Raw genomic sequence first — 57,671 nt, forward strand, 5'->3', positions numbered from 1 at the left:
CGATGCGATCGCGGCGCTGACGCTCGAAGCGGCAGGCTGCCAGATCGCCGCTTTCGACGAGGCGGTGCTGGCGCTGCGCCCGTCGGCGGGGATCGAAAAGGTGGGCGCGACGCTGCGGGCCCGGCTTTTCGGCAGCGGCCTTGTCGCCGCCGCCTTCGGCGGGCGCACCCAGGATGCGCTCAGCCTTCGTTCGGTGCCGCATGCGCATGGCGCCGCCCGTGACGTTTTCGACAATTCCGCCCGTATCGTCGATCAGGAACTTGCCTCGGTAACGGACAATCCCGCCGTCTCCGGCACGCCCGAACATCCGATCGTCTCCTCCGAGGCGCATGCGGTCGCCGCGGCGCTCGGGCAGGCGGCCGATAGCCTCGCCATTGCGCTGGCGCAGATCGGCGCGATCAGCGAACGGCGCATGGACCGGCTGGTCAATCCGCTGGTGAGCGGCCTGCCGCCGTTTCTGGCGAGTGACGCCGGCAGCCATTCCGGCTTCATGATCGCGCAATATACCGCAGCCGCACTCAGCAACGACAACCGCCGGCTTGCCGCCCCCGCGGCCATGGACGGCGGCCTCACCTCCGGCCTGCAGGAGGATTTCCTCGCCCATCCGACAGCTGCCGCCGGCAAGCTGCTCACGGTCATCGACAATGCCGAATATATCCTGGCGATCGAGCTGATGGCCGCTGCCCAGGCGCATGATTTCCTGACTGCGACGGCGCCGCGGGCGGCGGGCACGGATCTGGTTTACCAAGTCGTGCGCCAGCGTATCTCCCATTATGGCGACGAACGGCCGCTCAACGGCGATATCGAGGCCGTGCGCAACCTGATCCGCGAGACGGTGCCGCCGCCGATCGGCTGAACCGGGAAGATTGTCAGAACGGCTTGCTGGTTGCCGAATCCTGCTTGGCCTTTTCGCCGGCGCCGAGCCGCTTGAGGCACTGGGCGAAGGTGGGGTAGAGCTGATCCACCCGCGAGAGCGGCAGCGTCCAGTCGCCTTCGTCGCCGGCAAAGGTCAGCTGCACGTCAGGAGTTCCGGCAAAGGAATTCTTGATGATCTTCTTCAGTCCGCCGCTTCCTTTGCTGGCCGGTGGCCAGAGGCGAAGCGTGGTCTTGTCGAAGAATTCGGCGGCGACCACTTTCGTCATCGAACGATCGGTCAGCGTCACCTCGGTCGTGGTGCCGGCCGGAATGTCCCAGGTGTCCTTGGTGACCAGCCAGAAGGTCTCGGTGGCGCTCTGGCGGAATTCCACGGTCTTGCCGAGCTCGCTGTTCCACAGCAGCCGGCAATAGGCAGGGCGCTCGCCGGCAAAGCCGACCGACCATTGTCTTGCGTCGCCCATCCATTCGGTCTCGCCCAAGGCGGCGACCGGCTGCAGGACGGCCGCCATCAGAACCATCGAGGTCAGAATTTTCATCGCCGAAACCATCTCCAGGACAATCGGCTCCAGCCATAGCAAAAGAAGGTTGAGCTTTTGCTACCGAGCCTTCCGCGAGGGGTGGTGGCGCCCACCGAAATGTCTCCGAATGCCGCACGGTCTTGATTTTGCGGCTGGCCTTGCCGATGTGGCGTAGATCGACATGAAGTTAAGGGAGCTCGACGGCAGGCATGAGTGAGGTTCAACGACGCGGATTTTTGGCGAGGCTCACCGCATATGAGCCGCTGACGCTGATCATGCTGGCATCAGTGGCCGGGGGACTGTTCGTGCTGCAGCGGCTGACGAGCGAGGTTCTCGAAGGCGAGACCTTCCGTTTCGATGAAACGATCCTGCTGGCGCTGAGGCGGCCGGGTGAGCTTGGCGTGCCGATCGGGCCTGGCTGGATGACGCATGCCGTCGCCGACATCACCAGCCTCGGCGGCGTCACTGTTCTCTCGCTGATGACGATCCTCGTCACAGTCTATCTTCTGCTCGACCGGCGCTGGCCGATCGCGATCTTCGTCTTCTCCTCGGTGCTGACCGGCTGGCTGGCGAGCACACTCTTGAAGATCCTCGTTGCGCGGCCGCGCCCCGACATCGTGCCACATCTCGCCGAGGTCAGCGATCTCAGCTTTCCCTCTGGCCACGCGATGGTCTCGGCGGTGACCTATCTGACGCTCGGGGCGCTGCTGGCCCGGACGCAGCGTTATCCCTCGACGCGGATTTTCGTCATGTTTGCCGGCGTCTTCCTGGCCGTCATCATCGGTCTGAGCCGGATCTATCTCGGCGTCCATTACCCGACGGATGTCCTCGCCGGATGGTGCGCCGGTGCGCTCTGGGCGCTCGGCTGCTGGCTGATCTCGAAACGGTTCATTCCGAGCCGCGCGCCCGATGATACCGCTGAAGCCGGAAATGGCGACAGGCGGTAGCACGGAGTGGCAGAGTGGCGCCGCGTGCTTGCGGCGCCACAAGCGCTTAGGTGCGTGGCTTCAGATTTTCCGGGTCATAGATCGGCTTGTATCCGACGCTGACAACCTCCACCGGATAGCTCTCGGCAAAATACTCGACATTCAGCCTGCGTCCGACTTGGCAATGCGACCAGGGCAAATAGGCCAAAGCAATGTTCTTTCCGACCGTCGGGCCGTAGGCGATCGAGGTCGTGTAGGACCGACGGCCAAGCTCGTCGACCAGAACCTCTCCCGTGGCGGGTTCGACAACCGGCAGGTTGCCGAGGGGATAACGCTTCACGCCCGATTTGTCGGTATTCTCGGTCATGACAAGCGTGCAGAGCATGGCCGGCTGGTGCTCACGCGCCTTGTATTCCAGATGTTTCGCCTTGCCGCAGAAATCGGCTTCCTTGACCTTCGGACGGGCGAGATCGGCTTCGATCAGGTTGTACTGGGTCAGGAGGTCGGCGTTCTGCAGGCGCAGGCTCTTTTCCATGCGGCGCGAGTTTGCATAGGTCTCCACGCCGAAGGCCATCACACCGGTCGAGCGCAGCGCATCCCAGACGGCGAGGCCGTCTTCGTACTTCATGTGCAGTTCCCAGCCCTGCTCGCCGACATAGGAGATGCGGAAGGCGGTGACGGGCTTGCCGGCGATTTCGATCGGCTTGATTGCCGCAAAGGCGAAGTTTTCCTGATCGAGCCCGGCCGGATCGGCCACAACCCTCTTCAGCGTGTCGCGCGCATTCGGACCCCAGATGCCGATCGTCACGAATTTTTCCGAGACGTCGGTGATGATCACGTCAAGGCCGCGGTCTTCGGCGACGCGCTTCATATAGTGCAGGTCGCGCGGGCCGGCATCGGCGCCGTTGACGAGCCGGCAGCGGTCGGCCATGCGGAAGACGGTGAAGTCAGCGCGCACCATGCCTTCGTCGTCGAGGAAGTGGGTATAAACGCCCTTGCCGATGGTTGCATCGCCGCCGACCTTGGCGGCGCACAGCCATTCCATCAGCTCGACATGGTCAGGTCCCTCGATATCGACCATGTGGAAATGGCTGAGATTGACGATGCCGCAATCTTCGCTCATCGCCAGATGCTCGGCATTCGACACGCGCCAGAAATGGCGGCTGTCCCATTCGTTCTCGCGAACCGGGACGCGGTCGGCGTATTTCTCCAGCAGGTGCTCGTTGGCGGCGTAGCCGTGCGCACGCTCCCAGCCGCCAAGTTCCATGAAGTAACCGCCAAGCTCCTTTTCGCGCTCGTAGAAGGGCGAGCGCTTGGCGTTGCGGGCGGATGCATAAGGTTCGCGGGTGTGAACAGCCGGGAAATAGATTTTCTGGGCGGCTTCGTAGCTGCGGCTTTCGATGAACTCTTCCGTCAACTGATGCGGATAGAAGCGGGCGTAGTCGATGCTGTTGTGATCGATTTCAGTACGGCCATCGGTCATCCAGTCGGCGATCAGCTTGCCATAGCCGGGGCCGTCCTTGACCCAGATGGCAACGCAATACCAGAGACCGCGCACCTTCTGGCTCTCGCCGCATGATGCGCCGCCGCCGGCGGAAACTTGCAGCAGGCCGTTGAAGGAGTGGCCTTCGTTATAGCCGAGTTCGCCGAGGATCGGCGTCAGTTCCATGGCGCGCTCGAGCGGCTCGATGATCTGCTCCATCTCGAGGTCACGCTGCGACGGCGAAAGGCGCGCTTCGTGTTTTTCGAGTAGATCGCGCGGATGGCACATGCGCGGATTGGTGGCTTCGTAATAGCCCCACTCGATCTGACCGCCCTCGGTCGTCGCCGGGTCGCCGGTATCGCGCATATAGGCGGAGTTGCCCTGGTCGCGCAGCAGCGGGAAGCCGATTTCCTTGCCGGTGCCTTCGAACTCGTTATACGGACCGAAGAAGGTGAGCGGGTGGTCGACCGGCATGACCGGCAGGTCTTCGCCGACCATCTCCGCGATCAGGCGCCCCCAGAGGCCGGCGCAGACGATGACGTGGTCGGCCATGATGGTGCCGCGATGGGTGACGACGCCCTTGATGCGGCCACCTTCGACGATCAGCGACTTCGCCGGCGTGTTGCCGAACACCTGCAGCTTGCCGGCCTTTTCGGCGGCATCGACCAGCTTGCCGGCAACGGTCTGCGAGCGCGGAATGACGAGGCCGGCATCCGGATCGTAAAGGCCGCCCATCACCTGATCTTCCTCGATCAGCGGGAACTTCTCCTTGATCTCGGAAGGGCTGACATAATGGGCGCGGGTGCCGAAAGCGCGGGCCGAGGACAGCTTGCGCTTGATTTCTTCCATCCAGGCATGGTCGCCGGTGCGCGCCACTTCGAGGCCGCCGATGCGGGCGTAATGGCCCATCTTCTCGTAGAAATCGATCGAATATTGCGTGGTCCAGACTGAGAGATAGTCGTGGCTCGTGGTGTAACAGAAGTCCGAGGCATGGGCTGTCGAGCCGATATCGGTCGGTATGCCCGACTTATCGATGCCGACGATATCGTCCCATCCGCGCTCGACGAGATGATGCGCGATAGAGGCGCCGACGATACCGCCGAGGCCGATGATGACGACCTTTGCCTTTTCCGGAAATGCTGCCACGTGCTGTTCCTTCTACTTATCCGACGAATTAAAATTTAGCCGCGGTTGACTTACGCCTCGCGCGTGAAATGCAGGAGCCATGTCAGCCTCGTAAACGTGTCACATTTACCGAAGCTGCGGAACCCCAGACCTCTTCGCATGGAAGCTGCAACGGGGGTATTATGCCTCAGGCTCCCGATCGTCATTGCTCCTACGCCGCCGAGTATCGGCGTGATTGCGTCAGCCCGGATCGAACGGTCAGGCAATGACTGGCGACGATCTTATACGGCGAGCCCTTGCAATTGGCGGACAGCCTACGGCGGCACCTGGAACAGATGACGGATTCGCGTCACCAGCGAGTTCATCGAGCCGCCGTTCAGCGTGGCGCCTTCGGTCGCCAGGGAGTGCTGGCTGGTCTCGATGCGGCGTGACAGGGTGGCGGCAAGCTCTTCGGCGATGCCGGGCCGATCGTGCAGGAGCGGCGTCAGGCTCGCTTGAGCGATTTCGTAGACCACGACGAAGGTGAGCGCGCGCAGGCTCGCCGCCTCGCCGATCCCGATCAGCAGTCCGCTTTCTCCGAAATAATCGCCCGGCGCCAGCCGGCCGAGTTCGATTTCCTTGCGGCCTTCCTGTCGTGTCGCGACGAGTGCGCCGCTGCGCACGATCATCAGCGATGCAACGGTATCGCCCTGTTCGATGAGGATGGAATCCTTCTTGTAGGTGCGCCGCGTCATCGAGGCTGCGAGCGTCTCCTTCTCGTCCTCGGTCAGCGAGGAAAACAGCGGGATGGCATCGAGGAGCTTGAGCGGCGTCGGCCGGTGCGGGTTTACCATCTCCTCTGACTGCACCTGGCCGGGTGGCGGGCCGGCCGCATCGATCGGCCGCGCCAAAGTGAGGCCCGCGGCCTTGAGATGGCGGTAGATGAGGTCGAAGATCTCGTTCTTCGCCGGCCCCGCCTGGCCGATATCCCTGACGCGGAAGGAAAGCTCCACCTCCACCGCATCGGCATTCAGCGATTTGATCTGCACACCGGGTTTCGGTTCGGTCAGGATCGAACCGCTGCTCAGCAGCACGGTGCGCATGACCTCGGCGATCACCGACGGTCCGGTCGTCGGAACGACCCGCACCGTCAGCGACACCCCATGGCTGCGGTCGGGACTGCTGAGATTGGTCAGCCCGACTTTGGCGAGGAAGCTGTTGGGGAGCACCACCAGGTCGTTCGAGCCGTTCAGGAGGTGTGTGGAGCGCCAATTGGTTTCGAGGACACGGCCTTCGACACCGTCGTTCAGTACGATCCAGTCGCCGATCGTATAAGGCCGGCCGAGATTAAGGGCGATGCCGGAAAAGACGTCGCTCAACGTGCTTTGCAACGCAAGGCCGAGGATGATGGCAAACACGCCGGACGTGGCGATCAGCGTGCCGACGGGAAAGCTGAAGACATAGGCGACCACCGAGAGGATGGCGCCGAGATAGATGAGGCCGATCACCAGATCCTGGACGAGGCGCCCCTCTCTCGGCTGGCGCTCGAAGATCAGGAAGACGCGGACGAAGGCGATCAGCGCCCAGGCGGCATTGATCCACCAGACCACTTTGGCAAGGGCGATGAAGACCCGTTCGAAGGTCGAATCCGGCGTCGGCCCGACTTCGTAGGGCACGATGTCGTGATAGAGCAGCAGGACGCTCAGCGCCGCGAAGAAGAACACCTGGCCCGCCAGCTTCCAGCTTGGGAAGGGGCGAAGCGCTACTCGGGTGACGATGGCGCCGACGACGGCCAGCGTTCCGGCCTGTACGACAGGATCGGCAAGTACCCCGGACCAGGTGAGATTATCTATCATCGACATCAACTCGCGAGGGAAGATCGCGCTTCGTAGGACCGGCGCATCCTGGCCTCCAATCTGACTGCGAGGCAACCGTAGAATAACGCCAGCGCCCAGAGCGTCAGAAACGGGGTGCGGACGTCGCTGAGTGAGGCCCCGAGCTGCGAAACGGACACGATGCCGTTGATGGCTGAGCTGCTGGGAACCAGGAGCGCCAGATAATGCAGCGCCTTCGGCATCGCCTCGGTCGGCCAGGAAAAGCCGGCGAGAAACAGGAAGGGGATGCCGATCGCTGCAAACACCAGCTGGACTGTGAGGGGGCTGCGGAACAAAGCTGCGACGACCATGCCAAGCGCGCTGACGGAGACCACGAAGGGTAGCGAGAAAACGAAGATGACGAGAGGGTTCCCGAGTCTCGGAATATCGTAAAGATAAGGCAGGACGATCAGATAGAAAGGCAGTACCGCCGTCTGCAGGATAAGATAGGCAAGCAGTTTGCCGAGCACGGTCGCCAGCGCGCCGGCCGGCGAACTGGCTGGACCCTCGTCCCTGAGCGTTCCAAGCAAGCCGACCCCGATCAACAGTGTCTGTTGCAGGATGAGAACGAAGGCGGCGGGAAGAAGATAGGTGGCGTAGCCGCCCTGCGGGTTGAAGAGTGGGACTGTCGTCAGCGGCATCGGGTCGGAGGCCGCGGCGGCGATGGCGGGATCGACATGCGCGGCGATCAGCCGCGCGGTCTCGACCTCGACGCCGAAGGTCTTGGCGACGGCCGAAACGCCGCCGGCGATGCGCGAATAGATCAGGAAGTAACTGGCATCGGCATAAAGCGCCACGGGCGACTGGCGCCCATGCAGGAGATCGCGCTCGAAATATTTCGGGATGACGAGAATGCCATAGAGCTGACGGGCGAAGACCTCGCGCTCGGCGCTTGGCTCGTCGGGCAGTTCGGCACCGATGGCGACGTCGGCCGAGGCGTCGATGCGGCGGGCGAACTGGCGGCTGCTGTCGGTGCCGTCGAGATCGACGAGGGCGATCGGCACGTCGCGCAGGGCCTCGTTCCGATAGGGCTGAGGATAGAGGGCCGCGTAAATGCAGACTGCCAGAATGAGTACGGAAAATGCCGGCCGCAGCGACAGGATGCGCATGAGTTCGATTCGGCAGGCGGTGAGGAGGCCGATCATCGAGCCGCCTCCCGCAGTGCCGATGCCTGACGCCGGTTCCGGGATCTCATCGCTTCCAGCCGGAGCGCTGCGAGGGATGCAAGCAGGATGACGAAGAAAAGCAACACCAGGATCGGCTTCCACGACAGATCGAGTGGCGTGCCGCGGATTGTCTGGTCGATCCTTGCCATCAGATACCATGTGCCGGGGATCAACTGGCCGTAGTGATAGGCAAAGCCGTTCATGCCGATCCTCGGGAAACCGATGCCCATGAAGCCGAAGGCGGGCACGACGAACAGGGAGCCGATGCTGATTGCGCTTGCCATCGGCCGCAGAAGCAGCGCGAGCAGCACGCCGATGAACTGGTTCGCCAGGATGAACAGGGTGCCAGCCAGCAGCAGCAGCCAGCGATCACCGCGTAGCGGCATGTCGAGAAGGCCGAAGAGGACCAGGTCCGCAATGGCGAGCACCGCAAGAAAGATCAGCGTATAGGGCAGGATCTTGCCTGCGAGCGCCGGCCACAGGCCGCCGCCGAGCCGCCGGAGAATTCGCAGCCGGTGGCGGGTCTCGACGTCGAGTCCGAGCGAATAGGCCATCGTCGTGACGATCACCACCTGCAGTATGCTGGGCATCAGGGCGGCAAGGAGGAAATGAGCATAGTTGAGGCTGGGGTTGAAGAGCGGGTTCACCTGGACCGGAACGGGGGCGAGAGCGGCCTGAGCGGCATCGACAGGCTCTCCCTGGGCGGTGCGCAGCGACAATCTGATGCCCGCAGCCACGCTCGGAATGGCGGAATTGATGCCGCGCAGCACCAGATTTCCCGTTGTCATCGTCTGGGTATTGTAGAAGAACACCACCTCCGGCCGCCGGGCGGAGAGGACGTCGCGCTCGAGATTGCGTGGCAGCAGGAGCAGGCCGTGGACCTCGCCGGAGAGGATGAGCTGGCGCCCTTCGGCGAGGTCGCTGACGGCAAGCGCGACCGATGTGTCCTGGGTCGCGTCGACCATCCGTATGATCCGCCGCGACAGATCGGTACTGTCTTGGTCGAGCACGGCAATCGACAGGCGGGTGGCCAGCCCCGCACTGAAAACGGCAGCGAGAAGGCCCATCAGCAGCAACGGCAGAGCGGTCGTCAGGAACAGCAGAAACGGCCGGCGGCGAAAGCAGTTGAACTCCCGTGCGAAGACGAGGAGGAAACCTGGGCGCACGCGCGGGCGCGGCGTCATCTCAACGCTCCGACCAGGCGGCGATGGCGCTCATGCCGGGGCGCAGGCCGTCCACGGATTTTACAGGGACGGCGCGCACCTCGAATGTCCGGAGATCGAAATCGCCGGTCGCCCGTGTCGCCCGCCAGGTGGCATATTGCCCCTGCGTATTGATCATGGTGACCTTGACCGCGATCCTGTCCGGGCCGATCGCCGGTACGACGATGTGGAAACCGTCGTCGATCTTCAGGCCCTTCAGCAGGTCTTCGCGCAGATTGAAGGTGAACCAGGGATTCCGGATGTCGATGATCGAAAAGAGCGGTGCGCCGGCGCTGAAATTCTCGCCGAGTTCGGCAACCCTTGTTGTCACCTGACCGGAGATCGGCGCATGGATGGTCAGCTCGGAAACGTTGACCTGCTGCTGATTGAGCGAGGCGCGCGCCTGCTCCACCTGCGCGGCGGCAAGCGCCTTCTCCTCTTTGCTGGAGCCGGCAACGGCCAGCCGCACATTGGCCTCGGCGGATTCCCGCTTGCGGATCGCCGCTTCGAGATTGCGGGCCGTTTGGTCGACCTGCGCCTGTGTCGAGGCGCCTGTGGTAATCAGCCTTGCCTGGCGCGTAGATTCTTCCTGATAGAGCGTGACATCGGCAGTCGCGGCGGCAAGCTCGGCATTCGCAGCATCGATCGTCTCAGGGCGTGTGCTGTTGACGCGGGTAAGATCCGCCTCGGAAACAGCAAGGGCGGCTTGAGCCATGTGCAGCGCCGCTGTCAGCTCCGGGCTTTCGAGCTCGGCGATCACCGTGCTGGCCTCGACATTATCGCCGACGTCGACAATGAGTTTGGCGATGCGGCCGGAGACACGCGGGCTGATGTCGACGCGGTTGGCGGAGACCTCCCCCTGGACGACCAGCGGCGGCGGGCGGGTCGCGAACCAGAGCAGAATGCCGAGAGCTGCAAGAACCGCTATAACAATGACCGGTCGGAGAATTTTGGTCGCTGTCATCGAATATTCCTTAAGAAAATTCCATACCGTCGCGACGTCTGCCCGGGCAGAGCGAGGAGCCTGAAAGCAACATTGCCGTTCACTCAATCGATGTCAAACCGTGATGCGGCAATAGACGGCGCCCTGCGCTTTTCGGGGCGATCGAACTTTCCGATGCCGGCATACATGCCGGTCGTGCAGAGCTCCATCAGCTTGGCGCTGTATGTAGATGCAGCGGAGAGGATCACGGCGCTGAAATTGCTTTGAGCCGGTCGATGTCCACGAGCACGATGTCGTCGGAAACAGGCTCGCGATTGTGCAGGCGGAACCATTCCACCGCTTCGCGCACACGGTCTCCGTGCGGCGATGGATAGGCGCCAAGTCCGAGAACCCATTCGCGCACGGTCTCGCGCTCCATCCGTCCGGCCCGGTATCGGTCGCTGACGGTTTTTGCCGAGGCGACGAGATCATTGATGCTTTTCACGAATTTTCCTTAATGGACAGACGGCTCGTCATCTTCGAGAAACGATCGAAGGCCGTCCCGCGCAACGACGGCCAGGAATTCGTCAAACGCTTCCCGGTCGGTGGCAAATGGCTCGTCCCAACGGATCAGATCTTCCGACTGCGTGACGACTTCCATCGTCCAGTCTTCATTGCTGCCGGATGTGCGGAAGATATCGACGAGCACGGTGATCCCGTCATCGGTGAATTCTCCGGCCAGTTCCGAGTGTTCGAGCTTCTGCTTCTTTGTCATCATTCAGCCACCCGCACCAGGCGGTGCGTCGTTTTCGAGATATTCTTCATATTGAACCGTTTCGGTCTCGTTGGTGTCGATCGAATTTGCACGTTTTGCAAGGCGAACGCCGGCTCCTCCACCGTTTTCCGGGATGAAAACGACGCCGCCGCCTTCCAGGGCGTGCTTCATATCCTGGAGGGTTCGGTCATAGGGAGAGCGTTTGCCGGCCTCGAAATTGGCGATCGTCGCCTTGGCGACGTTTGCGGCTGACGAGAGATCGTCCTGCGACCAGGCCAAGAGGGCGCGGGCGGCGCGGCATTGAGCGGAAGATAGAGACATAATGATAACCCTACATCAAAAGTGTGTTTCTGCCTCGGGGAGATTCCGGACCAGGCAATGACGAAACACGCGCAGGGCCTCATGAGTTCGTTTTCTCGCGCAAGTTGAGATCTCCGGTAGACACGTCGTTTCCGGTGAAATCTCCCGGAAACTTTCGACCTCTAATACGGCCGCGCGTCCGCTGAAAGGGAAGGTGATTGACGGAATATTATTAAAGTCTAATTTTGAAGTCCCTTAATCACGCGCTCGGGAGGAAACAATGCGTGAGCCAGATATGCAGAAACTCGATGCACTCGTCGGCCGGCTTGTCGGCGATGTCGGCGCCGCCATGTCGGGCGCCTTGGTCGTGCTGGGCGACAAGGTGGGGCTGTTCAAGGCGATGGCCGACGGAACGCCGATGACCGTCCAGCAACTTTCTGCAAAAACCGGAGTGAAGGAGCGCTATGTCAGGGAATGGCTCAGCGCCCAGGCAGCAGCGGACTATGTCAGCTATGACGAAAAAACCGATCGTTTCAGCCTGACGCCGGAGCAGGCGATGGTCTTTGCCGAGGAAAACAGCCCGGCCTTCTTCGTCGGCGCCTTCGAGGTCGTGCAATCGATGTGGATGGACGAGCCCAAGGTCGCCGACGCCTTCCGCACCGGCAAGGGTCTCGGCTGGCATGAGCACAGCACCTGTCTGTTCAGGGGAACCGAGCGGTTCTTTCGTCCAGGCTATAACAGCCATCTCGTCGCCGAATGGATTCCAGCCCTTGCCGGGGTGGAAGAAAAGCTCAAGGCCGGCGCCAGCGTCGCCGACGTCGGTTGCGGTCACGGGGCATCGACCATCCTGATGGCGCAGGCCTATCCCGCCTCCCGCTTTACCGGCTTCGATTATCACGGCCCGTCGATCGAAAAGGCCAGGGCCGCCGCCGAGGATGCCGGCGTCGCCGACCGTGTGACGTTCGAGCAGGCCCGAGCAGCGGAATTTCCCGGGCGCGGTTATGACATGGTTGCCATGTTCGACTGCCTTCACGACATGGGCGATCCGGTCGGCGCCGGCCAGCACGTCAAGGAAACGCTCGGGCCGAACGGCACGTGGCTGATCGTCGAGCCCTTTGCCCATGACCATCTCAAGGACAATCTCAATCCCGTCGGCCGCGTCTATTACGGCGCCTCGACGATGATCTGCACGCCGGCATCGCTCTCGCAGGAGGTGGGGCTGGGGCTTGGCGCGCAGGCAGGCGAAATGAAGCTTCGAAAGGTGGCGCTCGACGCCGGGTTCACGCATTTCCGTCGTGCGACGGAAACGCCGTTCAACATGGTGTTCGAGGTGCGGGCCTGACGGAATTGGCCTAGCTGGCGGCCGCTATCGCAGCTTGCCGATGCTGGCATACATGCCGGTGGTGCGGAATTCCGTCGGGTTGGTGCCGTAGACCCGGCGGAAGACCTTGGAGAAATAGTTCGGATCCTCGAAGCCGCACATGATGGCGACTTCCTTGACCGGCAGAAAGTCCGCCTTGGTCAGAAGCTTGACGGCGCGCTGCAGCCGCTGCTGCAGCACGAATTCGGCCGGCGGCATGCCCTCGCTCTCGGCGAAGCTGCGGGAGAAATGCGCGCGGCTGAGGCCGACGATGCCGGCGAGGTCGCTGACCGGCAGCGGCTTTTCGAGATTGGCATTGATATGGTCGATCACCGGCTGCATCAGGCTGAGCTCGGCGGCAAACGCCGGCGAGCCGAAGACGTCGTCGTAGAGCGCCATCGCCGCTTCATAGGCAATCGCCGAGGCAGCCCCCGGCGACGTCGCACCGGTGACGAGGCGCAGGCTGCAATCGGCGAGATGATCGATGGTCGAAGGCTGCAGTTTCAGCACCGGCCCGGCGGTGGACAGCACCATTTGGTGGATGCGCAGCGTTTCCTCGCCATTCATCGAAATCCAGAAGTATTCCCAGCGGTCGCCCTTCTCCAGCCAGTATCGATGATTGTGCGGCACCAGCACCAGCAGTGTGTCGCCACCCTGAAGACGATAATTGCGGTTCTGATAGCGCAGCCGGCCGGTGCCGCTGATCGTGTGCTGCAGCACGGTAAAGGGCGTCTGGCCGCGCCTTCGGCCATCCCAGTCATAGGGCTCGTTCTCGCGCACTTCATAGCCGGAGCTCGTCGGCATCGCATGCAATCGCTCCCGGCCGCGGGGCAGCGAAACCGTCCTCATCGACTGTCCGTTGGCAATCAAATTCTGCAGCACAAAATTACCCCCGAAAGCATAATCCTTCTCTGGTGGCCCTGCTGAATTCGGGCATAATCCCGCTCGACAAACAGGGAAGAGACCACGGCCGATGGAGCGGCCGGGAGGAAAACAGGCAGTTTTTCGGCTTTTTTAACCCCATGTTCCGGCATGCGGGCTGATCCTCCATAACCATCTTTTCTGTAGCATTTGATTGGGTCGAGGTGAAGATCATGAGTTTCAAAATAGCTATCATCGGTGCGGGCAGCGTCGGTTTCACCAAGAAGCTGTTCACCGACATATTGTGCGTTCCCGAGTTTCGCGACGTCGAATTCGCGTTGACCGATCTCAGCGAGCATAATCTCGAGATGATCAAGGCGATCCTCGACCGGATCGTCGAAGCGAACGGATTGCCGACCAAGGTGACGGCGACGACCGACCGGCGCCAGGCGCTTTCCGGCGCGCGTTATATCATCAGCTGCGTGCGGGTCGGCGGGCTCGAGGCCTATGCCGACGATATCCGCATCCCGCTGAAATACGGCATCGATCAATGTGTCGGCGATACGATCTGCGCCGGCGGCATTCTCTACGGCCAGCGCAACATCCCGGTTATTCTCGACTTCTGCAAGGACATCAGGGAAGTCGCCGAGCCCGGCGCGAAATTCCTCAACTATGCCAATCCGATGGCGATGAACACCTGGGCGGCGATCGAATACGGCAAGGTCGATACCGTCGGCCTCTGCCACGGCGTCCAGCATGGCGCCGAACAGATTGCCGAGGTGCTTGGCGCCAAATCGCTTGGTGAGCTCGACTATGTCTGCTCCGGCATCAACCACCAGACCTGGTTCATCGACCTGCGCCTCAACGGCCGCAGGATCGGCAAGGACGAGCTGGTTGCCGCCTTCGAGGCGCATCCGGTCTTTTCGCAGCAGGAGAAACTGCGCATCGACGTGCTGAAGCGTTTCGGCGTCTATTCCACCGAGAGCAACGGCCACCTTTCGGAATACCTGCCCTGGTACCGCAAGCGGCCGGAGGAAATCACCCGCTGGATCGACATGTCCGACTGGATCCATGGCGAGACCGGCGGTTATCTCCGCCATTCTACCGAAACCCGCAACTGGTTCGAGACGGAATTCCCGCAATTCCTGGAATCCGCCGCAAAGCCGCTCGACACCACCAAGCGCTCGAACGAACATGCCAGCCACATTCTCGAGGCGCTGGAAACGAACCGGGTCTATCGCGGCCATTTCAACGTCAAGAACAACGGCGTCATCACCAACCTGCCATCCGATGCGATCATCGAATCGCCGGGCTTCGTCGACCGCTTCGGCATCAACATGGTCTCGGGCGTCACCCTGCCGGAAGCCTGTGCGGCCACCTGCATCGCCTCGATCAACGTCCAGCGCATGTCGGTGCATGCCGCCATATCCGGCGACATCGATCTTCTGAAGCTTGCCGTGCTGCACGATCCGCTGGTCGGCGCCGTGTCGACGCCCGAGGAAGTCTGGCAGATGGTCGACGAAATGGTCGTTGCCCAGGCGCGCTGGCTGCCGCAATATGCCGATGCCGTGCCGGCCGCCAAGGAGCGGCTGTCGAAATCCAAGGTGCAGACCCGCGACTGGGCGGGTGCCGCACGCCGCAACGTTCGCTCGATCGAGGAGCTGCGCGCGGAAAAGGCGGCGCTGAAACAGGCCGTCTGATTTTCGTGAGAGAGGGGTCGCCATGGATTTCCGGGAGGGAAATCCTTGGGCCGCCGGCCCGCTTTCACGCCGTTTGAGGAAAAGGAGCCGCGTGCCCCGCGCTCCGGAACAAGAGGGAGAAACGATAATGAAATTCCGCAACCTTGGCATTCTGGCCGGACTGGCGCTTGGCGTCTCAGTCCTGGCGCTGAATGCATACGCCTCCGAGGCCACCGTTCCGCCGGCGCCGGCGGACTTCCCGGCCGAAGGCAAGATCAAATATGTGGCGCGCGACTCCATCCTGGAGTTCAAGGCGCTGCCCGAATATCACGAGCCCGACTGGGTCACGAAGAACTTCGTCTCAGCCGGCAAGCTGCCGCCGGTCAAGGATCGCCTGCCGAAGGAGCCGATGGTCTTCAAGACAGGCAATATGCCTGATGGTATCGGTGTCTACGGCGATACGATGCGCCACGTCATCGGCGGCCGGCCGGAAGGCTGGAACTACGGCGCCGGCCAGACGCAGGGCTGGGGCGGCATCGATATCGGTCTCTCCGAGTGCCTGACCCGCACCGCGCCGCTGTTCCAGGTGGAAGCCAAGGACACCGAGCCGTTGCCGAACCTTGCCAAGAGCTGGGATTGGTCCACAGACGGCCACAAGCTGACCATGCATCTGGTCGAAGGCGCCAAATGGTCGGACGGCGCGCCGTTCAACGCCGACGACATCATGTTCTACTGGGATGACGAAGTCGTCGATCCGAACGTCTCGCCGCTCGGCGGCGGCGCCTCGCCTGAGGCTTTCGGCGTCGGCACGACACTGAAGAAGATCGACGACTACACCGTCGAATGGACCTTCAAGGAAGCCTTCCCGAAGCAATATCTCTACACGATGTCCTACCCGAACTTCTGCCCGGGTCCATCGCATATCCTCAAACCCCAGCATCCGAAATATTCGAAGAACACCTACGACCAGTTCAAGAACGCCTTCCCGCCGGAGTTCATGAACATACCGGTCATGGGCGCCTGGGTGCCGGTGGAATATCGTTCCGACGATATCATCGTCATGCGCCGCAACCCCTATTACTGGAAGGTCGACGAGAAGGGCAATCAGCTGCCCTATCTGAACGAGCTGCACTATAAGCTCTCGACCTGGGCCGACCGCGACGTTCAGGCCGTGGCCGGGGCCGCCGATATCTCCAACCTCGAGCAGCCGGAAAACTTCGTCGCGTCGCTGAAGCGCGCCGCAGAAAAGACCGCGCCGGCCCGCCTGGCTTTCGGTCCGCGCCTCATCGGCTATAACTTGCGCATGAACTTCTCCGCCAACGGCTGGGGCAACCCGGACGAACGCGGCCAGGCGATCCGCGAGCTGAACCGCAACGAGGATTTCCGCAAGGCCGTCACCATGGCGCTCGATCGCAAGGCGATCGGCGACTCGCTGGTCAAGGGACCGTTCACCGCGATCTATGCGGGCGGGCTCTCCTCCGGCACCAGCTTTTACGACCGCAACTCCACCGTCTACTATCCCTTTGATCTCAAGGGCGCCAAGGCGGAACTCGCCAAGGCAGGCCTCAAGGATACCGATGGCAACGGCATCGTGAACTTCCCGGCCGGCACGCTCGGCGGCAAGGATGTCGAAATCGTCATGCTGATCAACAATCAGTACACGACCGACAAGAGCCTTGCCGAAGGTGTCGTCGCTCAGATGGAGAAGCTCGGTCTGAAGATCGTCATCAATGCGCTCGACGGCCCGAAGCGTGACGACGCGCATTATGGCGGCCGTTTCGACTGGCTGATCCAGCGCAACACGACGGAACTGTCGTCGGTGGTGCAGAATACCGAGCAGCTTGCGCCGATCGGTCCACGCACCAGCTGGCACCATCGCGCCGGCAAGGACGATCAGCTCGATCTGATGCCGTTCGAAAAGGAACTGAACGATGTCGTCGCCAAGTTCACGACCAGCCCGGACAATGATGCCCGCGTTGCGCTGATGAAACAGTACCAGAAGATCTCGACAGAGCACGTCAACACCGTGGGTCTGACGGAATATCCTGGCGCCCTGATCATCAACAAGCGGTTCTCGAATGTGCCGCAGGGCACGCCGATCTTCATGTTCAACTGGGCTGAAGATTCGGTGATCCGCGAACGCCTGTGGGTGGCCGCCGACAAGCAGGGCAAATACGAGCTGTTCCCAGAACAGCTGCCCGGCAAGCCTGGCGACAAGGGCCCTGTTAAGAACTAGTTCCCTCCCAGCTGAAGCGAGATTCAGGCCGCGCGTGGCGCGCGGCCTGATATGACCAACAAGCCGGCCGCGCTGACAAGGAGCGACTGGCGGCAAGGAAAAGCGGACCGTCCGATGTTACGATTCCTGCTCGTGCGCATAGCTTCCGCGATCCCCGTCCTGTTCATTCTGAGCGTGGTGACTTTCGCGATCATCCAGGCCCCGCCCGGTGACTATGCCGATTATATAAGATCCCAGCTGATCAACCAGGGCGGCGCATCCTATGCCCAGGCCGAAGAGCAGGCCCAGGCCTACCGGGTCGAACACGGTTTGGATAAACCGATGGTCGTCCAATACGTCAACTGGATCGGCGGCATCGTCACCCGCGGGGATTTCGGCTACAGCATGTTCTACAACAAGCCGGTCGCCGACGTCGTCGCAGAGCGGCTGCCGCGGACCCTGCTTCTGGCGCTTGTCTGCCACATCCTCGCTTCGGTGCTCGGCATCGGCTTCGGCATCTGGGCGGCGACGCGGCAATACAGCTGGATCGACAGCACGCTTTCGGCGATTTCCTTCCTCGGCATGACGGTGCCGCGGTTCCTGATGGCGCTGATCATCGTCTATCTGCTGGTCTTCCAATTCAACGTTGCCGAAATCGGCAGTTTCTTCTCGCCGCAATATGGCGGAGCGCCTTGGTCGTGGGCGAAATTCGTCGATCTCGTCCATCATGTCTGGCCGGTCGTGGCGATCGCCACCTTCGGCGGGCTCGCCTACAATATGCGGGTGATGCGCGGCAATCTGCTCGACACGCTGAACGCCCAATATGTCGAGACGGCCAAGGCCAAGGGGCTTTCCGGCGCGGCGGTGGTGATGCGCCATGCGGTGCCCAATGCGCTTCATCCATTGGTAATGTACCAGGGCGTCGTGCTGCCCTACATGCTGACCGGCGAGATCGAAACCGCCATCATCTTCGCGCTGCCGACCGTCGGCCCGGCGATCGTCGGTTCGATGGCGATCGGCGACGTCTATGTCACCGCCACCTTCATGATGGTGCTGTCGGCGACGCTGATCGTCGGCAACATCATTGCCGACCTGCTGCTGGCGCTGCTCGACCCGCGTGTCCGCCAATTTCAAGGAGCCTGAGATGCTGGCTTTCGACTCCTCGCCGCCACCGCCGACAACGACCGAACCTTCGGTCAACAAGCCATCGCGTGGCCATGAGAGCTATATCGCCCTGGTCTGGCGCCGGCTGCGGCGTTCCTGGACCGGCATGGCCGGGCTTATCCTCGTCGGGCTGTTGCTCTTCATGGCGGTCTTTGCCGATTTCGTCGCGCCGATGGACCCCAAGGCGACCGATGTCGGCTTTGCGCCGCCGCAGATGATGAGCTTTCACGACAAGGACGGCAATTTCGTCTTCCAGCCGCGCGTCTATGGCCTGGCCGATTCCGATGCGCTCGACCCGGTCACCTTCCAGCCGATCGTCGGCGTCGATTACGACAATCCGCGGCTGCTCGGCTTCTTCGTCAAGGGCGCCGAATACCAGCTTTTCGGCCTGATCCCGGCTGACCGCCACTTCTTCGGCTCGACCGATGGCGAGCCGGTGCATTTCCTCGGCACCGACAAGTTCGGCCGCGATGTGCTGTCGCGCGCCATCATCGGCTCGCGCATCTCGCTGACCATCGCGCTCACCGTCGTCTTCATCGTCACCGTCATCGGCACGACCGTCGGCATGGTCTCCGGCTATTTCGGCGGCACCTTCGATGTCTGGCTGCAGCGCTTCGTCGAGCTGGTGCTCGCCTTTCCGCAATTGCCACTCTATCTGGCGCTGACCTCGCTGATCCCGGTGACGGCGCCGACCAATGTCTTCCTTGGTTTCGTCATCGTCGTGATGTCGGCGCTCGGCTGGGCGCAGATGTCGCGCGAGGTGCGCGGCAAGACCCTGGCGCTTGCCCGCATCGATTATGTCCGGGCGGCGATGGCCGTCGGCGCCACCGACCGGCGCATCATCCTGCAGCACATCTTCCCGAACGTGATGAGCCACGTCATCGTCGCGGTGACGCTCGCCATACCGAGCGTGGTGCTGCTGGAATCCTTCCTCGGCTTCCTCGGCTTTGCCGTCAAGCCGCCGCTGATCTCCTGGGGGCTGATGCTGCAGGATACCGCGACCTATTCTGTCATCGGCTCCTATCCCTGGATTCTCTCCCCCGTCGGCTTCGTGCTCGTCACCGTCTTCGCCTTCAATGCGCTGGGCGATGGACTGCGCGATGCAGTCGATCCTTATTGAGGTGATTGATATGGCTCTTGCACTGGTCAATTCCTTCGCCCCATCCGTCCGCCATGACCATGACGGCCGCTCGGACACACCGATCATCGACGCCCGCAATGTGGCGGTGAATTTCAAGGTCGAAGACGGCATGGTCGAAGCCGTCAAGGACGTCTCCTTCCAACTCTATCGCGGCGAGACGATCGCCATCGTCGGCGAATCCGGCTCCGGCAAATCGGTGACGGCGCGAACGGTGATGGGGCTGCTGTCGAAGCGCGCCGTGGTTTCGGAGAAATCGACGGTCGCCTATGACGGCAGCAATATCCTGACATTTTCCGAGCGGGCCCGCCGCAAGCTGCGCGGCGACCGCATCTCGATGATCTTCCAGGAGCCCATGAGCTCGCTGAACCCGATCTATACGATCGGCAGCCAGATCGTCGAGGCGATCCGCGTCCATCGCCGGATCAGCAAACGGGACGCGCAAAAACGTGCGCTCGAACTGCTCGAACATGTGCAGATCCCCGATCCGGCCGCGCGGCTGATGCAATATCCGCATCAGCTTTCCGGCGGCCAGCGCCAGCGCGTAATGATCGCCATGGCGCTTGCCAACGATCCGGATGTCTTGATCGCCGACGAGCCGACGACGGCGCTCGACGTTACCGTGCAGGCGCAGATCCTCAACCTGATCCGCAACCTGCAGAAGGAAATGGGGATGGCCGTCATCCTCATCACCCACGACCTGACCGTGGTGCGGCAGTTTTCGGATTACGTCTATGTGATGCAGCATGGCGAAGTGCGCGAGCACAACACCACCGAAGCCCTGTTTGCCAATCCGCAGCACGCCTATACCAGGCATCTGCTTGCCTCCGAGCCGCGCGGCCAGGCCAATCCGCTGCCGGAGGGATCGGATGTCATCCTCGATGCCAAGGGCGTGCGCGTCTCCTTCATGATGCGCCACGGCACCTTCTTCAAGCCGGCGATGCGCGAGCTTGTCGCCGTCGACAGCCTGAGCCTGACGCTGCGCCGTCACGAGACGCTCGGTCTCGTCGGCGAATCCGGCTCCGGCAAGACGACATTCGGCCAGGCGATCCTGCGGCTGAACACGCCCGACAGCGGCGAGATCCACTTCGACCATCAACCGATCCACGGGCTTTCCAGGGCCGGGATGCGGCCATTCCGGGCCCGCATGCAGGTGGTGTTCCAGGACCCGTTCTCATCCCTCAACCCGCGCATGACGATCGGCCAGATCATCGAGGAAGGCCTCGTCGTCAACCGGCTGGGCGCCACCCGGGCCGAACGGCAGGACCGGGTGCGCGAGGCACTGATCTCAGCCGGCATGCCCGGCAATATCCTGTCGCGTTTCCCGCATGAATTTTCCGGCGGCCAGCGCCAGCGTATCGCCATTGCCCGCGCCATCGCGCTCGAGCCGGAGTTCATCCTGCTCGACGAGCCGACATCCGCACTCGACCTTTCCGTCCAGGCGCAGATCATCGAACTGCTGCGCAAGCTGCAGGACGAGCGCGGCCTGAGCTACCTCTTCATCTCCCACGATCTCAAGGTCGTCAGAGCCCTCTGCCATCGCGTCATCGTTATGCAGCATGGCAAGATCGTCGAAGAGGGTCCCGTCAACGAAGTACTATCCCATCCCAAGACCGCCTACACCGAACGGCTCGTCAAAGCCGCTTTCGAGGTAGCATGACTATCGAATGCCGGAGGTTATAATGGCAGCAAATCCCAAAATCACATTCATCGGAGCAGGCTCCACCGTTTTCATGAAGAACATCGTCGGCGACGTGTTGCAGCGTCCGGCCCTGTCGGGTGCGACGATCGCCTTGATGGATCTCAATCCGCAACGGTTGGAAGAAAGCGCCGTCGTCGTCAACAAGCTGATCTCGACGCTCGGCGTCAAGGCCAAGGCCGAGACCTATTCCGACCAACGCAAGGCGCTTGCCGGCGCCGATTTCGTCGTCGTCGCCTTCCAGATCGGCGGCTATGAACCCTGCACCGTCACCGACTTCGAAGTGCCGAAGAAATACGGGCTGCGCCAGACGATTGCCGATACGCTCGGCGTCGGCGGCATCATGCGCGGGCTTCGCACCGTGCCGCATCTCTGGAAGATCTGCGAGGACATGCTCGCCATCTGCCCCGAGGCGATCATGCTGCAATATGTCAACCCGATGGCGATCAACACCTGGGCGATATCGGAGAAATACCCGACCATTCGCCAGGTCGGCCTCTGCCATTCGGTGCAGGGCACGGCGATGGAGCTGGCCCATGACCTCGACATTCCCTACGAGGAAATCCGTTACCGGGCGGCCGGCATCAACCACATGGCCTTCTATCTCAAATTCGAGCATCGCCAGGCCGATGGTTCCTACCGCAACCTCTATCCCGATCTGCTGCGCGCCTATCGCGAGGGCAGGGCGCCGAAGCCCGGCTGGAACCCGCGCTGCCCGAACAAGGTGCGCTACGAAATGCTGACGCGTCTTGGCTATTTCGTTACCGAAAGCTCGGAGCATTTTGCCGAATACACGCCCTATTTCATCAAGGAGGGTCGCGAGGACCTGATCGAGAAATTCGGCATTCCGCTTGATGAATATCCAAAACGCTGCATCGAGCAGATCGAGCGCTGGAAGGGCCAGGCGGAGGCCTATCGCAGCGCCGACAAGATCGAGGTTCAGCCGTCGAAGGAATATGCTTCCTCGATCATCAACTCGGTCTGGACCGGCGAACCCTCGGTGATCTACGGCAATGTCCGCAACAATGGCTGCATCACCTCGCTGCCGAACAACTGCGCCGCCGAAGTGCCCTGCCTGGTCGATGCCTCCGGCATCCAGCCGACCTTCATCGGCGACCTGCCGCCGCAGCTGACCGCGCTGATCCGCACCAATATCAACGTCCAGGAACTGACGGTGCAGGCGCTGATGACCGAAAATCGCGAGCACATCTACCACGCCGCGATGATGGACCCGCACACGGCGGCCGAACTCGACCTCGACCAGATCTGGTCGCTGGTCGACGACCTGCTCGCCACCCACGGCAACTGGCTGCCCGAATGGGCCCGCACATCCAGTAAAGTCAAGGCTGCCTGACCTACTCTCCCTGGTCAGGCGTCAAAGAGCCCCGCGGTGTTGCAACAACCGCGGGGTTTCTTGCGGACGCCGGGTACAGCGACCGGTTGAGGAACCGACGGCGACGCGCTGTGGCGATCTGATCGCGTATCCGACGCGGTGCGCCTGGGAATGCGGTTCATGGGGCCGACATCAAGGACCGCACGACGTCGCCAGGAAGGGCTTCACGGCCAACGGTCAGGTCGACGGCACGACTGGAAAATCAAGGAATCAAGGGAATTTAGGGAGATTTGGCTGGGGAAGCTGGATTCTCACATGATTTCAATGGCGTAGCGAAAAACCTTATAATTCCCTATGTTTTCCCGCCGCGAGCGACCGTGGATGCCACCTTTGAGCCCTGGCTTTAGGCCTCAGTCAACCCCTCGGTCGATCGGCAATAATTTCCGCTCACGTTGCGGTGGCGCAGCCATAAAGCGCCCGTGCGGGAAGAGGTAGCAAAGTCGACCGGTCGGGCGTGCCGCTGCCCACAATTCTGCTGCGCGGGGCCGGCGGCCGGGCCGATCAGGAATTCAACAAGGCTTACGCTTTTTATCGGAATTCTGATGGATTGGCGCGGCGCGGCGGGTTCGATCTCAAGCTCTGCCGCCATCGCTCGGCAATGGCTTTCGATCGAAAGACCGATCCGCTCGGCAGCCAAAGACTGGCGGCGAAGCGGTTGGCGGATGATCGGGCGTTTCCTCATACATCGAAGGCTGGGTTTCGCGGGCGCGTGACCTTGGCATTTGCTATGATGACCGACCGCGAACAAATCTACCGCTACTTCCGGGATGCCCGAGAAATTCAAAGGCAATGCCGATTTCCCCCGCGCAACATCCTGTCGCGGACCAGCGCGGGCGGACAGCGTGGTTTCATTTGCTCATGGGTTTTGGATCGATACGCGCCAGCAGGGATTCGATGTCCCAGCGATCTTTTTCCGTCTCCTTTGCAATCGCGATGAGGCGCTCCATCGGCGTGTGCTTGCGCAGATCCTCGATCAGCGCCAGCAGTTCGTCGCGCAGCGCCGCCAGGGCCGATGGCAGACACAGGCTCATGTCGGCCGAGGGGTTGGCCTGGGCATGCGCCTTGCCCGCCGGACCGACAAAGGCGAGGCCGAGGATGGTGTGGCCGGGATAGGTCTGCGCCATCCATTCGAGATGGTCATGACCCTGCGAAATGTCTTTCTTGAAATAGGTCGCCGGATCATTTTTGTCCGTCTTCAATTCGAAACCGAACTGGCGCGGATTCGCGTCATCGCGCCACAACACGTCGGGTCCGGTGTCTCCGTCATTGTCGGGCCTTGTCGCGGTGAAGCCGAGTAGCTCCCCGAGGGCACGGACGCCGGCTTCCGCCTGCCTAGGATCGCCGTCATCGATGAGCGCGAGTGCCTGCGCGAGCTTTTCCACCTCCGCTTCGAACTTGTTGCCGTGGTTGTATGAGTTTCCCACAGATAATGCTAGGAGCGCTTAGTTTAGTCGTTCGATTTGTCGCGCCTTGAGTGAGAGCTTTGCGAGCGCAATGCGCTTTCGAAAGGCAGCCTATTCGTCGAGGTAGCGTTCGGTCAACCGCGCCCACATGGCAGCACCTGCCGTCAGACTTTCGTCCGCGAAGTCATATTTGGCGCTATGCAGGATCGCCGAGTTGACACCATTACCGAGACGCAGAAAGGCGCCAGGTTTGTGCTCGAGGAAATGTGAGAAGTCTTCACTGCCGGGTATGAGAGGGCAGGTCGTCACCTTGTCACTCATCAATGCGCTCGCCGAGCGCGGCGTCGAGGCCGCCCATGGCGGTGGTCTTTGCGCCTGGATCCCAGTGTCCTCGGAACCATTTGCGCTGGTCACACTCGCGGCGAGGGGCATCGCGGTTCATCCGGGAGCGAAATTCTCGGTTCTGCCGAGTAGCCACCTGCGTGTGGCGACCGCCAATTTGACCGATCGCTGCCAGGAAGTCGCCGACGGAATTGCGCTCGCGGCCGTGCATCGGTGATGGGGCGTTTTTCGCCGGGGGAGCGGCCGGTGGCGAGTTCCATCTTGCGAGGCACCATTATGCGCAAGACTCCGATAACCGCGATCCGTGTCCCAAGCGTAACTTTATCAGCGATCTGTCCGCGCCCTTCTGCTCGCCATCCGTACTGTCGAAAGCTTCTCGTCCGGCACTTGGTCGGTCGAGGTCGATCCAGCAATATCGCCAAGGCTGCGAAGTTCGACCCCGCCTGGCCAAGGCGCGTTTCCGGTTTACCCGCAAGATCAATAGGGTCGGTCATGCCATGTTGGAGAGCGCCTATCGGCACTTTCCCAAAGCAGGAATTTGGCTGGTCTCACCTAAGCGGGCCTGGCGCCAGGTTAATCGTCAATGCTTTGAACCCATTGCCGAGGTAAGCAAGACTCTTTCGGCGCTTAGCTGGCGATAAAGCGCGTTGAGTTCAGCGTGCCTTATCTCCTTGATATTCGGCGACGCCATTTCGGCATCCAGTTTTTTAAGGTGCAGGTCGATTTCTGCTGATCTTTCGGCGTTACCGTCCGACGATTTAAATTCGATCATGGGTATCTCCTTTGAGAGTGAGTTAGTCTTTCGGCGGGGATTTTCACCCGCGAAGATTTGTGGGCGATAGCCACTTGTGAACGGTTAGTGGGGGAATTTGCTCGGGTCTTGGCCCTGCTCGTTGTCGCTGAGATGTATCACCTGCAATCGGCTGATCCTTAGGGCTTTGAGCAACGCTGATTTCTCATCCTGCCCCCCTTTTTCCGTGGCCACAATCTTAGTGAACGCAATCTCGGTAAAGGCAGTCTTCTCGGCGGGAAACATGCGAATTGTTCGGCGGATCGGTGCTGCTTCATCGGAAGGCATAGAAAAACTCCTTGGTTGAGATGAGGTCTGCGTCGAAACAGAACCAACATCGGTTAGGCAGATCTTGCTCGGTGCCTGAAGCAGTCGCGCGTCGTTCAGCGAGGGTGGATCAGTGCGACGTAAGCGATGAAGGCTAGGCTGAAAGCAGGGGCCGACTTGATCAGGAATTCGATGTATCGAAACCGGCTAAGATAGACTGATGTGCTCTTCCATAAATAGAGCATTGATGTCTTGGACATTGGAGCCTTTCCTGATGGTTGGAAGAGAGCAAGCTGGCGGTGTCGACCAAGGTCTTGGGAACGCAGTGTGAAACTGCTAAAGCACGGAACGGCGAAGGGTAGGCCCATCTCACCTACAGCCATGCCGAGCGCGCGGGTGTCCACGTTGAACCAAAATCTGCTTATGCATATTCACACGCCCATGGTGAGAAGTCAGTCACGTAGGGCGTTAATGCGCGGTCTGCAGATTGCCACGGGGCAAACCGCGGATAGCAGATTGATGATGCGCGATGCTGAGAGGGATGATTGTCTTTTCCGAGCGGCCCAACCGGTACTCAAACGCTCCGCCAGGCTCAAAATCGAAAGCCTAGCAGCGGTGCCTGCGGAAGCGCACTTCCCGACGAATGTTGCGATCCATGGCCGTCAGGAACCGAAGGGAAATGTTGGAAGACATAACGTCCTCCTTTCAGTCGGGGCTAGGGTATGGTGACCCTAAAACAGCAGCGCCCTGAACATGGCTTACTGAAGTTCGGACCGTGCGCCTCTTGAGGCGGCAAAGCAAATGAAAAGAATGCGTGCCGACTAGGGGATTTTGCATCGCTAGCCAGACTGATACCGGATATTGGTCCGCCGGCTGGAAGTTTCTCAAAGACACGATCAGAGGGCGTGCTATGCCTAAGGAGCGATCAACAGTTGTTTCGTTTTGCATAGCGGATTGTCCGCTTCGGCTGACGGCCGCGCCGACGTAGATACCGCGCGTGAGATGGACCAATTTGCCGGCCTGCGCCTGGCGGTGGCCACGCGTTTTATCTATGTTTTCGCCGACGAGATAAACATGATGTAACTTTCGCGTATTTCAGATACGCAATAGTTTCAATTTCGAAATCTCTTAAACGGGTCGATGATTTGAAAGGAATAGGGCAGCCGAGCGCCCATCTCCCACGCTATTCTCGTATCTCGATGACCTTGACCGACACGTCCATTTCCACGAAATCTTCCGGCGTTCCAGCATATCCGCCGGTCACAGGCATGATCTGGCCATTGTTGCGAGCAAACGCCACGGGAATGAGACAGGCTGCTCCCACCCGTCGGTGGGTGGGATCAAACGCGATCCAGCCTGCTCCGGGAAGATAGACTTCCGCCCAGGCATGCGTTGATCCGCCGTCATCGACCGAGGCCTGAGGGTCGTAGAGATAGCCGGAGACAGCACGGGCACCGAAGCCCAGGCAGCGCACCGCCTCGATGAAGAGCGCCGCAATGTCCCTGCATGAGCCGCTTGCGAGTTCCAGTGTTTGTTCGGGCGACTGCGTGCCTTCTTCATCTCGGATACGGTAGGTGACATTTGTGAGAATGCCGGCGTTCAAATCCTTGAGGAGTGACAGCGTGTCGGTCGGGCGGCTGCGCACGAACGCTCCTGCCCAATCCGACACCGCGCCACGGGAAGATGTCGCAACAGCAAATGCGCCAAGGTCGGTCTTGTCTTCGCTTGAATAGGTGAAGGGATAGGTGTGGGCCGAAATGTCGATATTGAAAACAGGCCACGGATCGGCGGTCTGCTCGACAACGGCATCACTGGAGATCGTCAACTCCGAGGTTTGTTCAGAAAACGTCACCGTGGCTATTGTGTTGCCGAAGACGTCCTGCGCCCAGTCGATCGATCCCCGGGCAGAGCAGTCGATCCCGAAAGACAAGGTCCGCAGCTGTTGGGCGGTTCGGGGCGACAGCATCAATCGGTGTGCAAGCAGCCAGACGGGTCGCGCGTAACGGTAGCTCGTTCGATGCTTGATCTGAAGTTTCATTGTGGTCTCCCGAACGCAAGATCGTTCCGTTCAGCGAAGGCATGCGCTATCGAAACGGCACCCGCAACCGGGTTCTCGCGTTGCGGGCGCGATCGTGGCCATGGCGCTCCCCACGCGCGGCCGATCCTATCCAATTACACGTCGCCCCTCTCGAAGATCCTCTGCTGTGACCCAAATCCGGCCATCGACGGCGATCATGCCTTTGTCGAATTTTGAGCTGGCAATCGCTCCGATCGTGGCGAGGTCGGGTAGCGGAACTGAGCCGTAAACTATGGGGGCAGGCGGAGCATCTTTGAGTGCCGCCTTGGTCACGACGACGGCCTGCTTGGAGGAGCCGTTGCCCATAACCATGATGGCATTGTCGCCGGCCATATTTCGAAACGATTGGGAAGAATGTCCAGCGGCATGCGTGCTCCTTTCCGGAGTCGCAGCCCTTCTAACATGCTGCGCGGTCCAATGATATGCAGCACATTCTTAGGTGGGTGAACATTCTTTTCCCGCGATAGACCCGGAGTGCTGCATATTGTACGGCGCAGCAACCATACCGATTCTGGTGCGTTGCAGACTGCTGACCCTTCGTCTTGTCGGCCGCACGGAGATATTAGCCTTGCGACCGTTCTCCGACACAATTGCACGGTTAATTAACCTGACCGCTGGCTCGGTGCGCAGCCAACAGGCTCTCGTCTAAACACAGTATCGGCGCGGGCGATGGGCATCGTGCCAAGAGCTGGCGGCGGGAATTTTGCGAAACCCCTCACTTCCTCCAGGCTCGATCCGACTGCACTAGCGAGATATATCCGCCGCCCGATCCGCTTGCTGTGGTCCCACTGGTTCTTCGAATCCGAGAAAATGCAGGAAGTTTCGAAGACGTATCGATCACCCGTCCAGCGGATTGACGCGGAGCACTTTCTCGCGATCGATCGTGCCGGGCCATTTTTCTCAGGCCTCGCAGACTAATCCAATTTGCCTCCTGCTTGCCAAAAAACCACAATTGCCTCACTTAGATCACACATCCACCCTCGGCATGAAGAATTGGATCAACGCTGCATGCGCATAGCTTTCGTTTTTCTCGGTGCATTTCTTGCAATCGTACAGTCCGCCTCTGCTGAAGTCGCATCGCCGCCGGTTTTGGCGCCGCTGGAGCGACAGGCGCAAGCTGCTCAGTTGAGCGCACAATTTCTCTCGCGCTATAGCTACAAGCCGGTTCCGCTCGACGACGCCTTGTCGGCGAGGGTCATGGATCAGTTCATCAAGTCGCTTGATCCGGACCGCATGCTGTTCCAGCAGGCCGACATCGACAAGTTCATGGCTGACCGCAGCGAGATCGACGATGCGATCGAACGGAAGGACTTGAAGATCCCGTTTGCGATCTTCAACGCCTATGAACAGCGCGTTGTCGACCGCATGACCTATGCGCGCGGCCTGCTGAAGCAGGGTTTCGATTTCAGTACAAAGGAAGACTATTCGGTGCTGCGCGAAAAGGCGCCCTGGCCGCAGTCGCAAGCCGAGAGCGATGAGCTGTGGCGCAAGCGCGTCAAGAGCGATTGGCTGCGGCTGAAGCTCGGCGGCAAAACCGATGCGGCTATTCGCGACACGCTTGACAAGCGGTATGACAACACGCTCGAGCGCGTTTACAAATTCAAAAGCGACGACGTTTTCCAGTCGTTCATGGATGCCTATTCAAACTCGGTCGATCCGCACACGGATTATTTCGGCGCGGCCGCTTCCGCCGATTTCAATGTCTCGATGAAGCTGTCGCTGTTCGGGATCGGCGCGGTGCTGCAGGAGCGCGACGATTACACGACGATCCGTGAACTCGTGCCCGGCGGGCCGGCGCAGCTTTCCGGCAAGCTCGCCGTCGGAGACCGCATCACCGGCGTTGGCCAGGGCAAGGATGGGGCGATCAAGGAAGTTGTGGGAACGCGCCTTGATGAAGTCGTGCAGATGATCCGCGGCAAAAAAGGCTCCGTCGTGCGGCTGGACATTCTGCCGGCCGATGCCGGCGCCGATGCCACACATCGCGTCGTCAACCTGGTGCGCGATAAAATCAGTCTCGATAAGCAGGCTGCCCGGAAGACTGTGCTGTCGGTGAAAGTGGGCGATATCGAGCGAAAAATCGGGATCATTACCCTGCCGGTCTTCTATGAGGATTTCGAAGCCAAGGGCAAAGGCGACAAGGATTATAAAAGTGCAAGCCGCGATGTCGCCAAGCTTCTCGGCGAGCTGAAAGAAGAGAATGTCGACAGCGTTCTGATGGACCTGCGCAACAATGGCGGTGGTTCATTGGATGAGGCGATTGATCTGACCGGCCTCTTCATCGGCAATGGCCCGGTCGTTCAGCAGCGTGCCGGCAACGGCAAGATCGAGGTCAAGGATTCGGATTTCCCAGAGCCTGTCTGGGCAGGCCCGATGGGTGTGCTGATCAATCGCGGCTCGGCCTCGGCTTCGGAGATTTTTGCCGCGGCCATCCAGGATTACGGTCGCGGCGTGATTGTCGGCGAACCCAGTTTCGGCAAGGGTACCGTCCAAACCGTCGTCGATCTCGACCAGGTGGTTCACAACAGCAAACCCGAATTCGGCGAGCTGAAAGTGACGATCGCCCAGTTTTTCCGGGTCAATGGCGGGACGACGCAGCTGCGCGGCGTGACGCCCGATATCAGCTTGCCGGGACTGTCCGATCCCAGCAGCTTCGGCGAGACCAGTTATGACAATGCCCTGCCATGGGCCGAGATCAAGCCTGCGAACTATTCGCCGGCCGATACGGTTGCGAAACTGCTGCCGGCGTTGCAAAGCCGCCATGATGCGCGGGTCAAGGGCGATCCGGATTTCCAACGCCTGTTGAAGGACATTGCCGACCTGACGACGCAGCGCGAAAAGGGGATTGTTTCCCTGAATGAAGCTGAACGTCGCAAGGAAGCGACGGCTCGCGCGGAGCGGTTCAAGGCCCGGGCGCAGGAAAGCGGTGGCGACGATCCCGGTGGCGATGATGGCCTGGAGTCAGGCGAGCGCAGCCTGAGCGCCGATATTGCCATCGAAAATGCCCGCAAGAACGCAAAAGACGTGTTGCTCGACGAGGCCGCCGACATTCTTGCAGACGCGGTGGATCTGCAGGGCGGCTTCCTGAATGCAGCCACGAAACCATCGGGAAAGACGGACGGGAAATAGTCAGACCGACTACAGCGCCGCCCGGTTGCGCACATGACGGATTGCGTAACGATGATATTTTTACGATACTTTGTAAGATGACGTCGTTACGCTCTGTCGTGCCCAGACAGGAGTTTCCCATGCCTTCCTCACTCACGAACAAAAGTCCGGAAGTGCTGCTCGACCGGACCACATTCACGGTCAGCCCCGAAATCCATGCCGAATATCTTGCCCGCCTCGACGCGCCAGCGCATCCCAATGACTGCCTGAAACGGACCATGTCGACCAAAGCGCCATGGGACGAGGCGTGACCCTCAGCGCGCCGGCACCCCTGGCCGATCATCACGAACTGGCCGAATTCTGTTCCGCCGTGTGCCTGAACTCGATGACTGGCTGCGATCTATCCTACCAGGGGCGGGGTATCGGCAGGGCATTGGTGCGCGATGCGGGCCTGCGCCTGCTCAACGCCGCAGAAATCCTCGGAATCCGCGGTATGCTGGTGCATGCGATTTCGGACGGCGCGCGCCTTCTATGAAGCGGTCGGCTTCCTGCCCTCGCCATCCGACCCCATGATGCTGATGGTCGGGTTGCATGATCTCAGTAGCGCGCTGCGGTGAAGCCGCCCGCGACGAGCTGTTCTCGTTGACGTTCCCGTAATCACGGGAGGCGCCCTTGCTTGCCGCAGCCGGCCCTTTCCTCATAGGATTACTGCGCCATGTCATGCCAGGGCAACCAGACAGGGTTCGATATGGACGCGCTAGCCAAAAAGCTTCTCAACCTTTCCGCGCACACCGAAACGCTGATTGCGGTCTATGACAGCGATGACCAGCTGCAATATGCCAACAGCGCCTTTCGTTCGGCCTATTTCATCGAGCCGGATGAGGCGCCGCTCTGGCCGGATCTCATGCGGCGCAATTTCGAGCTGAGCCGTGGCACCGTCATTCGGACTGGTAATTTCGAGGCGTGGCTGCGCTCAACCCAGTCGCGCCGCGGCAAGATCGGCTATCGCGCCTTCGAGACGGACTTGTGCGACGGCCGATGGCTGTGGATGACCGAGGCGGTGCAGCAGAACGGTTGGATGTTGTGCATCGCAAGCGATATCACCAGGCTCAGGGCGCATGGCAGGACAGTCCGGCAGGATCGCGATCAGGCGATCAAGGCGTCCTACACCGACGAACTCACCGGCGTCGCCAACCGCCGCTTCGTCATGGCGAGGGTCGAAGACATGCTGGCCGCCGCCCACAATGGAAGCAGCGGCTGCCTTGCCGTCTTCGACATCGACAATTTCAAGCACATCAACGATCGGCTCGGCCACCACGCCGGCGATCTCGTCCTGCGCGATTTCGCCCATCGCATTCATCAGAGCGTTCGCCGCAGCGATTGTTTCGGCCGGGTCGGCGGCGAAGAATTTCTTCTCGTCATGCCGGCAACCGGCCCGGAAGACGCCATCGCCATTATCGAGCGCATGCTGACGGTGATCCGCTTCTCCCGGCCGCTCGCTGACTCGCCCGACTTCAGCTACACCTGCTCCGCCGGCATTGCCGCCTGTCTGCCGTCAGACAGCGCCTCGGAGCTTTACCGGCGCGCCGATCAGGCGCTCTATGCCGCCAAGCTGAGCGGCCGCGACAGGGTGCGCGCGGCGTAGGGAAAGATGCTGGCTGGTTTTCCGCAGTGATTCGAAGATCTCTGCCGCGGCGCGGGCGGCCCTCCCCAGCTACGCTACTGGGCTGAAATCCGCCGCCAGCACCGCCTCCTTGAGCGCACGCGAATAGGGATGCTGCGGATTATCCAGCACGGGGCGGGCCTGTCCTCGTTCGACGATTTCGCCTTTGCGCATGATGATGATGTTGTCGCTGACGTAATAGGCGGTGGCCAGATCATGGGTGATGTAGATGATCGACAGGCCGAGTTCGCTTTTCAGGCGGCCGAAGAGGTTGACGATGGCCATGCGCAGCGATGCGTCGACCATCGAGACCGGTTCATCGGCGACCAGCAGGCGGGGTTGCGGGATCAGCGCGCGGGCAATGGCGACGCGCTGAAGCTGGCCGCCTGATAGTTCGTGGGGAAACCGGCCTTTCACCTCTTCAAGCGTCAGGCCGACATGCGTAAGCGCGGCATCGGCCATCCGCTCCGCTTCTTTCCGGTCTATCCGTTTTCCCGGGCCCGACAGATTGCGGGCCGTCTCAAACAGGTAACGGTCGACCCGCTTCAGCGGATTGAAGGCTTCGAACGGGTTCTGCAGAACCGGCTGGACCTCCTTCATGAAGGCCTTGCGTTCGGATCGGCTATGGATGGAGACGGTTTTGCCGGAGAATTCCAGCTGCCCTTCCGTCGGTTCGGTCTGCCCCAGGATCATCGCCGCGATCGTCGATTTGCCCGAGCCGGATTCGCCGACGATCGACAGGATCTCCGGCTCCTCGCCAAGTTCGAAGCTGACATCCTTGACCGCCGTGACCAGGCGCCGGCCGAGCATGCCGCCCTGCCGGTAGATTTTCGTGACATGCGAGAGGCTGAGCAGAGCGGTCAAAGCTGATCTCCCGTAACTGCGAAACAGGCGACGCGCCGCCCTGGCTCGACGGTGACGAGCGGCGGCACCTTCTGTGAGCAGATATCCATCCGCTTCGGACAGCGCGGGTGAAACCGGCAGCCTTCCGGCGGCATGGCAAGGTTGGGTGGACGCCCCTCCAGCGAAGGCCTGGTCGTCGCATCGCCGATCCGCGGCAGGCTGCCGACAAGGTGCTGCGTATAGGGGTGCAGCGGCCTGCTGAAGAGCTTGGCGGTCGGCGCTTCCTCGACGAGACGCCCGGCATAGACGATGCCAATGCGGTCGGAGACCGTCGCGTGAACCCCCATATCATGGGTGACGAACAGAAAGGACGAGCCCATCTCGCGCTGGATTTCGCGGATCATCGACAGCACGTCGCGCTGAACGATCACGTCGAGCGCCGTCGTTGGTTCGTCGGCGATGATGAATTCCGGCGTCAGGATGGTGGCAAGCGCAATGGTCATGCGCTGGCGCATGCCGCCGGAGAGCTCGTGCGGATAGGCGTCGAGCAGCTGCGGATCGAGCTTCAGCCGCTGCAGATGGGCGGCGACTTTTTCGAAGAAAACTTGTTTGCCGACGGGCATGTGGCGAAAGGCGAAATCGGTGAAGGAATGGCGGATCCGGCGCACCGGATTGAGCACATTCATCGACCCCTGCATGATATAGGACAGATGCTTCCAGCGCAGCGCCATGCGCTCCTCCGGCTTCATCGCATAAATATCCTGGGTGCCGCCGGCGAAATGGAATTTCACGCTCCCCGACACGACCCGCAGCGGCGGCCGGATGGCGCCGGCAATGGTTTTGATCAGGGTGGTCTTGCCGCTGCTCGATTCACCGGCAACGCCATAAACCTCGCCGCGGCCGATCGTCAGGCTGATATCGTCGACGGCGCGCACCTCGCGATCGACGCCATAAAGGAAGGCACGGTAATAGGCTTTCAGATTCTCGATTTCGACCAAAGGGTCCATGCTAACTTCCCATCCGGTTCAGCCGGCTGCGCGGATCATTGTATTCGTTCATCGACATCGACAGCAGGAAGAGCGCCAGGAAGAGAACGACGATCGCGGCGACGGGTGCCGCCACCCACCACCATACGCCTGATATCAGCGCCGAATGCGCATTGGCCCAGTAGATCATCATGCCCATGGTCGGCGTCTCGATATCGGTGAAGCCGAGCACCGACAGGGTGATCTCCATGCCGATCGACCAGATCATGTTGTTCATCGTGGTGGCAAAGACGATCGGCAGAACGTAGGGCAGGTGCTCCTCGGCGAGGATCTTGCGCATGCTCATGCCGGAATAGACGCTCTGGGTGGTGAACGGCCTTGTCTTGAGGCCGATCGCCACCGAGCGGATGAGGCGCGCATCGTAGGACCAGCCGAGCGAGGCCATGATGACGATCAGCGCGGTCCAGGTCATGCTGTCCTTCAGCACGAAATAGAAAAGGATCAGCAGCGGAAATTGGGGGATGACCATGACGCTGTCGTTGATCGCCATCAGCACCCGGTCGACCGCACCGCCGGCATAACCGGCGACGAGGCCGACGACCAGCGAGATGATGCGTGAAATAAAAGCGACGCCGATGCCGAAATACAAGGTGTTGCGAAGGGCGGTCGTCAACTGCCAGAAAACGTCCTGGCCGCGCGATGTCGTGCCGAGCCAGTAATCGCCATCGGGCGGCATGTCGGGTGGCAGGAGATAGATGTCCGTCGGGGCGTAGGGCGAGAAATAGGACAGGATGATCAATCCGACGATGACGGCAAAGAGCAGCAGGCCGCAGAGGAATTCCATATTCTGGCGGGCGAGGTCACGGATAATGGTAAACATGCTCTATTCCACCTTGATACGCGGGTCGATCAGCGGGCTCAGAATGTCGATGATGAACACCGCGGCGGCGACGCCGACGATCGACAAGGCGCTGAGGCCGAGCACCAGGCTGTAGTCGCCGGCATGCACCGCCGAAATCAAAAGGTTGCCGATGCCGGGATAGCCGAAGACGATTTCGGTGATGACGGTGCCGTTGAAGATCGCACCGAGCGACATGGCAAGCCCGGTGAACTGCGGCACCATGGCATTGCGGGCGATGTAGGAGCGGAGAATTTTCCGCTTCGGAACGCCGCCGAGCTCGGCGAAGACAACGTAGTCATCGGTGATGATGTTGGATACCAGCGCGCGCATGCCGATCAGCCAACTGCCGGTTCCGACAAGGATCAACGACATGGCCGGCAGGATCGAATGTTCGAGGATATCGAGGACCAGGGAAAACGACAGGTTGAGATTGGCGTTCATCTCATAGCCGCCATTGATCGGCAGCACCGGCCAGAGATAGCCGAACAGGATGAGCAGCACGAAGGCGAGAATATAATAGGGAATGGGAAGCAGGGCGATGCAGACGAGGCTGACGGCCTTCAGCACCGTATTCTTCCGGTAATAACCGGCGAGCGCGCCGATCGCATTGCCGAGCACGAAGGTGATCAGGGTGGAGACCGTCATCAGCCCGATCGTCCAGGGCAGGGACCGCAGAATGATGGTGGAAACGGGTGTGGGAAAAGCCGACAGCGAGGGGCCGAGATCACCGGTCGCAAGCCGCAGCCAGAAATGCAGATATTGCTGCCAGATCGAGCCCTCCATGCCGTAAAGCTCGCGCAGTGACTGGCGCATCAGTTCGATCGCATTCGGATCGGACTGCCCCATCTGGGTAATGGCGCCGATGCTTTCTTCGACCGGATCGATCGGGGTCAGGTGGGTGACGAAGAATGTGATGCTGACGCCCAGAAAGACGACGAGCAGAAACTGACCGAACCGCTTCAGTACAAAGATCAGATAGGACGTCATAGAGCAGTGGTTCCTCTCTGGTTTCCTTTCATCGATGGGACAGCATCGACGGGAAAGGATCGGCGGGCAGAGCCCGCCGATAAGGGGCCGGCGCGATGGCTGCGCGCCGGCGTTGGGAGGATTATTTCGGTTGAGCCGGCTTCAGTTTGACCATCATCAGCCTGGAGTTGGCCCAGTTCGGCACCGGGTCGGTATAGGGGTCTTTGATGGTCGGATAACCGGTCCAATAGGTCGTGTCCATCGAGGTGAAGACGTTATAGGACATCAGCGGGATCGTCGGCATTTCGCGGGCGGCCAGCTTCAGATAATCCTTGCCGAGCTCGATGCCCTTGGGATCGTCGGCGCTGATGCCGCGAATGGTCTCGATGATCTTGTCGAGCTCCGGATTGCTCCAGCGCTGCCAGTTGCGCGGCGGCTGAACGTCACCCTTCTTGGCCACGAACTGCGAGTGCCAGCTGTCGAGGAAGAACGACAGGTCGGGATCGCCGCCCCAGGTCTCGACGCTCCAGGCAATCGCCACCTGGAAATCGCCGGGCTGGAGTGCCACCTGCCATAGGCTGGTCGTCGGCACGGCTTTGGCGTCGATGCCGAAGGCGGCCCATTGCTGCGCGATCAGCGTGCCTGCTCGGGTGAAGACGGAGCGCGAATCGCCCTCCACGGTCATCCGGATCCTGAACGGCTTGCCGTCCGGGGTCATCCATTTGCCGCCGGCCTTCTTGAAGCCTGCCTTCTCCAGCAGTTCGCCGGCAGCCTTCGGATCCGGCTTCCACCAGCCATAGCCGAAGGCCGTGCTGATTGCCTCAGGGTCGGTCGGGATCTGGTCCTTGAACTTCGGCTGCTTGCGCAGCAGATCGGCGATCTGCTGGCCGATGCTGGGGTCATAGGGCTTGATCTTCTGCTTGCCGGTGTCGACCTCGAAATCCTTCAGCCAATCCTGCATCGGCGCCTGATAGTCTTTCATGGCGATTGCCGTCGGCGGTACGCCGAGCGCCGAGAGCGTCGCAGCGCCGCGATAGCTCGCCATGTCGACGGCCTTGATGTCGATCAGCAGGGCCAGCGCCCAGCGCACATCAGGATTGTTGAAGGTCGGGTCCTGGGTGTTGAAAATCACCGCCGGAAGGGTCGGATCCGGATGGGCGAAGGGGAAGCCCGGGAACCAGGTCTCGATCGACTTGGATTTTTCCTTGAGGGTGAACATGCCCTCAGGGGTGTTGTCGTGGATGATATCGAGATTGTGCTCGAGCTGAGCGATGGTGCGTTTATCCGGCGGGCCGGGATCGGTGTAGGTCACATATTTCGGGGCCGGCTCGCCGAAGCGCGCAAGCGATGTTTTCTGCCAGTCCTCACGCTTTTCCCAGGTGTACCATTTGCCCTGGGGATCGTAAGCCTTGAGCTTGTAGGCGCCGAGCGAGACGGGGTTGGCGAAATCGTAGCGGATCGGATCGGCGACTTTCTCGAACACATGCTTGGGCATGATCCAGGCGCCGTTCCAGCGCACGGTGAACAGGGCATGGAAGCGCGAATTGGGCTTCTTCAGCTTGAACACCACCGTCTGGGGATCGGTCGCCTCGACGCTTGCCACCTGAACCGAGAAGGCAGCACTCCAGACCATGCCGGGATGATCCATCTGCGTCTTGACGGTATAGACCACGTCGTCGGCCGTGAACTCGACGCCGTCGCTCCAGAAGAGCCCCTTGCGCAGTTTCACGGTCATCTCGGTGAAGTCGGCATTATATTGCGGCTTGTCGGCGGCCAGGGAACTGTCCCAGGTCGAGCCGCCAAGCCCTTGTTCGGGGTCGATATACCAGAGCGTATCCATGGTCAGCTGCTGCAGGCCGGTGGAAACACCGCCGCCGCCATTGACCCAGATATTGAACCAGCCCGGATTCTTGATCGTCCCTTCCGGATTTTCGACGATGAGCGTCTCCTTGCGGGGCAAGGAGGTATAGTCATCGGCCTTGGCCGCCGCTGTCAGGCCGAGTGCGGCCAGCGCGACGCCAAATGCGAGCCTCTTCCACTGTTGCATGAACTCCTCCCTAGAAAGCGACGATACGGCGGCCGCAAAGGCACGCATGGGCACGTCGCGGTTGTCGGTTCGCGAAAGCATCAGGACTTGAAACACTCAAGGTCCAAGGCTCTAGCCAACCATCCCTCCAACCCGCCTGCCTCCTCGCAGTCGAGCCGAATCTCTTTAGCCGGGGGCCAATGGGCCTTACCCGGCGGCGGCTGTCAGACCGACAGCCGAATGACGTTGTAGGACAGCGGCTTCAGCGCCGCCCGCAACCTGCCGTCCTCGATCTTCGCAGTCTGGACATTGACCGGCGCGACCGTATCCTGCCGCGCAGCCGTGTTGACGGCTAGCAGATCGCTATGGGTCATCTCCACCTGCTCGATGACGCTGGCGGTCCCAAAACCTTCCAGGCGCACGTCGAAATCCAGTGCCGTCTGCGGATGACGGTTGACGGCAAAGAAGGTCAGCGTCTTGCCATCCTCGGAATGGACGGCGGAGACGTCGAGATAGGGGACGTCGTTCTCCTCGTCGCTGTCATAGGTCGGGCCATCGACGACCAGCTGCAGTGCCGATCCACGGCCATATCTTGAGGCGTAGTAGAAGGGGTAGTAGATCGTCTGGCGCCAGGCGGCCCCGCCGTCATCGGTCATGATCGGGGCAATAACGTTGACGAGCTGGGCGATGCAGGCGATGCGCACCCGGTCGGAACGGCGGATGAAGGTATTCAGGATGCCGCCGACCTGCAGCACGTCTTCGAAATTATAGACGTCTTCAAGCAGATGCGGCGCATCCGGCCATTCGTCGCGCGCCAGGATTTCCTTGTCCTGCTGGTTGGAATGATACCAGACGTTCCATTCGTCGAAGGAAATGCCGATCGTCTTCTTCGAGCGCTTCTTCGCCTTGATGTAGTCGATCACGCCGCCGATCGTGGTGATGTAGCGGTCGAGCTTCGTCGCCCGGGCGAGATAGTTGAGGGTATTCTTCTCGCGGTTGGCAAAATACATGTGCAGCGAGATATGGTCGGCGCTGTCGTAGCACTGCTCGAGGACTTGAGCCTCCCAATCCGGATAGGTCTGCATATCGGAATTGGACGAGCCGCAGACCACCAGTTCGAGCGACTTGTCGAAGCCGCGCATGGCTTTCGCCGTCTCGTCGGCCAACCGGCCATATTCATAGGCCGACTTGTGGCCAACCTGCCAGGGGCCGTCCATCTCATTGCCGAGACACCACAATTTGACGTCGTGCGGATCGGCCCAGCCGTGCTTGCGGCGCAGATCGGAATAATAGGTGCCGCCGGGATGATTGCAATATTCGAGGAAATTGCGGGCGGCATCCAGGCCGCGCGAGCCGAGATTGACGGCGAGCATCGGCTTGGTGTTCGCCTTCTTGCACCAATCGACGAATTCGTTGACGCCGATCTGATTGGCTTCACGGGTGCGCCAGGCAAGGTCGAGGCGAACCGGGCGTTCCGACCGTGGGCCGACGCCGTCTTCCCAATTATAGGCCGAGACGAAGTTGCCGCCGGGATAGCGGCAGTAGGGCGTGTCGAGATCACGCACCAGATCGAGCACATCGCGGCGGAAGCCGTCCTCGTCGGCGGTGGGATGTCCGGGCTCGTAAATGCCGCCGTAGATCGCTCTGCCGAGATGCTCGAGAAATGAACTGTAGAGCCTGGCGTCAATGGTCGCGATGCGGAAATCGCGGTGGGCAACGACATTGGTTTTCAACGGATCCTCCCGTTTATGTATCAGAAATTTTGTTTTCTTGCTCCTAACTTGATATCAGGAATGTCGTTCTGTCAACCGACCGCCGTTTTTAATCATACTAATGTAATTTTCGGGAAAATCATTTAATTACAATTCATTGTCTATATTTCGAGAGTCGCTAATTTGAAAAAGAAATGAAACTCGAAATCACGATTTATGATATTGATTTTCAGACATGCAGCCGCATGATGATATCGCGGCCATGATTTCCAAAGCTGCGGCCGAAAATATTGACGCCGCCTGTATGGCCGGCATTCTCGGCGATGCCGACACGCAGGCGGATGGAGGAGTGCTGGCCAAGCGCCAGGTCGCCGAGCGTGACATTCGATGCGGCGACACCGTCGATGAAGGTTCCGCGCGTCGAGATGCGCCAGGTCTTCATCATTCCATATTGCGAGCCTTCGAGCTTCCACCAGGCCGGCGTGAAGGCGCCGCGTTTGTCGCCATAGTCGCCGGGCGAGGTCCAGGTGCCAATCGCCATGCCGTTGACCCAGAGGGTGATGTCGGAAGGCCAGTCCGCATTGGTGCCGGGCACTTCCGACGACAGTTCCATCGAAAATTCGATGGCGCGGATATCCTTGTTCAACACCTTGGCATTGTTGGGGAATTTATACTCCACATAGCCCCGCCCGAACCAGACGAGCCCGGCCTGCATGCGCTGCGGATCAAGAAAATAGTCGGGCACATCGAGAGGGCCGATGACGCTCTCGGTCGAGCAAAGACCGCATGGCGCATGCACGTCGCAGCTGGTGTAGAGCCCGACAGGCATCTCGACTTCGATGATATTATTGGCCCGTTGCGCGGCACTTTCCTCGAAGCTGATCAGGATTTCGCTATAGACCGCCGAGCAGATCTTCTGGTTGCCCTTGCGGGCCTTGGCCAGCCGCGACTCGACCAGCCCGGCCTCTTCCAAAATCTGGATGCCGGTGGCGACGGTGGATTGCGGAAGCGAAAGCGCCTGCGCAATATCATTGATATTCGTCGGCCCTTTGGCGCAGAGCAGCTTGAGCATCTCAACCCGCGCCGGCGCCGAAAGCGCCCGTATCGCCGTATTATTCTCACCGGCGGCAATCGTCAAAAACGAACGTTCCATCATTCCCCCACTATTTCCGATGAAATGATGTATATCGGAAATTATGATACATCAAGGGGAGCAGTGCCGAATGGTGTTGGTATCCGAGAACAGTCACGCGTCAAAGTCCGGCTGTGACGATCAAGAGCGCCAGACGTCACTGCGACGTGGGTCGAAGTCGCCTTTCTCAGGGGATGCAGGCTGTCGCTGGAGGAATGAGATTCGTTTTAACCGCAGCGCATGCTTTTCCAGCAGATGCCATGAAAGCCAGCCGAGCAACCACGCTGTCGGCAGGGAAAGCGCTAAGACCGCCCACCACGTGCTGTACTCGCCGAGGGCATGGTTCATCGTCTGCTCCACTGGCCAGCCATAGAGATAGGTCCCGTAGGAGGCGTCGCCCAAGCGTTCGAGAGTCGGCAGGCGTATCACCGGCGAGGTTGCGATGTAGATAAGCGGATAGGCGAACAACATGCGGCCGTAAAGATAGCCGGGCCAGAAGACGAGGCAGAGCATACCGAGCGCTACGAAGATCAATGCCAGGACTATATTGGGCTGCCGCTTTTCCATCACGAACCTCAGAAGCGAACCGCAGAAGAAGTAGGGAGCGATAAAAGTAAAATCCGTCAGGAACCGTATCTTTGGCCACGGATGATCGAAGAAAAGCTGCCAGGTCACGCCTACGGCGAGGGCAAGTGCCATCAGCGGGGCTCGCAGAAGCCCGATTACCATTAATCCGGCGACGATGAGGTAGCAGAAGATTTCCTGCCCGATCGTCCAAAGAGAGCCGTTGACCGAGGTGGCAAGCCAAGAGATGGCGGGGTCATAAAACTGCACATGCGGCAGGGTCATGCCAAAGTTCGGGTCGAGCAACGAATGCAGTGTCGTCTTCATATGAAGCGACTTGAGCAAGTAACCACTGACGCCCAACGGGCTGTACAAGGCGCCCAAGACATAGACGCTGAGCAGCGTACAGACGATAAATGCCGGGTATATTCTCAGCGCCCGCCTCCAGAGAAAACCACCCGCGCTGCCGAACTGCGCGCTCTGCGTGACGAGGAAGCCGCTGCTGATGAAAAACACATAGACGCCGAAGAGGCCAAGGATATTGCCCTCTCCGAGCAAACGCTCAAAGGGCTCGTTCGCCGAGGTCTTTTCCGAGATAAGGAAGGCATGCGAGAAGATTACCGTGGAGGCTGCCACGAGCCTGATCATATTGAAGTTCGGGTAAAATGCCTTCTTGATTTCGCGCTCGTGCATGGAGCCTCCCGCACTTTTGCAGTTTAACTATTCATTAAGATAAGTTTTGAATGTTGTCACGCGCCGTAGTGAAACGGGGTTGAGCCGAGATAATCTCCGATCCGCCAAAATGCGCCTCTCACAAACCCTTGTTGTTCTACGAATGATCTCTCCTGGCCTGACACGGCATATACAACGGGCACTGCATTATACTTGGCGGTTGGGTTCTGATGAGAATGCTTGGCTCGAGCTTTTCACAACGAGAGCAAAGCTTCGCTTATCAGCGGGAGCGGTTAGAAGAGATACCGGCAGCGCAGGATCCGGGCATGTGGGATACGAAACGAGTTGAAGAAATCAGATAATGCGATCTGGCGGCCGGATTGAACTAGCAAAGAGGCGGCCTGAGATTGTGGTAATCTTCAGCCTGTTCGGCGATTGCGTCAGTGCCCGCTCGCCTTCGGCTGCAAGTCGGCATCCGTCAGTGTCCCCAAGAAGGCAACGATATCGTCGATCTCCGGATCGGTGAGGGCAGGTGCATCGCCCGGCTTCCTGCCGAAAGGCCGGTCCTGGTTGAGATTGGCCCAGTAGGCTTGCGGCAGGTCGTCATACTTACGGATCGTGCCGTCTGAATTTTTCGGATACCAGCGGCCGGGATCGCTGTCGCGGCTCGCGTAGAAGGAGACGACGTCGCGCAGCGTGTGGAAATAGCCGTTGTGGAAGAAGCTCTTTTTCAGCGCGACATTGCGCAGCGTCGGCGTGCGGAACAGGCCGCAATATTCGTTGTGTCCGGCGAGATCGCTACGCAGCGGGCCGCAGAGGCCGAGGTCGTGATAGTCGGGATCGGCGTTCGCCGGGATTGCCATGTTGCGGGGGGCGGCGAGCCCGAGGAAGCCGAAATCGGAAAAGAGCGGCGGCTCGCCGTCATTGGCCGGTTCGCTCAGATGGCAGCTCGAACAATTGCCTTTTTCCGGATCCTCGAACAGCTGCCGCCCGTGCAATTCCTGCGCAGTCAGCGTCGCCTTGCCGGCGAGAAAGGCGTCGTAGCGGCTGGAATAGGGATAAAAATCCGGGCCGCTTTGTTCGAAGGTGGCGAGCGCCTCGGCGACGGCATCGAAGGTATCCTCAGGATTGCCGAACACCGTCTCGCCGAACGCTGCCTTGATGGCATCGGCGCAGGCCGTCTTGCGCAGCTTGGCCGCCACCTCGGCTGCATCCTTGTTGCCCATCTCGAAGGGCGAGAGCAGCGGGATCTTCGCCTGCTCGGCGCCGTGATCGACCCGGCCATCCCAGGTCAGGCCGCCGGTCGGGCCGTTGTCGACGCTTTCGTCGCCCTCGTCCTCGGAATCGTAGTAATGCTCGGTGAACGCCGGCACCGCTTGCAGATAGCGCAGCGCCGGAACGGCGCGCAGGCCTGGCTGGTTCATTTCCTTGCCGCCCATCTCGACCGGCTTGGCCGATGCCGGGCCGAAGGCGTGAGCGGGATCATGGCAGGAGGCACAGGCCTGCAGGCCGGAGGCCGACAGCGAGGCGTCTGAGAACATCTTGCGGCCAAGCGCGGTCAGTGCCTCGGCCCGGGCGAAGGCCTCGGCGCGGGACATCGGGCCGGGATGTACGCGGAAAGCCGCCGCCGCGCTGCTTTGCCGCAGCGGCAGAATGGCCAGAGAGAGCGCTGCAGCAACGATTCCGACCGCCAAGGCGGACCGCGCAAGCCAGATGGTATTCGTCGTCATGATAAGGATTCCAATGACTTGGCATTCGTTTCCTTCATGATCGAACCTCGCTGCAACAAATTGATGACGGTCGTTTCCCCGCCGCCTTGTGACAGGCGCTTGTCACAAAGTTGATAGATGGCGGGAATAGCTTCGGGTCGCCCCGAGCGCCCCCGCTCCCTCTAGCCAACGCCGCCAGCCATGAGGTACCCCCGTGAAAAGACTGAAACTCCTTCACTCCATCTGTCTCGCCGGATCGGCGATGCTGCCGCTTGCCATGGCGACGGCCGCCCATGCGGCGCCCGCCGGTTACGATAAGATCGACAACATCGTCGTCATCTATGCCGAAAACCGCAGCTTCGATAATCTCTATGGCAGCTTTCCCGGCGCCGATGGCCTTGCCAATGTCAGTGCCGAGCAGGCCCGCCAGCTCGACCGCAACGGCCAGCCGCTCGCCGAACTGCCGCCGGCCTGGGGCGGCCTGACAGCCAAGGGCGTGACGCCTGCCGTCACCGAAGCACAGTCGGCCCATTTGGCCAATGCCAGCTTCGCGATCGACGATCCCAAGGGCTTTGCGCAGACGCCTTCGGTCGTCACCCGCGACCTCTGGCACCGTTTCTACCAGGAGCAGATGCAGATCGACGGCGGCAAGAACGACAAATTCGTCGCCTGGGCCGATTCCGGCGGCCTGGTCATGGGCCATTATGACGGCTCCATCCTGCCGATGTGGCAGGTGGCGAAGAAATACGTCATTGCCGACAATTTCTTCCAGGGCGCCTTCGGCGGTTCGTTCCTCAATCACTTCGCGCTGGTCTGCGCCTGCGCGCCCTATTACCCGGACGCCGACAAGAGCCCGGCCAAGCCGACCATCGCCAAGGTTGATGCCGATGGCACATCGCTTGTTGTGGCCGACAACGCCCCGAAGTCGGCGCTGGAAGGCGCACCGAAATTCGTCTCGGATGGCGCGCTGACGCCCGATTTCTACGCCGTCAACACCATGCAGCCGCCCTACCAGCCGAGCGCCAATCCGCCGGCCAAAGATGGCGATCCGGCCTATGCCGATCCCGCGGCGGCCACGACGCTGCCGCCGCAGCATGCGGTGACCATCGGCGACCTCTTGTCGCTGAAAGGCGTCAGCTGGGCCTGGTATGGCGGCGCCTGGCAGGCAGCGCTCGACGGCAAGAATGCCACGCCGGTGCCGAACTTCCAGTTCCACCACCAGCCCTTCAACTATTTCGCCAATTTCGCGCCCGGCACGCCAGCGCGCGCTGAACATCTGAAAGACGGCGGCCTTGGCGGCGAGACCTTCCTCAAGGATATCGACGACGGCAAGCTGCCGGCGGTTTCCTTCTACAAGCCGCAGGGCAACCTCAACGAACATGGTGGTTATGCCGATGTCTCGAGCGGCGACCAGCATCTTGCCGATATCGTCTCTCACCTCGAGAAAAGCCCGCAATGGGGCCACATGCTCGTCGTCGTCACCTATGACGAGAATGGCGGCTTCTGGGATCATGTCGCGCCGCCAAAGGCCGACCGCTGGGGCCCGGGCAACCGCATCCCGGCCTTCATCATCTCGCCCTTCGCCAAGGGCGGCAGCGTCGATCATACCCAGTACGACACGACCTCGATCATCCGCCTGATCACTGCGCGCTACGATCTGCCGGTGCTGCCGGGCATCCTCGCCCGCGACAAGGCGCTCGGTGATAACGGCCGGCCGCCGATGGGTGATCTCACAGCCGCGCTCGACCTGACGCATTGACCGATCGGCAGCGGCCGTCCCTTTCCGTGTTGCCGTCACCGGCGCAGCAACGGCCGCAATGTCGCCTGGGTTTCCTTCAGCAATGGCAGATAGCGCTCCTTCATCTCCGCCGCCGGGACGAGGGCGGCCGGCGCCCCGATATTGATCGCCGCAACCGTTTCACCGCGGTCGCTTTCCACAGGCACGGCGATCGAGCAGAGGCCGACCTCCAGCTCCTGATCGATGATGGCATAACCCTGGGCGCGGACCCGGCGGAATTCGGCGATCAGCTCGTCCGGATCGGTCTTGGTATTCGCAGTGTTTTGCTTCAGCTCGCTGCGGGCAAGGATGGCGCGCGCCTCGTTCTCGGTAAGGGCCGCCAGCAGCACGCGCCCCATCGAGGCGCAATAGGCCGGCAGGCGGCTGCCGGGGGTGAGATTGATCGACATGACGCGGCGCTGCGAGGCGCGGGCGATATAGACGATTTCGGTGCCGTCGAGCACCGAGGCCGAGGCGCTCTGGCCGGCCTTTTCCGAGAGATGATCGAGATGCGGCTGTAAGAGCGCCGGCAGCGGCGTCGCCGCGAGATAGGCATGGCCAAGCCGTAGGATCTTCGGCGTCAGGGTGAAGAACTTGCCGTCATAATCTGCATAACCGAGCTCGGCCAGCGTCAGCAGCGAACGGCGCACGGTGGCGCGGTCGAGCTCCGTCAGCTTGGCGGCCTCGGCGATCGACAGCCGCTGGCGCGTTTCGCCGAAGGCCTCGATGACTTTCAGGCCGCGGGCAAAGCCGCTGACAAAATCCGTTTCACGCATCGGGCGAGTTCTCCAATCGATCCATCCATTCTGTGCGATATACGAACAAAAGTCAAATAACGCACAAATTTCTTGCCGTCCGTCGCCTCGGGCTTTATGGCTGACGCTGGAGAACCTGATCTAGCCAAGGAGAAATCCCGCATGGACAAGACAGTCAGGAGCACGGCGGAGGCCGTCTCCGAGATCGGTGATGGCGCGACCGTCATGATTGGTGGTTTTGGTGGTTCGGGCGCGCCGATCGAGCTCATTCATGCCCTGATCGACAAGGGCGCCAAGGGCCTCACCGTGATCAACAACAATGCCGGCAACGGGCGCATCGGTATCGCTGCGATGATCGACGCAGGCATGGTCAGAAAGATGATCTGCTCTTTTCCGCGTTCGTCGGACCCACGCGCCTTCACCGACAGATATCTGGCCGGTCAAATCGAGCTCGAGCTGGTGCCGCAGGGGACGCTTGCGGAGCGCATCCGCGCCGGCGGGGCCGGCATTCCGGCTTTTTATACGCCGACGGGCTATGGCACCGAACTTGCCGAGGGCAAGGTCATCGCCGAATTCGATGGCCGCCATTACGTGCAGGAGCGCTGGCTGAAGGCCGACTTCGCCATCGTCAAGGCTGAGATCGGCGATATCCAGGGCAATCTCACCTACAACAAGGCCGGCCGCAACTTCAATCCGCTGATGTGCATGGCGGCGGCGAAGACCATCGTCCAGGTCTCGTCGATCGTGCCGGCCGGCGGCATCGATCCCGAGCATGTGGTCACACCCGGCATCTTCGTCGACCGCGTCGTCGCTGTTATCAGTCCCCAGCAGGAAGAAGAACTCATTCGAGCCGGAGTGGCCTACGTATGACCGTCAACACCCGTCCCATCAACACTCGGGAAGACATCAAGCTTTCCAATGCGCAGATCGCATGGCGCGCCGCCCAGGATATTGCCGACGGCGCCTATGTCAACCTCGGCATCGGCTTTCCCGAAATGGTTGCCCGCTATCAGCCGCCCGGCCGCCAGGCAATCTTTCACACCGAAAACGGCATCCTGAATTTCGGCGAGCCGCCGGCCGAAGGTGAGGAGGATTGGGACCTGATCAACGCCGGCAAGAAGGCGGTGACGCTGAAGCCGGGGGCGGCCTTCTTCCATCATGCCGATAGTTTCGCCATGGTGCGTGGCGGCCATCTCGACGTCGCCATCCTCGGCGCCTACCAGGTCGCCCAGAGCGGCGATCTCGCCAACTGGCGGGTGGGCAGCAAAGGCGTGCCGGCCGTCGGCGGCGCCATGGATCTCGTGCACGGCGCCAAGCAAGTCTGCGTCATCACCGAGCACGTCACCAAGACGGGCGAGCCGAAACTGGTGGAGAAATGCACCTTCCCGCTGACCGGTGTGGCCTGCATCACCCGCGTCTATACCAGCCATGCCGTCATCGACATCGTCGACGGACACTTCGTCCTGCGCGAGAAGTTGGCCGCGATGTCGCCGGAGGAATTGCAGGCGATAACCGGCGCGCCGCTCCATATCGACGGGCCGGTTGCCGATCTCGTCGTCCCGGAACTCTGAGGAAAAGCCATGACCGAAGCCTTTATCTGCGACTATATCAGGACGCCGATCGGCCGCTTCGCCGGCTCGCTATCCCAGGTGCGCGCCGACGATCTCGGCGCCATCCCGCTGAAGGCGCTGATGGAACGCAACACCGCCGTCGATTGGGAAACCGTCGACGATGTGATCTTCGGCTGCGCCAACCAGGCGGGCGAGGATAACCGCAATGTCGCGCGCATGTCGGCCCTCTTGGCCGGCCTGCCGATCGCTGTCCCGGGCACGACGATCAATCGGCTCTGCGGCTCCGGCATGGATGCGGTAATCACGGCGGCGCGCGCCATCCGCGCCGGCGAGGCCGAGCTGATGATTGCAGGCGGCGTCGAGAGCATGTCGCGCGCGCCCTTCGTCATGCCGAAGGCCGAGACGGCCTTTTCGCGGGCGGCCGAAATCCACGACACCACCATCGGCTGGCGCTTCGTCAACCCGCTGATGAAGAAGCAATATGGCGTCGATTCGATGCCGGAGACCGGCGAGAACGTCGCCGAAGATTACAAGGTCAGCCGCGAAGACCAGGATGCCTTTGCGGTGCGCAGCCAGGCAAAGGCGGCGGCCGCCCAGGCAAGCGGCCGGCTGGCGAAGGAGATTACTGCGGTGACCATCCCGCAGCGCAAGGGCGATCCCGTCATCGTCGGCAAGGACGAGCATCCGCGGGCGACGACGATCGAGACGCTGGCGAAACTTGCCACCCCTTTCAAAAAGGAAGGCGGCACGGTGACGGCAGGCAATGCCTCCGGCGTCAATGACGGGGCGGCGGCGCTGATCGTCGCTTCCGAAGCGGCGGCTCGAAAATATGGTCTGACGCCGATCGCCCGCATCCTCGGCGGCGCGGCTGCCGCCGTTCCGCCACGGGTAATGGGTGTCGGCCCGATCCCGGCCTCGCGCAAGCTGATGGCCCGGCTTGGCATGACCCAGGAACAGTTCGACGTCATTGAACTCAACGAAGCCTTCGCCAGCCAGGGGCTGGCGGTGCTGCGCGCGCTCGGCATTGCCGATGACGATCAGCGGGTGAACCGCAATGGCGGCGCGATCGCGCTCGGCCATCCCCTCGGCATGTCGGGTGCCCGCATCACCGGCACGGCGGCGCTGGAGCTTCGGGAGACCGGCGGGCGATATTCGCTGTCGACGATGTGCATCGGCGTCGGGCAGGGGATTGCGATCGCGCTCGAAAGGGTTTGAGGCCGGTCGAAGAAGGCGCTTGCGTCGGTTCGCCAGCAGCCCTCGGCCAGTTGCGCGGCATATCAGCCTTCTGTAAAAATCGGGTATGCTGATCCGACCCACAGACAACGACGATCGAGGCGCCATCTGGAGGATCATTTCTCCGACGATCCGCGCCGGCGAAACCTATGCGCTCGACCGCGATCTCCCCGAAGCCGATGCGCTCGCCTACTGGATGGGGCCGGACCGCGAGACCTTCGTCGCCGAAGAGGACGGGGTCATCCTCGGCACCTATTACATCAAGGCCAATCAGGCCGGCGGCGGCCGCCATGTCTGCAATTGCGGCTACATGACCGATGCAGCCGCCAGCGGCCGTGGCGTCGCGCGCTTGATGCATCAACATTCCCTTGAGCACGCGCGCGCCAGAGGCTTTCGCGCCATGCAGTTCAATTTCGTCGTCAGCAGCAACCGCCGCGCCGTCCAGCTGTGGCAATCCCTCGGCTTCGAAATCGTCGGCCGCCTTCCCGGCGTCTTCCTCCATCCCACGCAGGGCTATGTCGACGCATTGGTGATGTTTCGGACTCTGTAGAACCGTGACGGCGAAAAAGATGTGAGCGCGCTGTCGAAATCGCAGCGGTTCAAACGTCTTTAGATCGCAGACGCGAAGTGCGGTAAGCTTGCCGTATGCGTCGCGATCACTCTGTCGGCAGGGAGGTTATGAAGCCATGGGTGTTTCCTATCGTTGGGTCATCGTCGCCTTAGGCGCATTGATGTCGTGCGTGGCCATCGGCGCGATGTTCTCGCTAGCGATCTTTCAAGAACCGATCGCCACCGCCACCGGCTGGTCGCATGTCGGGATCGCCAGCGCGATGACACTGAATTTCATCGTCATGGGTTTTGGCGGTTTCCTCTGGGGCGCGGCCAGCGACCGCTTCGGCCCGCGCATCGTCGTGATGATCGGCTCTGTGCTGCTCGGCCTGGCGCTTGTGCTGGCCAGCCGCGCCGAGACGTTGCTGCAGTTCCAGCTGACCTACGGCATCCTCGTCGGATTGGCTGCCAGCACCTTCTTCGCCCCGATGATCGCGGCGACCATCGGCTGGTTCGACGAAAATCGTGGGCTGGCGGTGTCGCTCGTTTCCGCTGGCATGGGCGTCGCGCCGATGACCATCTCGCCCTTCGCGCGCTGGCTGATCTCGGCCTATGAGTGGCGGCCGGCGATGTTGATCATCGGCATTGCTGCCTGGGCGCTGCTCGTGCCGGCCGCCCTGCTGGTCAAGCGCCCACCGGCCGAGACCACTGAAGCCGGCGCTGCGTTCGCCGTCGACGGCGCCCAGCCACGGCTGTCGAAAGTCTTCCGGTCGCCGCAATTCATCGTGCTCGGCCTGACCTTCTTTGCCTGCTGTGCGGCGCATTCCGGGCCGATCTTCCACATGGTGAATTATGCGACGATCTGCGGCGTCGCCCCGATGGCGGCGGTCAGCATCTATAGCGTCGAGGGCCTGGCGGGCCTCGGCGGCCGGCTGCTCTATGGCAGCCTTGCCGACCGGATCGGGGTGAAGCCGGTGCTGGTCGCCGGCCTGCTGGTGCAGGCGGCAGCCCTCGCAACCTATCTCTTCGTCAGCGAGTTGACCCAATTCTATGCGCTCGCCATCGTCTTTGGCAGCGCCTATGGCGGTGTAATGCCGCTCTATGCGGTGCTGGCGCGGGAATACTTCGGGCCGCGCATCCTCGGCACCGTCCTGGGCGCGGCGACGATGCTCTCCAGCCTCGGCATGGCCTTCGGCCCCCTTATCGGCGGCTGGATATTCGACACGTTCGCCAATTATTCCTGGCTGTTCATCGGCTCGGCGATGGTCGGGCTCGGGGCCGCGGCAATCGCGCTGGCATTCCCGCCACTCGCCCGCCAAAAACCGCAACCGGCTTTCGGTGTGCCTTCGTGACGAGAAATCCGGCGGCCGTCGGCAACGACGGCTGCCGGAAAGATCGTTCTGCCCGCCTACGGGCGATACAAGTCTCCCGCTTTCGTGCATTGCCCTTCGCCGATTTCGGCTGATAGACTTCCCCAATCTGTTTCATCACCTATGTCCTTGGTTTTTCGGGAGACTGTCTTAGCCATGGTAGAACTTGCGCAATCGCTCGCATCGATCAAACTGCCGGATCTCTCCGGCAAGGCCGTGCTGATCACCGGCGCCTCGACCGGCATCGGGGCGGCGCTCGCCCGCGCCTTTGCAGCGCAGGGCGCCAAGGTCGGCATCCACTACAATGCCAGCCGCGAGCCCGCGGAGGCGCTTGCCGAGGAGATCAGGAGTGCCGGCGGCACCGTGCATCTGATCCAGGGCGACGTGTCGCGGGAAGGCGAGACCGAACGTGTCGTCGAGGAGACGGCAAAAACCTTCGGCCATCTCGACGGGCTTATCAACAATGCCGGCGGCATGCTGGGGCGCAAGCCGACCTCGGAATATACCGACGCGCATTATGCCGCGGTGATGGATCTCAACGCGCGCTCGGTGCTGGCGGCAACGCGGGCAGCCCATCCGTGGCTGAAAAAACAGGGTGGCTTCATCATCAACACCACCTCGATCGCCGCCCGCAATGGCGGCGGCAACGGGGCGATCCTCTATGCGGCATCGAAGGGCTTCGTCTCGACGATCACCCGCGGCCACGCCAAGGAATTCGTCGCCGACAGGATCCGCGTCAATGCCGTGGCGCCTGGAGTCATCGCCACGCCGTTCCACGAGCGTTATACCAATGACGAGCAGATGGAACTGCAGCGCAAGTCGATCCCGATGGGTTTCGTCGGCACATCGGAGAATTGCGTCGGCGCCTATCTCTTCCTCGCCTCGCCGACGCTGTCCGGCTACATCACCGGCCAGATCATCGAGGTGAATGGCGGCCAGTTGATGCCGTAAGCGCACCCTCCGGCCGGCAACACCGTTGCCTTTTCCCATTCATGAGGGAACTTTAGAACCGCCATTACGTTTCCCGCTTGGTCTTTTCATTGAGCGGGGCATCATGAGCTTTTCATTTTCGGAACTCGACTTCCTCAAGCCGGAGCTGGGGGCAGAGTATACGGGTTCCGGTACCCATTTCGCCGTTTTCTCGGCTCATGCGGAACAGATAGAGCTCTGCCTCTTCTCCCCCGATGGAAAAAATGAAATCGCCCGGATGCCGCTACCGAAACGCGAGGGCGACATCTGGTCCGGGTATGTCGCCGGGGTCGGGCCGGGCACCGTCTACGGCTATCGCGCCCATGGCCCCTATGACCCCAACGCCGGCCATCGTTTCAATGCCAACAAGCTTCTGCTCGACCCCTATGCCAAGCAGGTAACGGGCGACTTGCAATGGGACGACGCGCTGTTCGGCTATCAGATCGGCGAGGACGACCTTTCCTTCGACGATCGCGACAGCGCGCCCTTCACGGTCAAGGGCGTGGTGCAGGATCCGGACTTCGATTGGGCGGGTGAAGAGGCGATCCGCAGGCCCTGGCCCGACACCATCATCTATGAGGCGCATGTGCGCGGCCTGACGATGACGCATCCGAAAGTGCCGGACCGACTGCGCGGCACCTTTCTCGGCATGTGCAGCGATCCGATCATCGACCATCTCGTCAAGCTCGGCATCTCAGCGATCGAGCTTTTGCCGATCCAGTATTTCCTCGATGATCGTTATCTCCTCGAAAACAACCTCAAGAACTATTGGGGCTACCAGACGCTCGGCTTCTTCGCGCCGCAATCGCGCTACATGTCCGGCGACAAGATCACCGAGATCAAGACCATGGTGCGGAAGTTCCATGCCGCCGGCATCGAGGTCATCATGGATGTGGTCTACAACCACACCGCCGAGGGCAGCGAGAAAGGACCGACATTGTCCTTCCGCGGGCTCGACAATGCCAGCTACTACATTCTCTCGCCCGACGATCCCCGCCATACTTTCGATACGACTGGCACCGGCAATACGCTGAATGTCGCCCATCCGATGGTGATGCGCATGGTGCTCGACAGCCTGCGCTACTGGGTGGGCGTCATGCATATCGACGGCTTCCGCTTCGATCTCGCCAGCACGCTCGGACGGCAGGACCTGGAATTCGACCGCCAGGGTGGCTTCTTCGGCGCGATCCGGCAGGATCCGATTCTCTCAGGCGTCAAGCTGATCGCCGAACCCTGGGATATCGGCGAGGGCGGCTACCAGGTCGGGGGCTTCCCGCATCCCTTCCGTGAGTGGAACGACAAGTTTCGCGACGACGTGCGCCGTTTCTGGAAGGGCGATGGTGGCATGGTGTCGGAGGTGGCGGCGCGCGTCACCGGCTCGGCGCCGCAGTTCAATCATTCCGATCGGGGCGCCACCTCTTCGATCAATCTCCTGTCGGCCCATGACGGCTTCACGCTGACGGATACTGTGTCCTTCGACGACAAGCACAATGAGGCGAATGGCGAGGACAACCGCGACGGCCATTCGGACAATCATTCCGACAATATGGGCGCCGAAGGCGCAACCGACAATGCCGAAATCAATGTCGCGCGGGCGCGGCGCCGGCGCAACATGATTGCGACGCTGATGCTCTCCCAAGGCGTGCCGATGATTCTCGCCGGCGACGAGCTCGGCAATAGCCAGGGCGGCAACAACAATGCCTATTGCCAGGACAATGAAATCGGCTGGACGGGCTGGGATGGGCTCGACGATCCCTTCCTCGATTTTTGCCGGCAGGCCGTCGCCTTCCGCAAGGCGCATCCGGTCCTGCGGCAGGAGCGGTTCCTGACCGGCGAGACCAGCGAGGACGGGCGCATCGAGATCGCATGGTACAAGCCGGACGGCAACTTCATGGATGACGACGCCTGGAACGACGACGGGTTGCAAGTGCTCGGCGTCTATCTCTCAAGGAGCGCACTTGCACCGGAAACCGAGGTGATGGACGACCTTTTCCTAGTCTTCAATGCCGGCGGCGATTGCGAAATATACCTGCCCGAGGTGAACGGGCTGGAACACTGGTCGCGGATCCTCGACACCGGGACAGAGACCAACGCCTTCGAGGTGCACGAGCAAGACAATCCGGTCATCGTCTATGCCCAGAGCGTCGCCGTCTTTGCGCCGACAGGCCAGACCCAACCGCCGGAGGGGGCGACCAAGGCCCAGCGCCGCCGCTGGTTCCAGTTCGGTCGCAGGAGCAAGTAGCAGGTCGCAGAGAAGATGAATGCCGAAGCCATCACCGAACTTGGTCTCGTCTATGTCAGCGATACCGAACCAGGCATCCGCAGACGAAGGAAGGGCAAGGGCTTCAGCTATGTGATGCCCGACGGCACGACGCTTGCCGATGAATTGCAGCGGGCGCGCATCGGCGCGCTTGGTCTGCCGCCGGCCTATGAGAATGTCTGGATCTGCCTCTACGAAAACGGCCATCTGCAGGCGACGGGCATTGATGCGCGCGGGCGCAAGCAATATCGCTATCACAAGGAATGGCAGTCTTTCCGCAGTGCCGGGAAATTCCATCAGCTGATCGAGTTCGGCCGGGCGCTGCCGAAGATACGCCGCACTGTGCTGCGCCATCTCGACACCGGCACCGAGGATGTCAACGGCGTGCTGGCGGCCCTGACGACGCTGCTCGACGAGGCGCACTTGCGCGTCGGCAACCAGGCCTATGTCAGGGAAAACGGCACCTATGGCGCAACGACGCTGCTCAAGCGGCACTTGAAGATCGTCGACGGGCAGATCGAGCTGAAATTCCGCGCCAAGGGCGGCAAGCGCGTCCAGCGCAGTCTCAAACATCCCAGGCTGCAGAAGATCCTGGAGGAGATCGCGGACCTGCCCGGCCGCCAGCTTTTCGTCTGGAAGGATGAAAACGCTGCGCTGAAGCCGATCGATTCCGGCCGGCTGAACGCCTATCTGGCCGAGATATCGGGAATCCCGATTTCCGCGAAGACCTTCCGCACCTGGGCAGGGTCGCTGGCGGCCTTCGGAGCGGCGCGCGAGGCGATTGTCTGTGGTTCCAGGCCGACGGTAAAGCAGATGTCGGAGGCCTCGGCAGAGGCACTGCACAACACGCCGGCGATCTCGCGCTCGAGCTATATCCATCCGGCGATCATCGCGCTCGCCGGCAATGATCATCCGCTGATCGAGAGCAGCAACGCGCCGCTGCGGGGCTTGCGGGCCGAGGAAAACAGGCTACTTGATTTTCTCACACGCGAGATCGAGGAATGAGCCCCAGAAATTCGCCGGCATCGGACGTAGTCCTGACCCATCCCGACCGGCTCTATTGGCCGGACGAGGGTGTGACCAAGCAGGCGCTCGCGGACTATTATGCGGCGGTCTGGCCATTCATGGCGCCTTATCTCGTCAATCGGCCCCTGGCGCTGCTGCGTTTGCCGGACGGAATAAAGGGCCACCAGCGGTTTTTCCAGAAACATGCCTGGAAGGGCATGAATCCACATATCGAGGAGATCGCCGATCCGCAGGATATGGACGGTGAAAAGCTGCTGCGCATCGTCGATTTCAACGGCCTGGTGGCGCTGGTGCAATCGGCCGTGCTCGAAATTCACCCCTGGGGCGTAACGACCGATCATTGGGAAAGGCCGGATATGATCACCATGGACCTCGATCCCGGCGAGGATATCGCCTGGAGCGCGGTGATTTCGGCAGCGCTTGACGTGAAGGCACGGCTGGAGGCCCATGGTTTGGCTGCCTTCGTCAAGACATCAGGAGGCAAGGGGCTGCATGTTGTGTCGCCGCTCGCGGCGAAGGCCGGCTGGGCCGAGGTGAAGGATTTTGCCCATTCACTTGCAGAAAGCATGTCGGCTGACGCGCCGGAAAAATATCTGTCGACCGCGACGAAGGCCAAACGCAGCGGGCACATCTATATCGATTATCTCCGCAACGGCCGCGGCAGCACGGCGGTCGCGGCCTATTCGACGCGGGCACGACTGGGGGCTCCGGTTTCGATGCCGCTCGATTGGTCTGATTTGAACGAAGTCAGCGGCCCGGCCGCCTTCACGCTTGCCAACGTGCCGCAGCAATTGAAGACCCGGCCGAAGGACCCATGGGGCGATTTCTTCGATGCGGCCATGCCGCTGGAATGAACCGCTCTTCACTCACCCCGCGCTGTCGAGCTCGGGATAATGCCGGAAAATCCCGTCCTCGTTGAAGGCCAAGCGGCGAGGCGAAGCGAGATAGCGGGCGATGTTCGGACGCTTTTCCACTCGATCATGCAGGGCGAGCAGTGCCGGGTATTCCGCCTTGCGCTTCGCCATGGCTTTCGGAAACGCATAGGTCAAGCCCTCGATTATCTGGAAGAGCGAGAGGTCGACATAGGTGAGCGCATTTCCCACAATATGGTCGAGGCCGTCAGGGTTCTGCCGCAGAACACGCTCGAAATAACCAAGGAATTTCGGAATGCGATCGCGGATGAAGGCGGCGGAGCGGGCTTTCGCCTCTTGCTTCTGATCCTCGTAGTAAAGCGACGTGTCGATCGGGTGATGCGTATCATGCACCTCGGCGACGAAATCGGTGATGGTGAGCTGCAACCCGTTGGCGACATGGCGAAGGCCTTCGTCCTCAGGCGCAAGGCCGAGTTTCGGGCCGAGGTAAAACAGGATGTTGGCGACATGCGGGATAATCAGGTCGCCGTCCTTCAGGAAAGGCGGGGCGAAGGGAATATGCGGTTCGCTTTCGCTATCCATGAGGGCGAACATGGCGTCCGTCCCCCGCGTAGGCTCGCGGGTGACGTCGGCATAGTCGGCGCCGGCTTCCTCAAGCGCCAGCCGGACGAATTCGCCGCGGCCTTGCAGGCCGTCCCAATAATAAAGCTCGTATGCCATGGTGCTCATTTCTTCGGTTGACGATCGAAGTCTTTTCGCAGTTCGTCCTTGGCTTTTTCAAGGGTGCCGCGCCGCTTTTTCGTCAGCTGGTCGCCGGCGCGGTTGATGTAGAAGGTTAGCATCGACATGGCCGCCCGGAACGGGCTCGACTTGCGCCGATGGCTCTCCTCGGCCGAGTGCTTGACGGAGCGGGCGATCTTCTTCGGATCGTCCGATTTGAACACGCCTTCCTTCAGGTCCATGGCATCGCTGTGTTCAGTGACATCTCGCGACCATTTTTTCTTCGACTTGGCCATGTCTAAAAATCCTTTGTCGGATGCGGCCGGCGGCAGATCACCGCCAGTCGCACCTTTTTGTTAGTGGTGGCTGTGGTGTTCATGACGCTTGCGCGTCGCGGCCGCCTTCTTCGCCGAAGCTGACCGTTCCTCCTTAGAGCGCGCGGCGGATGCAGCGCCGCCGATGTGACCACCCTTTTCGGCGGAGCCGTGCGTATCCGTCTTGCCGCGGCCGGAACCGGATTTATTGCCGCCGCCGCTTTCCTTGTTGACCGTCGCCCAGGCACGCCGCTCAGCCTCTTTCTCGGAGACGCCGCGATCCTCATAGCCCTCCTCGATGTGCTCGGCCTTGCGCTTCTGCTTGTCTGTATAGTCGGATTTGTCACCTCTCGGCATCGTCGCCTCCAATGGTGTGCAAAGGGATCAAACTGGTGCTGAGGCCAAAAGTTCCGGCGGTAGGGTCGCTCGGATATCGGAACGA

The 57,671-nt window shown here is 61.2% G+C and carries 51 protein-coding genes and 3 pseudogenes (1 of these 54 cut by a window edge); 24 read left to right on the forward strand and 30 right to left on the reverse strand.

What is annotated here, in order from left to right; translation table 11 throughout:
* Positions 1 to 856: the 3' portion of a histidine ammonia-lyase gene (gene hutH, locus HJB84_RS07760; protein WP_207585517.1), read on the forward strand. Its footprint begins 638 nt before the window's first position; only the last 856 of its 1,494 coding nucleotides appear in the window; its start codon lies off the left edge, out of view; its stop codon occupies positions 854 to 856.
* A gap of 13 nt (positions 857 to 869) precedes the next feature.
* Here the strand turns inward: hutH and HJB84_RS07765 are convergent, their stop codons facing one another.
* Positions 870 to 1,412 carry a hypothetical protein gene (locus tag HJB84_RS07765; protein WP_207585518.1) on the reverse strand — a complete coding sequence of 181 codons (543 nt, stop codon included), beginning with the start codon at positions 1,410 to 1,412 and terminating at the stop codon, positions 870 to 872.
* Positions 1,413 to 1,603: 191 nt separating this feature from the next.
* Here HJB84_RS07765 and HJB84_RS07770 point away from each other — a divergent pair, with 191 nt between their 5' ends.
* Positions 1,604 to 2,341 (forward strand): phosphatase PAP2 family protein, encoded by a 738-nt coding sequence (locus tag HJB84_RS07770; protein WP_207585519.1) that lies wholly within the window; start codon positions 1,604 to 1,606, stop codon positions 2,339 to 2,341.
* 46 nt (positions 2,342 to 2,387) lie between these two features.
* On the opposite strand, the gene HJB84_RS07775 is transcribed toward HJB84_RS07770, so the two are convergent.
* The 8 genes from HJB84_RS07775 to HJB84_RS07815 form a co-directional block, all read right to left on the reverse strand.
* Positions 2,388 to 4,949 carry an FAD-dependent oxidoreductase gene (locus tag HJB84_RS07775; RefSeq protein WP_221115635.1) on the reverse strand — a complete coding sequence of 854 codons (2,562 nt, stop codon included), beginning with the start codon at positions 4,947 to 4,949 and terminating at the stop codon, positions 2,388 to 2,390.
* A gap of 293 nt (positions 4,950 to 5,242) precedes the next feature.
* On the reverse strand, positions 5,243 to 6,763 hold the full coding sequence (locus HJB84_RS07785) for a mechanosensitive ion channel family protein (RefSeq protein WP_221115637.1): 1,521 nt from the start codon (positions 6,761 to 6,763) through the stop codon (positions 5,243 to 5,245).
* A gap of 5 nt (positions 6,764 to 6,768) precedes the next feature.
* The gene (locus HJB84_RS07790) at positions 6,769 to 7,926 is read right to left on the reverse strand and encodes an ABC transporter permease (protein ID WP_221115638.1); all 1,158 of its coding nucleotides are present in this window, start codon (positions 7,924 to 7,926) and stop codon (positions 6,769 to 6,771) included.
* Positions 7,923 to 9,131 carry an ABC transporter permease gene (locus HJB84_RS07795; protein ID WP_221115639.1) on the reverse strand — a complete coding sequence of 403 codons (1,209 nt, stop codon included), beginning with the start codon at positions 9,129 to 9,131 and terminating at the stop codon, positions 7,923 to 7,925. The genes HJB84_RS07790 and HJB84_RS07795 overlap by 4 nt, the downstream gene beginning before the upstream one ends.
* A 1-nt stretch (position 9,132) precedes the next feature.
* Positions 9,133 to 10,113: an HlyD family secretion protein gene (locus HJB84_RS07800; RefSeq protein ID WP_221115640.1), complete on the reverse strand. Its 981-nt coding sequence runs from the start codon at positions 10,111 to 10,113 to the stop codon at positions 9,133 to 9,135.
* A 223-nt stretch (positions 10,114 to 10,336) separates the two neighbouring features.
* Positions 10,337 to 10,576: a hypothetical protein gene (locus HJB84_RS07805; protein ID WP_164012659.1), complete on the reverse strand. Its 240-nt coding sequence runs from the start codon at positions 10,574 to 10,576 to the stop codon at positions 10,337 to 10,339.
* Between the two features lie 9 nt (positions 10,577 to 10,585).
* Positions 10,586 to 10,846, reverse strand: coding sequence for a hypothetical protein (locus HJB84_RS07810; protein ID WP_221115721.1), 261 nt, complete (start codon positions 10,844 to 10,846; stop codon positions 10,586 to 10,588).
* 3 nt (positions 10,847 to 10,849) lie between these two features.
* Positions 10,850 to 11,167, reverse strand: a complete 318-nt coding sequence (locus HJB84_RS07815; protein WP_207585525.1) for a helix-turn-helix transcriptional regulator — start codon at positions 11,165 to 11,167, stop codon at positions 10,850 to 10,852.
* 259 nt (positions 11,168 to 11,426) lie between these two features.
* Between HJB84_RS07815 and HJB84_RS07820 the strand changes: the two genes are divergently transcribed.
* Entirely contained in the window at positions 11,427 to 12,488 is a 1,062-nt protein-coding gene (locus HJB84_RS07820; protein WP_207585526.1) for a class I SAM-dependent methyltransferase, read from the forward strand.
* 24 nt (positions 12,489 to 12,512) lie between these two features.
* Here the strand turns inward: HJB84_RS07820 and HJB84_RS07825 are convergent, their stop codons facing one another.
* Positions 12,513 to 13,355, reverse strand: coding sequence for an AraC family transcriptional regulator (locus HJB84_RS07825; protein ID WP_207585624.1), 843 nt, complete (start codon positions 13,353 to 13,355; stop codon positions 12,513 to 12,515).
* Positions 13,356 to 13,600: 245 nt separating this feature from the next.
* On the opposite strand from HJB84_RS07825, the gene HJB84_RS07830 reads away from it, so the two are divergent.
* The 6 genes from HJB84_RS07830 (at position 13,601) to HJB84_RS07855 (ending at position 22,616) form a co-directional block, all read left to right on the forward strand.
* The gene (locus HJB84_RS07830) at positions 13,601 to 15,067 is read left to right on the forward strand and encodes an alpha-glucosidase/alpha-galactosidase (RefSeq protein ID WP_221115641.1); all 1,467 of its coding nucleotides are present in this window, start codon (positions 13,601 to 13,603) and stop codon (positions 15,065 to 15,067) included.
* A 124-nt stretch (positions 15,068 to 15,191) separates the two neighbouring features.
* The gene (locus HJB84_RS07835; RefSeq protein ID WP_207585528.1) at positions 15,192 to 17,282 is read left to right on the forward strand and encodes an ABC transporter substrate-binding protein; all 2,091 of its coding nucleotides are present in this window, start codon (positions 15,192 to 15,194) and stop codon (positions 17,280 to 17,282) included.
* A gap of 114 nt (positions 17,283 to 17,396) precedes the next feature.
* Complete coding sequence (locus tag HJB84_RS07840) at positions 17,397 to 18,404, forward strand: ABC transporter permease (protein ID WP_207585529.1); 1,008 nt, start codon at positions 17,397 to 17,399, stop codon at positions 18,402 to 18,404.
* A gap of 1 nt (position 18,405) precedes the next feature.
* Entirely contained in the window at positions 18,406 to 19,545 is a 1,140-nt protein-coding gene (locus HJB84_RS07845) for an ABC transporter permease (protein ID WP_221115642.1), read from the forward strand.
* A 10-nt stretch (positions 19,546 to 19,555) separates the two neighbouring features.
* Entirely contained in the window at positions 19,556 to 21,223 is a 1,668-nt protein-coding gene (locus HJB84_RS07850) for an ABC transporter ATP-binding protein (protein WP_221115643.1), read from the forward strand.
* Positions 21,224 to 21,245: 22 nt separating this feature from the next.
* Positions 21,246 to 22,616 (forward strand): alpha-glucosidase/alpha-galactosidase, encoded by a 1,371-nt coding sequence (locus HJB84_RS07855; protein WP_221115644.1) that lies wholly within the window; start codon positions 21,246 to 21,248, stop codon positions 22,614 to 22,616.
* 382 nt (positions 22,617 to 22,998) lie between these two features.
* On the opposite strand, the gene HJB84_RS07860 is transcribed toward HJB84_RS07855, so the two are convergent.
* From HJB84_RS07860 to HJB84_RS07870, 3 genes and pseudogenes are all read right to left on the reverse strand, one after another.
* Positions 22,999 to 23,445, reverse strand: a complete 447-nt coding sequence (locus tag HJB84_RS07860) for a hypothetical protein (protein WP_221115645.1) — start codon at positions 23,443 to 23,445, stop codon at positions 22,999 to 23,001.
* A 58-nt stretch (positions 23,446 to 23,503) separates the two neighbouring features.
* On the reverse strand, positions 23,504 to 24,079 hold the full coding sequence (locus HJB84_RS07865) for a hypothetical protein (protein ID WP_207585533.1): 576 nt from the start codon (positions 24,077 to 24,079) through the stop codon (positions 23,504 to 23,506).
* A gap of 90 nt (positions 24,080 to 24,169) precedes the next feature.
* Positions 24,170 to 24,373, reverse strand: a pseudogene (locus tag HJB84_RS07870) (M20/M25/M40 family metallo-hydrolase); the annotation flags it as partial.
* On the opposite strand from HJB84_RS07870, the pseudogene HJB84_RS07875 reads away from it, so the two are divergent.
* A pseudogene (locus HJB84_RS07875) lies at positions 24,372 to 24,617 on the forward strand (GntR family transcriptional regulator); the annotation flags it as partial. The pseudogenes HJB84_RS07870 and HJB84_RS07875 sit on opposite strands and share 2 nt — an antisense overlap.
* Positions 24,618 to 24,980: 363 nt before the next feature.
* Here the strand turns inward: HJB84_RS07875 and HJB84_RS07880 are convergent.
* The 4 genes from HJB84_RS07880 to HJB84_RS07895 form a co-directional block, all read right to left on the reverse strand.
* On the reverse strand, positions 24,981 to 25,172 hold the full coding sequence (locus HJB84_RS07880) for a hypothetical protein (RefSeq protein WP_207585534.1): 192 nt from the start codon (positions 25,170 to 25,172) through the stop codon (positions 24,981 to 24,983).
* An 84-nt stretch (positions 25,173 to 25,256) separates the two neighbouring features.
* Positions 25,257 to 25,478 (reverse strand): hypothetical protein, encoded by a 222-nt coding sequence (locus tag HJB84_RS07885; protein WP_207585535.1) that lies wholly within the window; start codon positions 25,476 to 25,478, stop codon positions 25,257 to 25,259.
* A 95-nt stretch (positions 25,479 to 25,573) separates the two neighbouring features.
* Positions 25,574 to 25,717, reverse strand: coding sequence for a hypothetical protein (locus HJB84_RS07890; protein ID WP_207585536.1), 144 nt, complete (start codon positions 25,715 to 25,717; stop codon positions 25,574 to 25,576).
* A gap of 923 nt (positions 25,718 to 26,640) precedes the next feature.
* Complete coding sequence (locus tag HJB84_RS07895; protein ID WP_221115646.1) at positions 26,641 to 27,495, reverse strand: transglutaminase family protein; 855 nt, start codon at positions 27,493 to 27,495, stop codon at positions 26,641 to 26,643.
* A 1,047-nt stretch (positions 27,496 to 28,542) separates the two neighbouring features.
* Between HJB84_RS07895 and HJB84_RS07900 the strand changes: the two genes are divergently transcribed.
* The 4 genes and pseudogenes from HJB84_RS07900 (at position 28,543) to HJB84_RS07915 (ending at position 32,284) form a co-directional block, all read left to right on the forward strand.
* The gene (locus HJB84_RS07900; protein WP_221115647.1) at positions 28,543 to 30,660 is read left to right on the forward strand and encodes a carboxy terminal-processing peptidase; all 2,118 of its coding nucleotides are present in this window, start codon (positions 28,543 to 28,545) and stop codon (positions 30,658 to 30,660) included.
* Positions 30,661 to 30,806: 146 nt separating this feature from the next.
* A pseudogene (locus HJB84_RS07905) lies at positions 30,807 to 30,950 on the forward strand (DUF1778 domain-containing protein); the annotation flags it as partial.
* Positions 30,947 to 31,174, forward strand: a complete 228-nt coding sequence (locus HJB84_RS07910; protein ID WP_259669604.1) for a hypothetical protein — start codon at positions 30,947 to 30,949, stop codon at positions 31,172 to 31,174. The pseudogene HJB84_RS07905 and the gene HJB84_RS07910, both read left to right, overlap by 4 nt.
* 213 nt (positions 31,175 to 31,387) lie before the next feature.
* Positions 31,388 to 32,284 carry a GGDEF domain-containing protein gene (locus HJB84_RS07915; RefSeq protein WP_207585625.1) on the forward strand — a complete coding sequence of 299 codons (897 nt, stop codon included), beginning with the start codon at positions 31,388 to 31,390 and terminating at the stop codon, positions 32,282 to 32,284.
* 69 nt (positions 32,285 to 32,353) lie between these two features.
* On the opposite strand, the gene HJB84_RS07920 is transcribed toward HJB84_RS07915, so the two are convergent.
* The 9 genes from HJB84_RS07920 to HJB84_RS07960 all read right to left on the reverse strand — a co-directional run bounded on the left by HJB84_RS07920 (position 32,354) and on the right by HJB84_RS07960 (position 43,834).
* Complete coding sequence (locus tag HJB84_RS07920; RefSeq protein ID WP_207585540.1) at positions 32,354 to 33,166, reverse strand: ABC transporter ATP-binding protein; 813 nt, start codon at positions 33,164 to 33,166, stop codon at positions 32,354 to 32,356.
* A complete protein-coding gene (locus tag HJB84_RS07925; RefSeq protein WP_207585541.1) occupies positions 33,163 to 34,152 on the reverse strand; it encodes an ABC transporter ATP-binding protein in 990 nt (329 codons plus the stop codon). Before HJB84_RS07925 ends, HJB84_RS07920 begins: the two co-directional genes overlap by 4 nt.
* Position 34,153: 1 nt before the next feature.
* Positions 34,154 to 35,011 carry an ABC transporter permease gene (locus HJB84_RS07930; protein ID WP_207585542.1) on the reverse strand — a complete coding sequence of 286 codons (858 nt, stop codon included), beginning with the start codon at positions 35,009 to 35,011 and terminating at the stop codon, positions 34,154 to 34,156.
* A gap of 3 nt (positions 35,012 to 35,014) precedes the next feature.
* Positions 35,015 to 36,019, reverse strand: coding sequence for an ABC transporter permease (locus tag HJB84_RS07935; protein ID WP_207585543.1), 1,005 nt, complete (start codon positions 36,017 to 36,019; stop codon positions 35,015 to 35,017).
* Positions 36,020 to 36,140: 121 nt separating this feature from the next.
* Positions 36,141 to 38,045, reverse strand: coding sequence for an ABC transporter substrate-binding protein (locus tag HJB84_RS07940; RefSeq protein ID WP_207585544.1), 1,905 nt, complete (start codon positions 38,043 to 38,045; stop codon positions 36,141 to 36,143).
* 203 nt (positions 38,046 to 38,248) lie between these two features.
* Complete coding sequence (locus HJB84_RS07945; RefSeq protein ID WP_207585545.1) at positions 38,249 to 39,757, reverse strand: alpha-N-arabinofuranosidase; 1,509 nt, start codon at positions 39,755 to 39,757, stop codon at positions 38,249 to 38,251.
* A gap of 208 nt (positions 39,758 to 39,965) precedes the next feature.
* Entirely contained in the window at positions 39,966 to 40,892 is a 927-nt protein-coding gene (locus HJB84_RS07950) for a transcriptional regulator (protein ID WP_259669603.1), read from the reverse strand.
* Between the two features lie 117 nt (positions 40,893 to 41,009).
* Positions 41,010 to 42,125, reverse strand: coding sequence for an acyltransferase (locus tag HJB84_RS07955; RefSeq protein WP_207585547.1), 1,116 nt, complete (start codon positions 42,123 to 42,125; stop codon positions 41,010 to 41,012).
* Between the two features lie 419 nt (positions 42,126 to 42,544).
* A complete protein-coding gene (locus tag HJB84_RS07960; RefSeq protein WP_221115648.1) occupies positions 42,545 to 43,834 on the reverse strand; it encodes a cytochrome-c peroxidase in 1,290 nt (429 codons plus the stop codon).
* A 193-nt stretch (positions 43,835 to 44,027) separates the two neighbouring features.
* Here HJB84_RS07960 and HJB84_RS07965 point away from each other — a divergent pair, with 193 nt between their 5' ends.
* Positions 44,028 to 45,572, forward strand: a complete 1,545-nt coding sequence (locus HJB84_RS07965; protein WP_221115649.1) for an acid phosphatase — start codon at positions 44,028 to 44,030, stop codon at positions 45,570 to 45,572.
* Between the two features lie 35 nt (positions 45,573 to 45,607).
* Here the strand turns inward: HJB84_RS07965 and HJB84_RS07970 are convergent, their stop codons facing one another.
* Positions 45,608 to 46,366: an IclR family transcriptional regulator gene (locus tag HJB84_RS07970; RefSeq protein WP_221115650.1), complete on the reverse strand. Its 759-nt coding sequence runs from the start codon at positions 46,364 to 46,366 to the stop codon at positions 45,608 to 45,610.
* Between the two features lie 141 nt (positions 46,367 to 46,507).
* On the opposite strand from HJB84_RS07970, the gene HJB84_RS07975 reads away from it, so the two are divergent.
* The 9 genes from HJB84_RS07975 (at position 46,508) to ligD (ending at position 56,177) form a co-directional block, all read left to right on the forward strand.
* Positions 46,508 to 47,215, forward strand: coding sequence for a 3-oxoacid CoA-transferase subunit A (locus tag HJB84_RS07975; RefSeq protein WP_221115651.1), 708 nt, complete (start codon positions 46,508 to 46,510; stop codon positions 47,213 to 47,215).
* Positions 47,212 to 47,916, forward strand: coding sequence for a CoA transferase subunit B (locus HJB84_RS07980; protein WP_221115652.1), 705 nt, complete (start codon positions 47,212 to 47,214; stop codon positions 47,914 to 47,916). Before HJB84_RS07975 ends, HJB84_RS07980 begins: the two co-directional genes overlap by 4 nt.
* Positions 47,917 to 47,925: 9 nt before the next feature.
* Positions 47,926 to 49,131: a 3-oxoadipyl-CoA thiolase gene (pcaF, locus tag HJB84_RS07985; RefSeq protein WP_221115653.1), complete on the forward strand. Its 1,206-nt coding sequence runs from the start codon at positions 47,926 to 47,928 to the stop codon at positions 49,129 to 49,131.
* An 85-nt stretch (positions 49,132 to 49,216) separates the two neighbouring features.
* Positions 49,217 to 49,699: a GNAT family N-acetyltransferase gene (locus HJB84_RS07990; protein WP_221115654.1), complete on the forward strand. Its 483-nt coding sequence runs from the start codon at positions 49,217 to 49,219 to the stop codon at positions 49,697 to 49,699.
* A 136-nt stretch (positions 49,700 to 49,835) separates the two neighbouring features.
* The gene (locus HJB84_RS07995) at positions 49,836 to 51,050 is read left to right on the forward strand and encodes an MFS transporter (RefSeq protein ID WP_221115655.1); all 1,215 of its coding nucleotides are present in this window, start codon (positions 49,836 to 49,838) and stop codon (positions 51,048 to 51,050) included.
* A 174-nt stretch (positions 51,051 to 51,224) separates the two neighbouring features.
* Positions 51,225 to 52,019, forward strand: coding sequence for an SDR family NAD(P)-dependent oxidoreductase (locus tag HJB84_RS08000; protein ID WP_221115656.1), 795 nt, complete (start codon positions 51,225 to 51,227; stop codon positions 52,017 to 52,019).
* Between the two features lie 103 nt (positions 52,020 to 52,122).
* Entirely contained in the window at positions 52,123 to 54,279 is a 2,157-nt protein-coding gene (gene glgX, locus HJB84_RS08005) for a glycogen debranching protein GlgX (protein ID WP_221115657.1), read from the forward strand.
* A 15-nt stretch (positions 54,280 to 54,294) separates the two neighbouring features.
* A complete protein-coding gene (locus HJB84_RS08010) occupies positions 54,295 to 55,302 on the forward strand; it encodes a DNA topoisomerase IB (RefSeq protein WP_221115658.1) in 1,008 nt (335 codons plus the stop codon).
* Positions 55,299 to 56,177: a non-homologous end-joining DNA ligase gene (gene ligD, locus HJB84_RS08015; protein WP_221115659.1), complete on the forward strand. Its 879-nt coding sequence runs from the start codon at positions 55,299 to 55,301 to the stop codon at positions 56,175 to 56,177. Before HJB84_RS08010 ends, ligD begins: the two co-directional genes overlap by 4 nt.
* 12 nt (positions 56,178 to 56,189) lie before the next feature.
* Here the strand turns inward: ligD and HJB84_RS08020 are convergent, their stop codons facing one another.
* The 3 genes from HJB84_RS08020 to HJB84_RS08030 are packed head-to-tail and all read right to left on the reverse strand — an operon-like array spanning position 56,190 to position 57,586.
* On the reverse strand, positions 56,190 to 56,915 hold the full coding sequence (locus tag HJB84_RS08020; RefSeq protein WP_221115660.1) for a glutathione S-transferase: 726 nt from the start codon (positions 56,913 to 56,915) through the stop codon (positions 56,190 to 56,192).
* A gap of 5 nt (positions 56,916 to 56,920) precedes the next feature.
* Positions 56,921 to 57,211 carry a DUF3175 domain-containing protein gene (locus HJB84_RS08025; protein WP_221115661.1) on the reverse strand — a complete coding sequence of 97 codons (291 nt, stop codon included), beginning with the start codon at positions 57,209 to 57,211 and terminating at the stop codon, positions 56,921 to 56,923.
* A gap of 60 nt (positions 57,212 to 57,271) precedes the next feature.
* The gene (locus HJB84_RS08030) at positions 57,272 to 57,586 is read right to left on the reverse strand and encodes a plasmid stabilization protein (RefSeq protein ID WP_221115662.1); all 315 of its coding nucleotides are present in this window, start codon (positions 57,584 to 57,586) and stop codon (positions 57,272 to 57,274) included.
* Positions 57,587 to 57,671: the final 85 nt, after the last annotated feature.

The organism is Rhizobium sp. NZLR1b (assembly GCF_019685155.1).
GTDB lineage: Bacteria > Pseudomonadota > Alphaproteobacteria > Rhizobiales > Rhizobiaceae > Rhizobium.

Coding starts and splice junctions, on each gene's coding strand:
- HJB84_RS07930 (WP_207585542.1), bottom strand. CDS start 35,011: ATGTTTACCATTATCCGTGACCTCGCCCGCCAGAATATGGAATTCCTC.
- HJB84_RS07960 (WP_221115648.1), bottom strand. CDS start 43,834: ATGACGACGAATACCATCTGGCTTGCGCGGTCCGCCTTGGCGGTCGGA.
- HJB84_RS07845 (WP_221115642.1), top strand. CDS start 18,406: ATGCTGGCTTTCGACTCCTCGCCGCCACCGCCGACAACGACCGAACCT.
- HJB84_RS07950 (WP_259669603.1), bottom strand. CDS start 40,892: ATGATGGAACGTTCGTTTTTGACGATTGCCGCCGGTGAGAATAATACG.
- HJB84_RS07995 (WP_221115655.1), top strand. CDS start 49,836: ATGGGTGTTTCCTATCGTTGGGTCATCGTCGCCTTAGGCGCATTGATG.
- ligD (WP_221115659.1), top strand. CDS start 55,299: ATGAGCCCCAGAAATTCGCCGGCATCGGACGTAGTCCTGACCCATCCC.
- HJB84_RS07925 (WP_207585541.1), bottom strand. CDS start 34,152: ATGGACCCTTTGGTCGAAATCGAGAATCTGAAAGCCTATTACCGTGCC.
- HJB84_RS08030 (WP_221115662.1), bottom strand. CDS start 57,586: ATGCCGAGAGGTGACAAATCCGACTATACAGACAAGCAGAAGCGCAAG.
- HJB84_RS08010 (WP_221115658.1), top strand. CDS start 54,295: ATGAATGCCGAAGCCATCACCGAACTTGGTCTCGTCTATGTCAGCGAT.
- HJB84_RS07940 (WP_207585544.1), bottom strand. CDS start 38,045: ATGCAACAGTGGAAGAGGCTCGCATTTGGCGTCGCGCTGGCCGCACTC.
- HJB84_RS07815 (WP_207585525.1), bottom strand. CDS start 11,167: ATGTCTCTATCTTCCGCTCAATGCCGCGCCGCCCGCGCCCTCTTGGCC.
- HJB84_RS07770 (WP_207585519.1), top strand. CDS start 1,604: ATGAGTGAGGTTCAACGACGCGGATTTTTGGCGAGGCTCACCGCATAT.
- HJB84_RS07810 (WP_221115721.1), bottom strand. CDS start 10,846: ATGACAAAGAAGCAGAAGCTCGAACACTCGGAACTGGCCGGAGAATTC.
- HJB84_RS07790 (WP_221115638.1), bottom strand. CDS start 7,926: ATGATCGGCCTCCTCACCGCCTGCCGAATCGAACTCATGCGCATCCTG.
- HJB84_RS08020 (WP_221115660.1), bottom strand. CDS start 56,915: ATGGCATACGAGCTTTATTATTGGGACGGCCTGCAAGGCCGCGGCGAA.
- HJB84_RS07850 (WP_221115643.1), top strand. CDS start 19,556: ATGGCTCTTGCACTGGTCAATTCCTTCGCCCCATCCGTCCGCCATGAC.
- HJB84_RS07885 (WP_207585535.1), bottom strand. CDS start 25,478: ATGCCTTCCGATGAAGCAGCACCGATCCGCCGAACAATTCGCATGTTT.
- pcaF (WP_221115653.1), top strand. CDS start 47,926: ATGACCGAAGCCTTTATCTGCGACTATATCAGGACGCCGATCGGCCGC.
- HJB84_RS07890 (WP_207585536.1), bottom strand. CDS start 25,717: ATGTCCAAGACATCAATGCTCTATTTATGGAAGAGCACATCAGTCTAT.
- glgX (WP_221115657.1), top strand. CDS start 52,123: ATGAGCTTTTCATTTTCGGAACTCGACTTCCTCAAGCCGGAGCTGGGG.
- HJB84_RS07975 (WP_221115651.1), top strand. CDS start 46,508: ATGGACAAGACAGTCAGGAGCACGGCGGAGGCCGTCTCCGAGATCGGT.
- HJB84_RS07800 (WP_221115640.1), bottom strand. CDS start 10,113: ATGACAGCGACCAAAATTCTCCGACCGGTCATTGTTATAGCGGTTCTT.
- HJB84_RS07970 (WP_221115650.1), bottom strand. CDS start 46,366: ATGCGTGAAACGGATTTTGTCAGCGGCTTTGCCCGCGGCCTGAAAGTC.
- HJB84_RS08025 (WP_221115661.1), bottom strand. CDS start 57,211: ATGGCCAAGTCGAAGAAAAAATGGTCGCGAGATGTCACTGAACACAGC.
- HJB84_RS07785 (WP_221115637.1), bottom strand. CDS start 6,763: ATGATAGATAATCTCACCTGGTCCGGGGTACTTGCCGATCCTGTCGTA.
- HJB84_RS07990 (WP_221115654.1), top strand. CDS start 49,217: ATGCTGATCCGACCCACAGACAACGACGATCGAGGCGCCATCTGGAGG.
- HJB84_RS07895 (WP_221115646.1), bottom strand. CDS start 27,495: ATGAAACTTCAGATCAAGCATCGAACGAGCTACCGTTACGCGCGACCC.
- HJB84_RS07795 (WP_221115639.1), bottom strand. CDS start 9,131: ATGACGCCGCGCCCGCGCGTGCGCCCAGGTTTCCTCCTCGTCTTCGCA.
- HJB84_RS08000 (WP_221115656.1), top strand. CDS start 51,225: ATGGTAGAACTTGCGCAATCGCTCGCATCGATCAAACTGCCGGATCTC.
- HJB84_RS07935 (WP_207585543.1), bottom strand. CDS start 36,019: ATGACGTCCTATCTGATCTTTGTACTGAAGCGGTTCGGTCAGTTTCTG.
- HJB84_RS07900 (WP_221115647.1), top strand. CDS start 28,543: ATGCGCATAGCTTTCGTTTTTCTCGGTGCATTTCTTGCAATCGTACAG.
- HJB84_RS07880 (WP_207585534.1), bottom strand. CDS start 25,172: ATGATCGAATTTAAATCGTCGGACGGTAACGCCGAAAGATCAGCAGAA.
- HJB84_RS07840 (WP_207585529.1), top strand. CDS start 17,397: ATGTTACGATTCCTGCTCGTGCGCATAGCTTCCGCGATCCCCGTCCTG.
- HJB84_RS07765 (WP_207585518.1), bottom strand. CDS start 1,412: ATGAAAATTCTGACCTCGATGGTTCTGATGGCGGCCGTCCTGCAGCCG.
- HJB84_RS07980 (WP_221115652.1), top strand. CDS start 47,212: ATGACCGTCAACACCCGTCCCATCAACACTCGGGAAGACATCAAGCTT.
- HJB84_RS07825 (WP_207585624.1), bottom strand. CDS start 13,355: ATGAGGACGGTTTCGCTGCCCCGCGGCCGGGAGCGATTGCATGCGATG.
- HJB84_RS07820 (WP_207585526.1), top strand. CDS start 11,427: ATGCGTGAGCCAGATATGCAGAAACTCGATGCACTCGTCGGCCGGCTT.
- HJB84_RS07915 (WP_207585625.1), top strand. CDS start 31,388: ATGGACGCGCTAGCCAAAAAGCTTCTCAACCTTTCCGCGCACACCGAA.
- HJB84_RS07830 (WP_221115641.1), top strand. CDS start 13,601: ATGAGTTTCAAAATAGCTATCATCGGTGCGGGCAGCGTCGGTTTCACC.
- HJB84_RS07855 (WP_221115644.1), top strand. CDS start 21,246: ATGGCAGCAAATCCCAAAATCACATTCATCGGAGCAGGCTCCACCGTT.
- HJB84_RS07955 (WP_207585547.1), bottom strand. CDS start 42,125: ATGCACGAGCGCGAAATCAAGAAGGCATTTTACCCGAACTTCAATATG.